The organism is Saccharopolyspora sp. NFXS83, from assembly GCF_026241095.1.
Classification (GTDB): Bacteria; Actinomycetota; Actinomycetes; order Mycobacteriales; family Pseudonocardiaceae; genus Saccharopolyspora_C.
Genome location: NZ_JAPFGB010000001.1, coordinates 112813 through 168240 on the forward strand (window position 1 = coordinate 112813; position 55428 = coordinate 168240).

58 protein-coding genes and 1 tRNA gene (2 of these 59 cut by a window edge) are annotated in these 55428 nt (G+C 68.7%); 24 read left to right on the forward strand and 35 right to left on the reverse strand.

Annotated features, from left to right (window positions below; all coding sequences use genetic code 11):
* From OOZ19_RS00560 to OOZ19_RS00575, 4 genes are all read right to left on the reverse strand, one after another.
* A protein-coding gene (locus OOZ19_RS00560) for an RsiG family protein (RefSeq protein ID WP_266086993.1) crosses the window boundary here: on the reverse strand, window positions 1–107 show its 5' end (the start). Its footprint begins 454 nt before the window's first position; only the first 107 of its 561 coding nucleotides appear in the window; it begins with the start codon at window positions 105–107; the stop codon falls past the left edge of the window.
* Between the two features lie 109 nt (window positions 108–216).
* Entirely contained in the window at window positions 217–1050 is an 834-nt protein-coding gene (locus OOZ19_RS00565; protein ID WP_266086995.1) for a 3-keto-5-aminohexanoate cleavage protein, read from the reverse strand.
* A gap of 166 nt (window positions 1051–1216) precedes the next feature.
* The gene (ygfZ, locus tag OOZ19_RS00570) at window positions 1217–2380 is read right to left on the reverse strand and encodes a CAF17-like 4Fe-4S cluster assembly/insertion protein YgfZ (protein ID WP_266086997.1); all 1164 of its coding nucleotides are present in this window, start codon (window positions 2378–2380) and stop codon (window positions 1217–1219) included.
* Window positions 2377–2838 (reverse strand): Fur family transcriptional regulator, encoded by a 462-nt coding sequence (locus tag OOZ19_RS00575; RefSeq protein ID WP_266086999.1) that lies wholly within the window; start codon window positions 2836–2838, stop codon window positions 2377–2379. The genes ygfZ and OOZ19_RS00575 overlap by 4 nt, the downstream gene beginning before the upstream one ends.
* A 199-nt stretch (window positions 2839–3037) precedes the next feature.
* On the opposite strand from OOZ19_RS00575, the gene OOZ19_RS00580 reads away from it, so the two are divergent.
* On the forward strand, window positions 3038–3886 hold the full coding sequence (locus tag OOZ19_RS00580; protein WP_266087001.1) for an aminodeoxychorismate lyase: 849 nt from the start codon (window positions 3038–3040) through the stop codon (window positions 3884–3886).
* 44 nt (window positions 3887–3930) lie between these two features.
* On the opposite strand, the gene OOZ19_RS00585 is transcribed toward OOZ19_RS00580, so the two are convergent.
* On the reverse strand, window positions 3931–4572 hold the full coding sequence (locus tag OOZ19_RS00585; RefSeq protein WP_266087003.1) for a heme-binding beta-barrel domain-containing protein: 642 nt from the start codon (window positions 4570–4572) through the stop codon (window positions 3931–3933).
* Window positions 4573–4821: 249 nt separating this feature from the next.
* On the opposite strand from OOZ19_RS00585, the gene OOZ19_RS00590 reads away from it, so the two are divergent.
* A complete protein-coding gene (locus OOZ19_RS00590) occupies window positions 4822–5568 on the forward strand; it encodes a methyltransferase domain-containing protein (RefSeq protein WP_266087005.1) in 747 nt (248 codons plus the stop codon).
* A 61-nt stretch (window positions 5569–5629) separates the two neighbouring features.
* Here OOZ19_RS00590 and OOZ19_RS00595 read toward each other — a convergent pair whose 3' ends face one another.
* The 6 genes from OOZ19_RS00595 to OOZ19_RS00620 all read right to left on the reverse strand — a co-directional run bounded on the left by OOZ19_RS00595 (window position 5630) and on the right by OOZ19_RS00620 (window position 9980).
* Window positions 5630–5935 (reverse strand): DUF1416 domain-containing protein, encoded by a 306-nt coding sequence (locus tag OOZ19_RS00595; protein ID WP_266087007.1) that lies wholly within the window; start codon window positions 5933–5935, stop codon window positions 5630–5632.
* Between the two features lie 2 nt (window positions 5936–5937).
* Window positions 5938–6783: a sulfurtransferase gene (locus tag OOZ19_RS00600; protein WP_266087009.1), complete on the reverse strand. Its 846-nt coding sequence runs from the start codon at window positions 6781–6783 to the stop codon at window positions 5938–5940.
* Window positions 6784–6829: 46 nt separating this feature from the next.
* Window positions 6830–7276: a DUF4395 domain-containing protein gene (locus tag OOZ19_RS00605; protein ID WP_266087011.1), complete on the reverse strand. Its 447-nt coding sequence runs from the start codon at window positions 7274–7276 to the stop codon at window positions 6830–6832.
* 422 nt (window positions 7277–7698) lie between these two features.
* Entirely contained in the window at window positions 7699–8196 is a 498-nt protein-coding gene (locus OOZ19_RS00610; RefSeq protein WP_266087013.1) for a TlpA family protein disulfide reductase, read from the reverse strand.
* Window positions 8193–8999 (reverse strand): LmeA family phospholipid-binding protein, encoded by an 807-nt coding sequence (locus OOZ19_RS00615; RefSeq protein ID WP_266087015.1) that lies wholly within the window; start codon window positions 8997–8999, stop codon window positions 8193–8195. Before OOZ19_RS00615 ends, OOZ19_RS00610 begins: the two co-directional genes overlap by 4 nt.
* A gap of 153 nt (window positions 9000–9152) precedes the next feature.
* Window positions 9153–9980 carry an alpha/beta hydrolase gene (locus tag OOZ19_RS00620; protein ID WP_266087017.1) on the reverse strand — a complete coding sequence of 276 codons (828 nt, stop codon included), beginning with the start codon at window positions 9978–9980 and terminating at the stop codon, window positions 9153–9155.
* Window positions 9981–10103: 123 nt separating this feature from the next.
* Here OOZ19_RS00620 and OOZ19_RS00625 point away from each other — a divergent pair, with 123 nt between their 5' ends.
* From OOZ19_RS00625 to pstB, 6 genes are all read left to right on the forward strand, one after another.
* Entirely contained in the window at window positions 10104–10856 is a 753-nt protein-coding gene (locus OOZ19_RS00625) for a winged helix-turn-helix transcriptional regulator (protein ID WP_266087019.1), read from the forward strand.
* A gap of 142 nt (window positions 10857–10998) precedes the next feature.
* Complete coding sequence (gene mshD, locus OOZ19_RS00630; RefSeq protein ID WP_416309373.1) at window positions 10999–11949, forward strand: mycothiol synthase; 951 nt, start codon at window positions 10999–11001, stop codon at window positions 11947–11949.
* A 215-nt stretch (window positions 11950–12164) separates the two neighbouring features.
* The gene (gene pstS / locus OOZ19_RS00635; protein WP_266087021.1) at window positions 12165–13280 is read left to right on the forward strand and encodes a phosphate ABC transporter substrate-binding protein PstS; all 1116 of its coding nucleotides are present in this window, start codon (window positions 12165–12167) and stop codon (window positions 13278–13280) included.
* 148 nt (window positions 13281–13428) lie between these two features.
* A complete protein-coding gene (gene pstC, locus OOZ19_RS00640; protein WP_266087733.1) occupies window positions 13429–14400 on the forward strand; it encodes a phosphate ABC transporter permease subunit PstC in 972 nt (323 codons plus the stop codon).
* Entirely contained in the window at window positions 14397–15311 is a 915-nt protein-coding gene (pstA, locus tag OOZ19_RS00645; protein ID WP_266087023.1) for a phosphate ABC transporter permease PstA, read from the forward strand. The genes pstC and pstA overlap by 4 nt, the downstream gene beginning before the upstream one ends.
* Window positions 15312–15321: 10 nt before the next feature.
* The gene (pstB, locus tag OOZ19_RS00650; protein ID WP_266087026.1) at window positions 15322–16098 is read left to right on the forward strand and encodes a phosphate ABC transporter ATP-binding protein PstB; all 777 of its coding nucleotides are present in this window, start codon (window positions 15322–15324) and stop codon (window positions 16096–16098) included.
* Window positions 16099–16235: 137 nt separating this feature from the next.
* Here the strand turns inward: pstB and OOZ19_RS00655 are convergent, their stop codons facing one another.
* Complete coding sequence (locus OOZ19_RS00655; protein ID WP_266087028.1) at window positions 16236–16898, reverse strand: TetR/AcrR family transcriptional regulator; 663 nt, start codon at window positions 16896–16898, stop codon at window positions 16236–16238.
* Window positions 16899–17180: 282 nt separating this feature from the next.
* Here OOZ19_RS00655 and OOZ19_RS00660 point away from each other — a divergent pair, with 282 nt between their 5' ends.
* The 4 genes from OOZ19_RS00660 (at window position 17181) to OOZ19_RS00675 (ending at window position 22767) form a co-directional block, all read left to right on the forward strand.
* The gene (locus OOZ19_RS00660; protein ID WP_266087030.1) at window positions 17181–18404 is read left to right on the forward strand and encodes an oxygenase MpaB family protein; all 1224 of its coding nucleotides are present in this window, start codon (window positions 17181–17183) and stop codon (window positions 18402–18404) included.
* Between the two features lie 127 nt (window positions 18405–18531).
* On the forward strand, window positions 18532–19752 hold the full coding sequence (locus tag OOZ19_RS00665) for an oxygenase MpaB family protein (RefSeq protein ID WP_266087032.1): 1221 nt from the start codon (window positions 18532–18534) through the stop codon (window positions 19750–19752).
* Window positions 19753–19962: 210 nt separating this feature from the next.
* The gene (locus OOZ19_RS00670; protein ID WP_266087034.1) at window positions 19963–22275 is read left to right on the forward strand and encodes a molybdopterin cofactor-binding domain-containing protein; all 2313 of its coding nucleotides are present in this window, start codon (window positions 19963–19965) and stop codon (window positions 22273–22275) included.
* A gap of 15 nt (window positions 22276–22290) precedes the next feature.
* Window positions 22291–22767, forward strand: coding sequence for a (2Fe-2S)-binding protein (locus OOZ19_RS00675; protein ID WP_266087036.1), 477 nt, complete (start codon window positions 22291–22293; stop codon window positions 22765–22767).
* 7 nt (window positions 22768–22774) lie between these two features.
* On the opposite strand, the gene OOZ19_RS00680 is transcribed toward OOZ19_RS00675, so the two are convergent.
* The 6 genes from OOZ19_RS00680 to dusB all read right to left on the reverse strand — a co-directional run bounded on the left by OOZ19_RS00680 (window position 22775) and on the right by dusB (window position 30706).
* A complete protein-coding gene (locus tag OOZ19_RS00680; RefSeq protein WP_266087038.1) occupies window positions 22775–23614 on the reverse strand; it encodes a helix-turn-helix domain-containing protein in 840 nt (279 codons plus the stop codon).
* Window positions 23615–23886: 272 nt separating this feature from the next.
* Window positions 23887–24534: a phosphate signaling complex protein PhoU gene (gene phoU / locus OOZ19_RS00685; protein WP_266087040.1), complete on the reverse strand. Its 648-nt coding sequence runs from the start codon at window positions 24532–24534 to the stop codon at window positions 23887–23889.
* A gap of 173 nt (window positions 24535–24707) precedes the next feature.
* Window positions 24708–27710 (reverse strand): LCP family protein, encoded by a 3003-nt coding sequence (locus tag OOZ19_RS00690; protein ID WP_266087042.1) that lies wholly within the window; start codon window positions 27708–27710, stop codon window positions 24708–24710.
* Window positions 27711–27968: 258 nt separating this feature from the next.
* Window positions 27969–28859 carry a GGDEF domain-containing protein gene (locus OOZ19_RS00695; RefSeq protein WP_266087044.1) on the reverse strand — a complete coding sequence of 297 codons (891 nt, stop codon included), beginning with the start codon at window positions 28857–28859 and terminating at the stop codon, window positions 27969–27971.
* 262 nt (window positions 28860–29121) lie between these two features.
* The gene (locus OOZ19_RS00700; protein WP_266087046.1) at window positions 29122–29496 is read right to left on the reverse strand and encodes a hypothetical protein; all 375 of its coding nucleotides are present in this window, start codon (window positions 29494–29496) and stop codon (window positions 29122–29124) included.
* Window positions 29497–29557: 61 nt separating this feature from the next.
* Complete coding sequence (gene dusB, locus OOZ19_RS00705; protein WP_266087735.1) at window positions 29558–30706, reverse strand: tRNA dihydrouridine synthase DusB; 1149 nt, start codon at window positions 30704–30706, stop codon at window positions 29558–29560.
* A 196-nt stretch (window positions 30707–30902) separates the two neighbouring features.
* Between dusB and OOZ19_RS00710 the strand changes: the two genes are divergently transcribed.
* A tRNA-Lys gene (locus OOZ19_RS00710) sits at window positions 30903–30978 on the forward strand.
* A 51-nt stretch (window positions 30979–31029) separates the two neighbouring features.
* Here the strand turns inward: OOZ19_RS00710 and OOZ19_RS00715 are convergent.
* The 9 genes from OOZ19_RS00715 to OOZ19_RS00755 all read right to left on the reverse strand — a co-directional run bounded on the left by OOZ19_RS00715 (window position 31030) and on the right by OOZ19_RS00755 (window position 37540).
* The gene (locus tag OOZ19_RS00715; protein ID WP_266087048.1) at window positions 31030–32196 is read right to left on the reverse strand and encodes a tyrosine-type recombinase/integrase; all 1167 of its coding nucleotides are present in this window, start codon (window positions 32194–32196) and stop codon (window positions 31030–31032) included.
* Window positions 32197–32228: 32 nt separating this feature from the next.
* Window positions 32229–32408, reverse strand: a complete 180-nt coding sequence (locus tag OOZ19_RS00720; protein ID WP_184484430.1) for a helix-turn-helix transcriptional regulator — start codon at window positions 32406–32408, stop codon at window positions 32229–32231.
* 5 nt (window positions 32409–32413) lie between these two features.
* On the reverse strand, window positions 32414–33694 hold the full coding sequence (locus OOZ19_RS00725; protein ID WP_266087050.1) for a replication initiator: 1281 nt from the start codon (window positions 33692–33694) through the stop codon (window positions 32414–32416).
* Window positions 33695–33807: 113 nt separating this feature from the next.
* Window positions 33808–34647 carry a hypothetical protein gene (locus tag OOZ19_RS00730; RefSeq protein ID WP_266087052.1) on the reverse strand — a complete coding sequence of 280 codons (840 nt, stop codon included), beginning with the start codon at window positions 34645–34647 and terminating at the stop codon, window positions 33808–33810.
* 17 nt (window positions 34648–34664) lie between these two features.
* On the reverse strand, window positions 34665–34850 hold the full coding sequence (locus OOZ19_RS00735) for a hypothetical protein (RefSeq protein WP_266087054.1): 186 nt from the start codon (window positions 34848–34850) through the stop codon (window positions 34665–34667).
* A gap of 42 nt (window positions 34851–34892) precedes the next feature.
* Window positions 34893–36263 carry an FtsK/SpoIIIE domain-containing protein gene (locus tag OOZ19_RS00740; RefSeq protein WP_266087056.1) on the reverse strand — a complete coding sequence of 457 codons (1371 nt, stop codon included), beginning with the start codon at window positions 36261–36263 and terminating at the stop codon, window positions 34893–34895.
* Between the two features lie 164 nt (window positions 36264–36427).
* Window positions 36428–36607: a hypothetical protein gene (locus tag OOZ19_RS00745; protein ID WP_184484440.1), complete on the reverse strand. Its 180-nt coding sequence runs from the start codon at window positions 36605–36607 to the stop codon at window positions 36428–36430.
* Window positions 36607–36861: a hypothetical protein gene (locus OOZ19_RS00750; RefSeq protein ID WP_266087059.1), complete on the reverse strand. Its 255-nt coding sequence runs from the start codon at window positions 36859–36861 to the stop codon at window positions 36607–36609. The genes OOZ19_RS00745 and OOZ19_RS00750 overlap by 1 nt, the downstream gene beginning before the upstream one ends.
* Window positions 36862–37189: 328 nt before the next feature.
* Window positions 37190–37540, reverse strand: a complete 351-nt coding sequence (locus OOZ19_RS00755; RefSeq protein ID WP_266087061.1) for a hypothetical protein — start codon at window positions 37538–37540, stop codon at window positions 37190–37192.
* A 178-nt stretch (window positions 37541–37718) separates the two neighbouring features.
* Between OOZ19_RS00755 and OOZ19_RS00760 the strand changes: the two genes are divergently transcribed.
* From OOZ19_RS00760 to OOZ19_RS00790, 7 genes are all read left to right on the forward strand, one after another.
* Window positions 37719–38471 (forward strand): GntR family transcriptional regulator, encoded by a 753-nt coding sequence (locus OOZ19_RS00760; RefSeq protein WP_184484446.1) that lies wholly within the window; start codon window positions 37719–37721, stop codon window positions 38469–38471.
* Window positions 38472–38548: 77 nt separating this feature from the next.
* Window positions 38549–39013 (forward strand): hypothetical protein, encoded by a 465-nt coding sequence (locus OOZ19_RS00765; RefSeq protein WP_266087064.1) that lies wholly within the window; start codon window positions 38549–38551, stop codon window positions 39011–39013.
* Window positions 38988–39218, forward strand: coding sequence for a hypothetical protein (locus tag OOZ19_RS00770; RefSeq protein ID WP_266087066.1), 231 nt, complete (start codon window positions 38988–38990; stop codon window positions 39216–39218). Before OOZ19_RS00765 ends, OOZ19_RS00770 begins: the two co-directional genes overlap by 26 nt.
* A 148-nt stretch (window positions 39219–39366) precedes the next feature.
* A complete protein-coding gene (locus OOZ19_RS00775; protein WP_266087068.1) occupies window positions 39367–40215 on the forward strand; it encodes a phosphoribosylaminoimidazolesuccinocarboxamide synthase in 849 nt (282 codons plus the stop codon).
* Window positions 40212–40442 carry a hypothetical protein gene (locus OOZ19_RS00780; protein ID WP_266087070.1) on the forward strand — a complete coding sequence of 77 codons (231 nt, stop codon included), beginning with the start codon at window positions 40212–40214 and terminating at the stop codon, window positions 40440–40442. The genes OOZ19_RS00775 and OOZ19_RS00780 overlap by 4 nt, the downstream gene beginning before the upstream one ends.
* 131 nt (window positions 40443–40573) lie before the next feature.
* Window positions 40574–40981, forward strand: coding sequence for a hypothetical protein (locus OOZ19_RS00785; RefSeq protein WP_266087072.1), 408 nt, complete (start codon window positions 40574–40576; stop codon window positions 40979–40981).
* Window positions 40982–41007: 26 nt separating this feature from the next.
* A complete protein-coding gene (locus OOZ19_RS00790) occupies window positions 41008–41496 on the forward strand; it encodes a hypothetical protein (protein WP_266087074.1) in 489 nt (162 codons plus the stop codon).
* A 517-nt stretch (window positions 41497–42013) separates the two neighbouring features.
* Here OOZ19_RS00790 and OOZ19_RS00795 read toward each other — a convergent pair.
* The 3 genes from OOZ19_RS00795 to OOZ19_RS00805 form a co-directional block, all read right to left on the reverse strand.
* Window positions 42014–43102 (reverse strand): helix-turn-helix domain-containing protein, encoded by a 1089-nt coding sequence (locus OOZ19_RS00795; protein WP_266087076.1) that lies wholly within the window; start codon window positions 43100–43102, stop codon window positions 42014–42016.
* A 29-nt stretch (window positions 43103–43131) separates the two neighbouring features.
* Entirely contained in the window at window positions 43132–43773 is a 642-nt protein-coding gene (locus tag OOZ19_RS00800; RefSeq protein WP_266087078.1) for a hypothetical protein, read from the reverse strand.
* 607 nt (window positions 43774–44380) lie between these two features.
* Entirely contained in the window at window positions 44381–44905 is a 525-nt protein-coding gene (locus tag OOZ19_RS00805; RefSeq protein ID WP_266087080.1) for a site-specific integrase, read from the reverse strand.
* Between the two features lie 706 nt (window positions 44906–45611).
* Here OOZ19_RS00805 and OOZ19_RS00810 point away from each other — a divergent pair.
* The 4 genes from OOZ19_RS00810 to OOZ19_RS00825 all read left to right on the forward strand — a co-directional run bounded on the left by OOZ19_RS00810 (window position 45612) and on the right by OOZ19_RS00825 (window position 51926).
* Window positions 45612–46034, forward strand: coding sequence for a YndA family protein (locus OOZ19_RS00810; RefSeq protein ID WP_266087082.1), 423 nt, complete (start codon window positions 45612–45614; stop codon window positions 46032–46034).
* 1331 nt (window positions 46035–47365) lie between these two features.
* Complete coding sequence (locus tag OOZ19_RS00815) at window positions 47366–47968, forward strand: TetR/AcrR family transcriptional regulator (RefSeq protein WP_266087084.1); 603 nt, start codon at window positions 47366–47368, stop codon at window positions 47966–47968.
* Window positions 47969–48041: 73 nt separating this feature from the next.
* Window positions 48042–51200 carry a bifunctional cytochrome P450/NADPH--P450 reductase gene (locus tag OOZ19_RS00820; protein ID WP_266087086.1) on the forward strand — a complete coding sequence of 1053 codons (3159 nt, stop codon included), beginning with the start codon at window positions 48042–48044 and terminating at the stop codon, window positions 51198–51200.
* Between the two features lie 87 nt (window positions 51201–51287).
* Window positions 51288–51926, forward strand: coding sequence for a GAP family protein (locus tag OOZ19_RS00825; RefSeq protein ID WP_266087088.1), 639 nt, complete (start codon window positions 51288–51290; stop codon window positions 51924–51926).
* A gap of 86 nt (window positions 51927–52012) precedes the next feature.
* Here the strand turns inward: OOZ19_RS00825 and OOZ19_RS00830 are convergent, their stop codons facing one another.
* The 5 genes from OOZ19_RS00830 to OOZ19_RS00850 all read right to left on the reverse strand — a co-directional run.
* On the reverse strand, window positions 52013–52987 hold the full coding sequence (locus OOZ19_RS00830; protein WP_266087090.1) for an esterase/lipase family protein: 975 nt from the start codon (window positions 52985–52987) through the stop codon (window positions 52013–52015).
* Window positions 52988–53188: 201 nt separating this feature from the next.
* Complete coding sequence (locus OOZ19_RS00835) at window positions 53189–53413, reverse strand: hypothetical protein (protein WP_266087092.1); 225 nt, start codon at window positions 53411–53413, stop codon at window positions 53189–53191.
* A gap of 88 nt (window positions 53414–53501) precedes the next feature.
* Window positions 53502–54161, reverse strand: a complete 660-nt coding sequence (locus OOZ19_RS00840; protein ID WP_266087094.1) for a Crp/Fnr family transcriptional regulator — start codon at window positions 54159–54161, stop codon at window positions 53502–53504.
* Window positions 54162–54570: 409 nt separating this feature from the next.
* The gene (locus tag OOZ19_RS00845; RefSeq protein WP_266087095.1) at window positions 54571–55380 is read right to left on the reverse strand and encodes a Rossmann-fold NAD(P)-binding domain-containing protein; all 810 of its coding nucleotides are present in this window, start codon (window positions 55378–55380) and stop codon (window positions 54571–54573) included.
* Window positions 55377–55428, reverse strand: partial view of a nuclear transport factor 2 family protein gene (locus OOZ19_RS00850; RefSeq protein ID WP_266087097.1) — the 3' end only. Its footprint extends 389 nt past the window's final position; only the last 52 of its 441 coding nucleotides appear in the window; its start codon lies beyond the right edge, outside the window — the gene reads right to left on this strand; its stop codon occupies window positions 55377–55379. The genes OOZ19_RS00845 and OOZ19_RS00850 overlap by 4 nt, the downstream gene beginning before the upstream one ends.

Sequence of the window (55428 nt, forward strand, 5' to 3'; positions counted from 1 at the left end):
CGCAGTCCGCGGACCTCGCCTAGTCCGAGCTCTTCGATCCCGTCGGCGTACTCCGGGTCCAGGACCCGGTCGATCCGGCGGCGCCCACCGGGGCGGACTTCGATCACGTGCCCATCCTCCGTCGATCGTGCCCACCGGCACTCGATGCCCTGGCGGCATCGTCACGGCCGGCGCGGCTGGTGCGTCCAGTGTGCATGTCCTGCAAGTGCTCCCGCATCACGTCTTGATCCCGAGTGCCGGGGCCGCCTGGTCCGGGGGCAGCGGGGGGCGCTGCGCGATCTTCGCGACGCCGGCGGCTCTGGCGACCAGTTGCGCGTCGTCCCGGGCCGGCGTCCCCGGCGCGTAGTCGGGGGTGTCGGCGCGTCCGATCCGGACGTGCGCCCCCGCCGCGAGCGCTGCGAGCAGCACCGGCAGTCCCGCGGATCCGACCCCGGCGGCGGTGCATCCCGTTCCCCGCGGCAGCAGCTCCATTGCGGATGCAAATTCGGTCACGGTGCTCGGCGTACCCCGTGCGCCCGCTCGGGGCGAGCGGCTAGCACGAGAAGTCTCGGGTGATCCGTGGTTCTCGCCCGAGCCGGTGGAGCCCGGGAACTCCGCTCCGGTCGAGAACCGGGCTTCGCCGGTGAACACGAGGATCACGTGCGCCGGATCCGGAATCTCCCGCAGCACGGCCAGATCGGCCGAGCCGCGGGCCAGGAAGTGCACGGCCGTCCCGCGCTCGTGCGCGCCCGCGCGCAGTTCCCGCACGAATTCCGGTGACGCGTCGAGCGGGCAGCTCAGCGCGTGCGCGCCGCAGTCCACCAGCTCCGGCAGCGGCGTGGCCTCGGAGCCGGTGACCCGCACGAGCAGGCCCGTCCGCTCCCGCACGGTCGCGACCAGATCACCGAGCGGGATTCCCGGAACGGGCGGCAGATCGACGACGGCCGCGCCGACCCGCGCGCACCCGGCGGCGGACCGCACGATCTCCGCGACCGATGTGGACGTGCCGTCGCCAGGCTGAGCCGCGGCGACGGCGAGCACCGTGCCGGTCGGTTCCGGCGACCCTGTCATGGGGGTGATCTTGGCACACCCACGGGGGCGCGTAGTTGTTCCGATCCGTCAAATGACCATCGGACGGGTGACCGGTGCGGCCGACTTCACCCACGGTGGCCACGATCGCCCGCTGTGCGCGGGATCCGGCCAACGCGCGCCACCGGCCACCGCGGCCGGGAGCGCCTCAGCGCCCGCGGAGTCCTTGCGCGGCGATCCGGCCCGGCGGCTCCCCGGTGTCCGGCGGCACCGAATCCGGGTCGACGGCCGCCGCGACCGCCCGGTCCTGCTCGGCGTCGCCCGCGACCAGCTCCACGTCCACCGGCGCGGTCCGCTTCAGCAGCGCCAGCACCACCGGGCCCAGCTCGTGGTGCAGCACCACCGAGCCGACCCGGCCGACCTTGCGCTCCCCGTGCCACACCGGATCACCGGTCTCCGGCCGGATCTCCACCGAACCGTCCAGGTGCAGCAGCACCATGCGCCGCGGCGGCTTGCCCACGTTGTGCACCTTGGCCACCGTCTCCTGGCCCCGGTAGCAGCCCTTCGCGACGTGCGCGGCGGTGTGGATCCAGCCCATCTCGTGCGGGATCGCCCGATCATCGGTGTCCACGCCGACCCGCGGGCGCAGCGCCTCCACGCGCAGCGCCTCGTAGGCCATCGTGCCCGCCGGGCGCACGCCTGCGTCGGTCAACCGCGTCCACCAGTCGACCAGCGAATCCCGCGGCACCACCAAGTCCACCGTGTACAGCCCGCGGAACGGCACGGCCCGCGCGAAACCACCGCCGGGCAGGCCCACCACCTCGTATGGGTTCGTCGGCACCGAGCTCACGCCCGCCTTGCCGAGCAGCTCCACCGCGTCCGGGCCGAGCACGCTCAGCAGCGCGAACTCGCCGGAGGCGTCGCGCGGTTCGACCTTCGACCAGAACCGCATGGCCTCCAGGTACTCCAGCAGCGACTGCTCGCCGTCCACTCCCATCGAGGGCAGCGCGCTGGAAGCCCGCGCCGCCGCCTCGGTGTCCAGGTACACCACGCCCTCGTGGTGCGCGACCATCGCGTGGCAGTCGATGTGGCCCTGGCTGTCGAGCACCAGCGCCTCGGTGCCCTGCCCCTCGGGCAACTCCGTGAGGTGCTGCGAGAGCACCAGGTGCAGCCAGCTCAGCCGCTCCTCGCCGGGAACCGCGATGATCGCGCGGTTCGACCGGTCGACGACCACCGCGGATCGCGTCGCCGAGCGCTGCTCGGCGAACGGGTCGCCGAAGTGCCACGCCACACCCACGTCCAGCGAGGTGTCCAGCGAGGCCTCCTCCGGGGCCGCGACGGCTCCGGGCAGCTCCAGCAGGGGTGAGTTCATCGTGTCTCCTCGACCGCGCGCTCCAAGTGGTCGACGTCATCGGCACCGCGGCAGCCGCGGCACGTTCCCGACAACGCCAGATGCGTGGCGTCCAGTTCGAACCCGCTTCGCCGCCGCAGCAGCTCCGCGAGGTCGTCCAGCAGATCGCACGGCACCTCGTCGATCTCCCCGCACCGGTGGCAGACCAGGTGCACGTGCTCGTGCTCATCCGCCGAGTACGTCGGAGCGCCGTGCCCGAGGTGGGTGTGGCGCACCAGCCCGATGTCCTCGAGCGCGTCCAGCGCACGGTAGATGGTGGTGATGTTCACGGTGTGCGCGGTGCTGCGCACCCGGCGGTGCACTTGCTCCGGGGTGGCGTGGCCGAGCTCGCGCACGGCGTCGAGCACGAGCCGCCGCTGCGGGGTGACCCGCATGCCGTGCCGGTGCAGCGTGGTGCGCAGCGATCCCGTCTCACCCACTGCCGGCTCCCGTGCTCGACGATCCTGACGTACCCCTCCGATCGTATGCCTTACCGCTCCGAGGGATCCGCCCGCTCGCTCCGCCTCGGCGGGTGGCGGCTGCTGGACGGGGCTGAGCGCTGCGCGCGTCCGGGCGCGGCTTCGCCACGCGGACCCACCGCGCGGAACGAGGTCGAGCTCGGGCGCTTAGTCTGCGGGTATGCGCGTATTGGCTCTGCTGGATGGGACGTTGGCGGATCCCGAAGCGCCGTTGATGCGGGCCGACGACCTGTCGGTCACCCGTGGCGACGGCATCTTCGAAACGATCTTGGTGGTGGCGCGGAACGCCCGCGAGATGGGGCCGCACCTGGACCGGCTGGAGCGCTCCGGCGCGCTGCTGGACATCCCGACCCCGCCGCGCGCCGCGTGGGAGCGCGCCGCGCAGGCCGTGATCGACGCGTGGCCGTGGGACACCGACCACGAGATGGCCCTCAAGCTCGTGTGCAGCCGGGGCGTCGACGGCGGCGACGGCACGCCCACCGGGTTCGCCATGGGATCCCCGGTCGGCCCCGACACGTTGCGCAAGCGCCGCGACGGCCTGGTCGCGGTCACGCTCGATCGCGGGTTCGCACCGGACCTCAAGGAACGCGCGCCGTGGCTGCTGCTGTCGGCGAAGACCCTGTCGTACGCGGTGAACATGGCCGCGCTGCGCGAAGCGGAACGCCGCGGCGCCGACGAGGTGATCTTCACGGCCACCGACGGGTCGGTGCTGGAAGGCCCCACGTCGGCAGTGGTGCTGGCCCGCGGCCGAACCCTGATCACGCCCCCGCCTAGCAGCGGCATCCTGCCCGGAACCACGCAGGGCGCCCTGTTCCGGGCCGCGGAGAAGGCCGGTTGGGAGACGAAGGTCGAGCCCTTCGACCAAGAGGAGCTGCGCACCGCCGACGGGGTGTGGATGACCTCCAGCGTCCGGCTGGTCACCCCGGTGCACACCCTCGACGGCACTCCGATCAAGGCGGACCCGGAGCTGTACCGGGACCTCACCGGCCTCTACGAGTCCCTCTACTGAAGCGATCGGCCCCGCGATCTCACGGGAGATCGCGGGGCCGATCGTCAGCCGACGATGCGTTCGAGCTTCGCGGACAGGCGGGGCTGCAGTTCGTGCTCCGAGGTGGCGCGTTCCTCCACGTAGGCCAGCGACCCGTCGACCACGCCGTAGAGCCGGCTCGCGGCCGTCGCGTCCTCGGCGGTGGGGGTGCGGATCACCGCGTCCGTGGCCAGCTGCCACGTCGTCTTGTTCCGCTGCTGCCCGAAGAACATCTCGGAGACGCCGGTGCTGTGCACCAGCAGCAGTTCGATCGTGTCGTCGGGCTGCGGTCGCCACCAGCCGACCTCGCGGAACGCGGGGGCCACCACCGAGCCGCCCTCGCCGTCGAGCCGCCACGCCCTGCTCTCGTAGTACAGGAACGGGCGCCCGTCGTGGGCGAAGGTGACCTGCTGCAGGAAGCGGTAGCTCTCGTCCTGCGACGGGTGCGCCGCCTCGCCCTCACCGCGCCACACGCCGACCAGCGGCAGCAGCATCAAGCAGGCGCTGTGCAGGTCAGGGCCTTCGCGGAGGTTCGCGGTGTCGCCGACACCGGGCAGGTCGTCGAAGGACGGCACGTTGCGTTCGCGGGTGACCTCGGCACGCTCGGCGGCGGCCTGCACGGCCGCATCGCCGCTACCGGGCTCCGGCTGGTTGGACGTCGCAGTCATCGTTCGCAGATTACCCGCGGCACCGGCGCGGCAAGCCTCGCGGGTCAGTCGTTGTACAGCCGGAACAACACGTACCCGGCGAACCACAGGACCATGATCGTGGCGACGACGAGCAGCGAGACGAGGCCGTAGTGCAGGAAAGGTATGAGTTCCACGCGCAAAGGATAACCACCGCGAGCGGCCCGTGGAGTGTGGCGTCGGGCATGATTCCGGAGCACAGATCGCCACAGCAGGGGGGAACCGGGCCGCATGACCGATTTCGACACGCTGCGCGAGCACGCGCTGGCCTTCCGGGAGGATCTGCTCGCGCGCAAGGAGAAGCTCGCGCCCGCCGAGTTCGACTGGTACCCGTACGACACGATGGCGAACATCTTCCACCTGGACCGGTTGCTCTCCGACCGGAACCGGTCGGTGTTCGACACCCTCGCCGGGAGCCGGATCGCCGACATCGGCGCCGCCGACGGGGACTTCGGCTTCTTCCTGGAGAGCGAACTGGGCTGCCAGGTCGACGTGATCGACAACCCGCCGACGAACTTCAACGGGCTGCGCGCCGCGCGCCGGCTGGTCGAGGAGCTGTCCTCCTCGGTGCGGGTGCACGAGATCGACCTGGACTCGCAGTTCGCGCTGCCCGCCGAGCGGTACGGGGCGGTGTTCTTCCTCGGGCTGCTCTACCACCTGAAGAACCCGTTCTACGTCCTGGAAGCGCTCGCCCAGCGGGCCGAGCTGTGCTTCCTGTCCACCCGCGTCGCGCGGCAGGCGCCGGACGGCACGCCGCTGCGCGACCAGCCGGTCGCCTACCTGCTGGACCCGGCGGAGGCGAACAACGACGCCACCAACTTCTGGATCTTCTCCGAGGCCGGGCTGAAGCGGCTGTTCGAGCGCACCGGCTGGGAGGTCGTCGAGTTCGTCACCGTCGGCTGCGAGGAGGGCTCCGAACCCGCCCGCGCCGACCGCGACGAACGGGCCTTCGCCATGCTGCGCTCCCGCCGCGCCTGAACGCCGGACGCAGCAGGGCCGGTACCCGAGCGGGTACCGGCCCTGTCGCGATCTTCGTGGATCAGGCCACGGCGATGTCCACGGCGTGGACGCCCGGTCCGGAGGCGGACACGTCCGACTGGCCCTTGCCGTCGCGGTGCAGCGCGCGCACCGTCCACGATCCGGGCGCGGCGTAGAACCGGAAGTCGCCCTCCGGGGAGGACACGACCTCGGCGGTGAACTCACCGGTGGCGTCCAGCAGTCGCACGAACGCCCCGCCGACCGGCGTGGAACCGGAGTGCACCTTGCCGGTCACGACGATCTGATCGGTGTCCTCGGCGACGGCGGTCGAAGTCTGCTGCGGCGCACCGCATCCGTCCAGGCTCATGCTCACGCTCCCTGTTGGCTCGGGTTCTCGACCGGCACGCCCACCAGCGAGCCGTACTCGGTCCAGGAACCGTCGTAGTTCTTGACGTTGGCGTGCCCGAGCAGCTCACGCAGCACGAACCAGCTGTGCGACGAGCGCTCCCCGATGCGGCAGTAGGCGATGGTGTCCTTCGAGTCGTCCAGACCGGCCTCGGCGTAGATCTTCTTGAGGTCGTCGTCGGACTTGAAGGTGCCGTCCTCGTTGGCGGTCTTGCTCCACGGCACGTTCACGGCCTGCGGGATGTGCCCGGCGCGCTGCGCCGACTCCTGCGGCAGGTGCGCCGGCGCGACGAGCTTGCCCGCGAACTCGTCGGGCGAGCGCACGTCCACCAGGTTCTGCGCGCCGATGGCGTCGACGACCTCGTCGCGGAACGCGCGGATCGAGGTGTCGGGCTCCTGCGCCTGGTAGCTGGTGCCCGCGCGGTTCGGCTCGTCCTTGACGAGCTGGCGGCCGTCGAGCTCCCACTTCTTGCGCCCGCCGTCGAGCAGCTTCACGTCCTGGTGGCCGTAGAGCTTGAAGTACCAGTAGGCGTACGCGGCGAACCAGTTGTTGTTGCCGCCGTAGAGGATCACCGTGTCGTCGTTGGAGATGCCCTTGGCCGAGAGCAGCTTCTCGAAGCCGGCCCGGCTGACGAAGTCGCGGCGCACGTGATCCTGCAGGTCGTTGCGCCAGTCCAGCTTGATGGCGCCGGGGATGTGGCCGCCGTCGTAGGCGGTCGTGTCCTCGTCCACCTCGGCGAACACGACCTTGTCGGTGTTCAGGTTCTGTTCGGCCCAATCGGTGGAGACCAGGACCTCTGCACGGCTCATCGAGCGACTCCTTCTTGTTCTCGTTCCTTGCACGTGTGTTGTGGACTCACCCGGTGTGGGCCTGCTTCGCCGGGACGACCCGGCGCAGCACCAGGTACAGCTGACAGCCGAGGCAGTAGCCGAACACCGCGTTCAGCAACGCCGCCACCAGCGCGAACGCGTTGGCGACCATGCCCAACGTGGACCATTCCAGGGCGTATCCGGCGGTGGCGACCACCGTGAACACGAAGCCGACGCCCTGCGAGAAGCGCACCGGCGCCGGGGCCTCCCGCTCGGCTTCCGGGATCGGGCGCAGCTTCGGCGCCACGGCGGAGCGGAACACCGCTCCCCACGGGTTGAGACCCATGCCGACGAAAGCGCACAACGCGAACAGCACCGTTTGCACCGCGAGCACGCGCCAGCTCCCGGTGACCAGGCCGACGGCCAGGATCACGCTGGTGATGGCGGCGGTGAAGCGGACTCCACGCGGGTCCAGGGTGGCGGGCATGAGCATCCTCCGTAGCGGTACCGACAGGGTGGACCGGATCTCGTGGACCGGCTGATCGACCGGTCCGTCCGGCGGCGCTGGATGCGGGCTTCTGCGCAGGAGAAATTCCTTGCGAGCGCCACGGGCATCCGTCCTACCGCCCGGTCAGTGCCTGGGACACAGGCTGCTGCCCACGCGGCAGAAGTCCACCGCGCGCCGTCGGGTCAGCAGTACATGCACGGCTCGGAGGCTACCCGTTTCGACCGATCGGCGGGAAGAATGTTCACTGGGTGAGACGCATCGCGTACTCCGGTTCGCCGCGTCGGCGCGGTGAAACAGCAGCTCACCGGTGCCGCGCGGGAGGTTCTCGGCAGCTGCGGTGACGGTGCTCGCGGTTCTGGCTTCCGGGTTTCCCAGCATCCGGATAACCGCGGCGGGAGCGGTGGCGCTCATGGCAGGTGCGGTCGCAGCGCGGCGGTGAGCTCGTCGCGGCGGGGCACCCCGCCGACGCGGAACAGCTCCTTGCCGGAGCCGTCCAGCGCGAGCGTCGTGGGCGTGCGGTGCACGCGCAGCGGCGTGGACCACTCCGGGTGATCGGTGAGGTCGACCTCGACGTGGCGCATGCCCTCGGTGCGCTGCGCCAGGTCGGCCAGCAGGATGCGGGTGTGCCTGCAGGGCGCGCAGAACGTGGTGGACAGCTGCAGCAGCGTCACCCCGGTTCCGTCGAGGTCGCCGAGCCGGGCGCGCAAGCCGTCGGGGAGTTGATCGGGCACGTCCGGTGCAACGTCCGCGGACGCCTCGGTCTTCCCGGATCCGTCCGCGGGTTCACCCGTCCCGAGCGGGGTGGTCGTCGCGGCCGGGCGCACCCGGCCCTCGCGGGCGCGCCAGATCACCCCGAACACGAGCGTCGCCGCGACGACGGCGAGCAGCACGACCCAGCCGGTCATCCGGTGGTCACCCCGCCGGAACCGATCGTGACGTCCTGCGCGGTGCCCTCCATGACCAGCGCGCCCCGTTCCACCCGGACCGCGGTGGGCGTGACGGAGAACGGCAGCACGCCGGGGTCGATGGTGGTGGTGAACTGCTGCAGGATCGACTTCTCGAACACGTCGCCCAGCGGGATGTCGGACAGCGCCTGGTCGGCGATGTCGAGCTTCTTCGGCTCGATGGTGATCTGGCCGTTGAGCAGCGACAGCACCCCGATGACCTTCACCCGCACGTTGTTGCCCGCGATGTCGAGGGAGCCGTCGAGCGCGACCGTGGCCCTGCTCGGGTCGCTCGCCCCGGTCCCGGTGGTGCCGCCCGATCCGTCGTTGCCGTCGGCCGGTTCGTCGAGCGCGTCCTTCGGAGCCGGGTTGATCGTCAGGTCCGTGATGCCGATGTAGCGGCCCACGTCGGAGGCCTTGAGCTTCACCCGCCCGACCAGCTCGTCGACCTGGATCTCGTCGGCCTTGCCCGCGATCACGTCGCCGAGCGCGACCCGGGCGTGGTGCAGGTTCGCCTCGACGCCGAGTTCGCTGAGCTGCCCGACCCGCACGGCCTTCGCGGCGAGCTCCACGTCCTGGTAGTCCCCGGCGACGGCCTGGGTGAGGAACGGGAATCCGTGCACCCGGACGGACGGGTCCTCGTCGAGCTTCAACTGCTCGCGGACCTTCTGCGACACCTGGTACTCGGCGACCGACGCCGCGCCGTAGTCGGCGACCACCAGCAGGCCGAGGACGATGACGAGGGTGACGACGAGCTTCTTCACCGCGAGCGGTCCGTTCTGTCGGGGTCTCGGATTCGGGGCGGAGTGGATCGTGCGGGGTTGATCCGGTTCACCTTCGCACTTGACCGCCCGCCACCGACAGGTGTGCTCGGCAACAGGTGGTTCGCGGAGGCCATCGCGCCGCTGCGCGGCTGCTCACGGTCGTGGGCCGACGGCGGTGCGCGCCCAGGCGGCCATCCGGTCGACGAGGTCGCCGCCGGTGGCGCTCTCCGCGTGCCGCATGCCCGGTTCCAGCCACAGCTCACCGCCCGCGGCGGCGTGCAGCGCCTGCGCGTCGGCGACCGGGAAGTAGTGGTCGTCGGTGCCGTGCACCAGCAGCGTCGGGGTCGGGGCCAGCCGCGACGCCAGTTCGATCGGCGAGGCGGGGACCTCGGGCCACTCGCCGCCGAGCCGCACTCCCAGCAGCCGCGCCGCCCACCGGCCGTGCGGCTGCTCCAGCAGCCAGTGCACCCGGCGCATCGCCGGGGTGTCGCGCACCCACCAGCGCGCCGGGCCGCTCACCGAGATCATCGCGTCGGGACGCTCGGCCGGTGCGGCCAGCGCCGCGTGGCGCAGCACCACCGAACCGCCGAGCGAGAACCCGAGAGTGACGACGCGCCGGTGCCCCAGTTCGCGCAGCCGGGTCAACGCCGCCGTGATGTCCTGGACCTCGGTCGGCCCGACGGACGTGACCCCGGCGGAGCGGCCGTGGCCGCGGAAGTCGACGGCGAGCACCGAGCCGTGCTCGGCGAGTCGCCGCAGCACTCGGCGCACCGCGGGTTTCCGGATGTGGTTGGTGAATCCGTGCCCGACGGCGAACGCCAGGTCGGAGCTGCGCGGGCAGCGGTGGTAGAGGCCGCGGAGCCGGACCCCGTCGGCCGCGGTCAGCGTGATCGGGCGCGGCCGAAACGTGGCCGTAACGTGGCTTCGCGGCCCATTCACAAATGTGACGCCGTCGGTTTCACCTGGGGTTTTCGCACTCATCAGGGTTATTGTGCTTGGTATCCACAGGCAACGAAGCCGGGTCGTCCGGCCCAGCACGCTGGCTGAACGGCCTTCGTGAGCCAGCCGCTTCGGTGTTGGCCCTGGGACGGGAGGCCCCCCCGCATGAGTTCCGAACTGCTGCTGTTGACCAGCGACCAGAACGGTGAAGCCGCACTGCCCGCACTGGCCCTGCTGCCGCACCGCGTGCGCGTCCTGCCTCCCGACCCCGGCGCGATCCTCTCCGCCGGCACCCACGACGTGGTGCTGGTCGACGCCCGCACCGACCTGGCGGGGGCGCGGGACCTGTGCCGCGTGCTCGCCTCCGGCGACGCTCCGGTGATCGCGATCGTGAACGAGGGCGGCCTCGTCACGATCAGCGCCGAGTGGGGCGTGGACGACATCCTGCTGCCGACCAGCGGCCCCGCCGAGGTCGACGCGCGGATGCGGCTGCTCACCACCCGCCGGAGCAGTGAGAACGCCACCGCGGACGGTTCGCTGTCGGTCGGCGACCTGGTCATCGAGGAGGCGACCTACACCGCGCGGCTCAAGGGCCGGGCGCTGGAGCTCACCTACAAGGAGTTTGAGCTGCTCAAGTACCTGGCGCAGCACGCGGGCCGGGTGTTCACCCGCGCGCAGCTGCTCCAGGAGGTGTGGGGCTACGACTTCTTCGGCGGCACCCGCACCGTCGACGTGCACGTGCGCCGGCTGCGCGCGAAGCTCGGCGCCGAGTACGACTCGATGATCGGGACGGTGCGCAACGTGGGCTACAAGTTCGTCCGCCCCGCCCGTCCCGGCCAGGCGCAGCCGAAGACCCCGGTGGACGCCGACGCGACCGCCGTCGCCGAAGCCGAAGCGATCATCGCCTCGCACGCCTGACCTGCTCGGACGACCGGCGGACGAGTCCGCCGGAGAGCATTGCGACGCCCCCTGGCGCCTAGCGGCCAGGGGGCGTTGCGCTGCGCACCGGCCGACTTCGTCACGTGTCGCGGCGAGGCGGTCGGTGGGTAACGTCGGGGCCGTGCAGCTGACGTGGCGGAACGGACTGGACAAGGCCGAGGTGGCCGAGGTGATGGCGCTGCTCGGCGCGGCGGAGCAGGCCGACGGGGTCGCTCCCGCCGGGGAGCACGTGATCTTGCGATTGCGCGCGCACCGCGACGTGGCGCAGCAGATCGAACCGGTGCAGGCGGACGTGCGGTCGGAGCACTTCGTGGTGCGCGACGCCGCGGACGCCCTGCTCGGCTACGCCCACCTCGACGTCGAAGGAGAACCGGGCGAGCCGCTGGTGGCGGAGCTCGCGGTGCACCCCGAGCACCGGCGCCGCGGTGTCGGCACCCGGCTCGTCGAGGCGCTGCTGGAACGCGCCGACCTGGCGCCGGGCCCCGAGGGCGACAGCGGCAGGTTGCGGGTGTGGTCGCACGGGGAGCACCCGGGTGCGCTGCGGCTGGCGGAGCGGTTCGGCTTCGCCCGGCCGCGCGAGCTGTGGCGGATGGGCGTGCGGCTCTCCGACGCGCACCTGCCGGAGGTGTCGCTGCCGGAGTCGGTGACGATCCGTGCGTTCCGGCCGGGCGCGGACGAGCCCGAGGTGGTGCGGGTCAATCACCGTGCGTTCCAGTGGCATCCGGAGCAGGGCGCGATGAGCGAGGCGGACCTGCGGGAGAAGGAGGGCGAGGACTGGTTCGACGCGGCCGGGTTCCTGCTCGCAGTGGACTCGCAGGACCGGTTGCTCGGCTTCCACTGGACGAAGGTGCACCCGGGCGGTGAGGGTGAGGTGTACGTCGTCGGCGTCGACCCGGACACGCAGGGTAACGGGTTGGGGAAGTCGCTGACCGTGGCCGGATTGCGGTATTTGCGGCACGTCGGTTGTTCCTGGGTGCTGCTCTACGTGGAGGGCGACAACGTGCCTGCCATCAAGGTCTACCAGCGGTTGGGCTTCGAGCGGACGGACATCGACGTGCAATTCGGGCGCTGAGCCGACGCCGGGCCGCTGGATCACTGGTTGCGAACGGCAAGGTCACGACAAGATTGCGCGTCACCCGTTGGAACGTGGCGCTGCTTACTAAGCGTGCCATGTTCACTTCTCGTTCACTTCCTGCATGGCGCCAGTCCACTCCCGCTGCTTAGCGTTCCAGGACGAGCGGCAGCGTGCCGCGTCCACGGTGTTTCCCTGATCATGGAGGAACCGAAGTGAAGATCAAGCGCCACAGTGCCGCGCTGGGCTTCCTCGCGGCGGGCACGCTCGTGCTGTCGGCCTGCGGTAGCGACCAGAACATCAAGGCCGAGGACGTCAACCCGGCGTTGTCGAACTTGAACGTGGAATGCGGCACCAAGCCCGTCTCCTCCGAGGGCTCCTCCGCGCAGAAGAACGCCATGGACGTGTTCGCCCGCGACTACAGCTCCAAGTGCGAGGGCCAGGAGCTGCGCTACACGAAGTCCGGTTCGGGCAAGGGCGTCTCCGCCTTCAACGCCGGTCAGATCGACTTCGGCGGGTCCGACTCGCCGCTGGACGAGGAGGACGGCGAGGTCGCCAAGGCCGCCGAGCGCTGCCAGGGCAACCCCGCCTGGAACCTCCCGATGGTCTTCGGGCCGATCGCGATCTCGTACAACATCCCCGGCGTGAGCGACCTGACGCTGAACCCCGAGCTGATCGGCAAGATCTACCAGGGTCAGGTCAAGAACTGGAACGACCCGGCGATCGCGGCGCTCAACCCCGGCAAGAAGCTGCCGGACCTCGACATCGTGCCGTTCTACCGCTCCGACGAGTCCGGCACCTCGGACAACTTCCAGAAGTACCTGAAGACCGCCACCAACGGCGCGTGGACCGGCGAGGGCAAGCAGTTCCGGGGCGGCCCCGGCGTCGGCCAGGGCAAGGAAGGCAGCGACCAGGTCTCCCAGGCGGTCCAGGCCACGCCCGGCGGCATCAGCTACATCGAATGGTCCTTCCCGAAGAACCTCGGCCTCGGCATCGCCAAGATCGACAGCGGCTCGGGCCCGGTGGAGCTCACCACCGCCAACGTCGGCAAGGCCATCAACGAGGCCAAGATCGAGGGCGAGGGCAACGACCTGCGCGTCGACCTCGACTCGATCTACGGCAACAAGGCCCCCGGCGTCTACCCGATCGTGCTCAACACCTACGAGATCGTGTGCTCGAAGGGCTACGAGCCGGAGACCGCCAAGGGCGTCAAGGCCGCGCTGACCATCGCCGCGAACGCCAACCCCACCGAACTCGAAGAAGCCGGGTACGTGCCGCTCCCGCAGGAGTTCAAGGACAAGGTGCTGACCGCGGTCAACGCCATCTCCTGATGCTGAACCTCGGCGCACGTCCCGAAGTGAGAGGCTGCGAACCGCAGTGACCGACTCGACCCGAGCCGATCAACGCCCCGCGGGCACCGGTGACGACACCGGCGCCCGTCGGGGCGTTCCGGCGTCCAGCTCCGGACCGGAGGCCCCCATTTCCGCTCCCGAAGCACCCGCCGCGGACGAACCGAAGAAGGTAGTCCGCGCGGGTGATCGCGTATTCCAGTCCCTGGCCACCGGCTCCGGGATCTTCATCGTCGCGCTGATCTCGGCCGTCGGCATCTTCCTCCTGCTGCGGGCCTTCCCCTCGCTGCAGGCCAACCAGGTGAGCTTCCTGTTCAGCCGGGTCTGGGACACCAGCGACCCGAACAACCTGAAGTTCGGCATCACCGACCTGGCCTGGGTCACGGTGGCGAGCTCGCTGGTGGCGCTGGTGATCGCGATGCCGGTCTCCTGCGGCATCGCGCTGTTCCTCACCCAGTACGCGCCGCGCTCGCTGGCGCGGCCGTTCGCCTACGTCGTCGACCTGCTGGCCGCGGTGCCGTCCGTGGTCTACGGCCTGTGGGGCGTCGTAGCGCTGGCGCCGGTGCTGAACCCGGTCGCGAGCTGGTTGAACACCAACCTGGGTTGGGTGCCGATCTTCGCCGACGGCAACGTGCCCGCCAACAGCGGTGCGAACATCTTCACCGCCGGGATCGTGCTGGCCGTGATGATCCTGCCGACCATCACCGGCGTCACCCGCGAGGTCTTCCAGCGCACCCCCACCGCGCACATCGAAGGCGCCCAGGCGCTCGGCGCGACCCGGTGGGAGGTCGTGCGCACCACGGTGTGGCCGTTCGGCCGCAACGGCTTCATCGGCGGTTCGATGCTCGGGCTCGGGCGAGCCCTGGGCGAGACCGTCGCGCTGACGATCATCCTCAGCGGCGTCAACATCGGCCCGAACTTCAGCATCTTCGACGCCGGCGCGACCTTCGCCTCGAAGATCGCCCTCGGCTCCGCGGAGTTCGTCAACGACATGCAGGTCGGCGCCTACATCTCGGCCGGTCTGGTGCTGTTCGTGCTCACCTTCGCGGTGAACGCGATCGCCCGGTGGATCGAGAGCGCCAGCGGTAAGGGGAAAGCATGAGAACGGACACCGCTGACGTGGAACGGCCCGCTGCGACACCGGCGTTCCAGCCGCTCGGGCTCGGGCGGAAGCTGAAGAACGGCGCGGCGACCACGATGTTCGGGGCGGCGTTCGTGATCGCCGTGATCCCGCTGCTGTGGGTGCTGTTCACGCTGCTGCAGAAGGGCCTCGCGCCGCTGCTGCGGCCGGACTGGTGGAGCCACTCGTTCAACGGGCTGACCGCCAACGACTTCAACGGCGGCATCTACCACGCGCTGATGGGGACGCTGCTCGAAGGCCTCGTGTGCGCGATCATCTCGGTGCCGCTGGGCGTGCTCGTCGGCGTCTACCTGATCGAGTACGGGCAGGACTCGCGCTTCGCGAAGGTCGCCACGTTCACCGTGGACATCCTCAGCGGCCTGCCTTCGATCGTGGCCGGTCTGTTCATCTACGCGCTGTGGATCACGACCTTCGGCTTCAACCGCAGCGGTTTCGCGGTGGCGCTGTCGCTGGTGCTGCTGATGGTCCCGGTGGTCGTGCGGGTCACCGAGACGATGCTGCTGATCGTCCCGGACGAACTGCGCGAAGCCTCCTACGCGCTGGGGGTGCCGAAGTGGAAGACGATCGTCAAGATCGTGCTCCCCACCGCGCTGTCCGGCATCCTGACCGGCGTCATGCTCGGCCTGGCCCGCGTGCTCGGTGAGACCGCGCCGCTGCTGATCCTGGTGGGCTACGCGAAGGCCATCAGCTTCAACCTCTTCGATGGCGGCCTGGCCTCGTTGCCGCTGGTCATCTACACCGAGCGCAGCACCGGCACCGAGGCGGGCGACTACCGCGTCTGGGGCGCCGCGCTCACCCTCGTTCTCGTCATCATGCTGATCAACCTCGCTGCGTCGCTGCTGTCGAGGCTGTTCGCCGTCAAGACCAAGTAGGGCGGTTTTCATGGCCAAGCGTCTCGATATCAAGGACCTGAACCTGTACTACGGCAAGTTCCACGCCGTGCAGGACGTGACTTTGCAGGTTCCGGCTCGCAGCGTCACCGCGTTCATCGGCCCTTCGGGCTGCGGCAAGTCGACGGTGCTGCGCTCGCTGAACCGGATGCACGAGGTCATCGCCGGTGCTCGCGTCGAGGGCAAGGTGCTCATCGACGGCGAGGACATCTACGGCGCCCACGTCGACCCGGTGCAGGTCCGCCGCACCATCGGCATGGTGTTCCAGCGGCCGAACCCGTTCCCCACGATGTCCATCCGGGACAACGTGGTGGCGGGGCTGAAGCTCGCCGGGGAGAAGAACAAGAAGCGCCTCGACGAGGTCGCAGAGCGGGCGTTGCGCGGCGCGAACCTGTGGGAAGAGGTCAAGGACAGGCTGGGCAAGCCCGGCGGCGGCCTCTCCGGCGGTCAGCAGCAGCGGCTCTGCATCGCGCGCGCCATCGCGGTGCAGCCGGACGTGCTGCTGATGGACGAGCCGTGCTCGGCGCTGGACCCGATCTCCACGCTGGCGATCGAGGACCTGATCTCGACGCTGAAGCAGGAGTACACGATCGTCATCGTCACCCACAACATGCAGCAGGCGGCGCGCGTCAGCGACCAGACCGCGTTCTTCAACCTGCGCGCTGTGGGTGAGCCCGGTCAGCTCGTCGAGATCGACGAGACCGGCCGCATCTTCTCCAACCCCGGTCAGAAGGCCACCGAGGACTACATCTCGGGCCGCTTCGGCTGATCCGCTCGGCACGCACCGCCGTCCGAGGCGCCCGCGACTTCACGCGAAGTCGCGGGCGCCTCGTCGTGCGGGGCCTCAGGTCCGCTCTGGCGACAGCGCGGGAATCGTCCGCGACGTGACGACGCGTGGAGTCCGGATCAAGCAGCGGTGGGTCCCAGCATCGGGACCAGGAATCGCTCGGCGACGGCGCGGACCTGCTCGTCGTCGTCGAGGTCGACGAGTTCGCTGGGGATGACCAGGAACGACGCGGAGACGCGGACCATCAGCTCGGCGACGAGTTCCACGTCCACGTCGCCGGAGACGTGCCCGGCGCTCTGCTCGCGGCGGAGCTGCCCGGCGAGGAACCGCCGCACGGTGGCCATGGTCCGCCCGCCGTCGTTGATCATCGAGGGCAGCACCACCTCCGGCTCGACCTCCATCAGCCCGCCGATCAGCGGGTTGCGGCGGATGGCGCGCAGCGCGCTCGCGAAGCCGAGCACCACCCGGTCCGCCACCGTTTCGGCGCCTCGGACGTCGGTGCGGAACCGGTCGAAGTACCGCCGGAACTCGCGGCGGACCACCTGCTCCACCAGCGCGTCCTTGGTGGTGAACCGGCGGTAGACGGTGATCCGGGAGACCCCCGCGCGGCGCGCCACGTCCTCCATCGTGGACCGCCGCAGGCCCAGCCGGCAGAACTGCTCGTAGGCCGCGTCCAGGACGCGCGCGGTGGCTTCGTCGGTGTCCTCGGCGCTGTCCATGGCCTCGGTGAACGCGCGCTCCAGCAGTGATTCGGAGTCCTGCGGCGTCATGGGATCGGACATTACAGGTTCCACGGTGGCCTCCCGCCACGTTCGGGACCGGTCCCCGTCGCCGGACGGCGTCGGCGAGCGGTCGATCGCCGCCGGTCGCGGATGTGGTGCACCTGGGCTGAGCGCTTGCTCCTTTCGCCGGATCTCCAGGTCTGGATGCCGTCCGCTGGTCGGGGTATTCGCGATTCAAGCCTGGCGTCGGCGATCGTCTTGTGCTTCTCTGTGAAACACGGTGTCGGTTCGTGTATCACCGTATCAACCGGCTCTTCGCGAACTCAAGGAGGAGTTCAGGGCATGGATGGGCTCAGCAGACGCAAGGTATTGGCCTCGGGTGCGGCGTTGGGAGCACTGGGCGCACTGAGCGGGGCGTCGCCGGCGATGGCCTGGACGTGGTCGCCGAGCGGTTCCATCGCGGGAACCGGAGCGGGGGCCGATCCGAGGTGGGTGTGGGACGACGAACCCGACTCGCTGGTCGCCTCGCTGCTCGACCGCGGCGACGTGCCCGACGTCAACCGGCTGTTGTGGAACTGGACGCGCAACGACCACGAGCTGCCGCAGGAGCTGCCCCAGGACCTGCGGGCGTTCATGGCGCGAGCGCGCCGCCTCCCGGACTGGGCGGACCAGCGGAAGCTGGAGCTCGCGGCCGAGTTCAACAAGTCCAGGGGTCTCTACCTCAACCTGCTCAACGGGGTCGGCGGCGGCATGTTGAGCACCGCCATCCCGAAGGAGGCTCGCGCCGTCTACTACTCCAAGGGCGGCGCCGACATGGAGGACCGCGTCGCCAAGACGAGCATCCTCGGCTTCGCCGTCGGCGAGCCCAACGCCTACCGGCCCGACGGGTCCGTCGTGGTGGAGTCGGTCAAGACCCGGCTGGTGCACTCGGCCGTGCGGCACCTGCTGCAGAGCTCGCCGGGCTGGTCGCAGACCAGCGGCGGGCAGCGGATCCCGATCAGCCAGGAGGACATGCTGGTCACCTGGCACACCCTGCCGACCTTCGCGATGCGCCGGATGCTCGACTGGGAGGTGCCGATCACGCGGGCGGAGTCCGACGCGTACCTGCACCTGTGGCAGGTGACCGCCTACCTGCTCGGCATCCGCGAGGAGTACATCCCCGCGACCTGGGCCGCCGCCGAACGCCAGTCCGACCTGATCCTCGGCCGGAACATGGGGCCCACGCCCGAAGGCGTGGAGCTCACCGACGTCCTGCTGGGGCAGCTCGCCGAGCAGACGAGCCCGCCCCTCGGCGTGACCAGGCCGCTGTGCAACGCGCTCGCCCGCTACCTGGGCGGTGACGAGGTCGCGGCCTGGGACGCCATCCCCCGGGAGCCGGTGTGGGATCCGCTGATCAAGGAGGCCTGGCCGCTGCTGGTGAAGTTCCGGGAGAACCTCGTTCCGCTGCCCGCGGTGCCGGAGGTCGCCTGGACCCTCGACGAGGCCGCTCGGCAGTACATCCTCTTCTACCTCACCAAGGGCGAGGAAACGAAGATCGAGATCCCGACCGCGAACCGGCCCGGCTGAACCCCGGTCCCTCCCCGGCTCGATCGCGAGACCGCCCGGACGGCGCGTTCCCGTGCCCCGGCAGAACCTCCCCGACGCAGATTTCGAAGTCGATCCTCGATCCGCGGAACTCAAGGAGGAGTTCAGGATGAGCGAACTCAGCAGGAGAAAGTTGTTGGCCACCGGAGGTGCGCTGGGCGCGCTGGGCGCGCTCGGCACCGCCTCCCCGGCGATGGCGTGGACCTGGTCGCCCGGCGGCTCGGTGCTGGGCACGGGCACCGGCGCCGACCCGAGGTGGGTGTGGGACGAGGTGGCCGACCAGCTCGTCGGCTCGCTGCTCGAACGGGGCGAAGTGCCCCGCGTGAACGAGCTGCTGCGCCAGTGGACGAAGAACGCCCAAGAGCTGCCGGAAGGACTGCCCCCGGAGCTGCGGGACTTCATCGAGGAGGCCCGGCGGCTGCCCGCCTGGGCGGACCAGGGCAAGCTCGACCTCGCCTACACGTTCAACGAGAAGCGCGGCCTCTACCTCGGCGTCCTGTACGGCATGGCCAGCGGGATGATGAGCACCGTCATCCCCAAGGAGGCGCGCGCGGTCTACCACTCCTACGGCGGCTCCGACATGAAGGACCGCATCACCAAGACCGCCAAGCTCGGCTACGACATCGGCACCCCGAAGGCGTTCCAGCCGGACGGCGAGATGATCGTGACCTGCGTGAAGACCAGGCTCACGCACGCCGGCGTGCGCAACCTGCTGCCGCAGTCGCCGCACTGGAGCGACGTCGCGCCCGAGGACATCCCGATCAGCCAGGCCGACATGATGGTCACCTGGCACAGCCTCGCCACGACCGTGAACCGGAAGATGGTCGAGTGGGGAGTGCCGATCCCGCCCGAGGAATCCGAGGCGTACCTGCACTCGTGGCAGATGAGCGCGCACATGCTCGGGATCGCCGACGAGTACATCCCGGCGAGCTGGGACGAGGCCAACGCGCAGGCCGACCAGGTCCTCACGCCGATCTTGGCGCCGACCGCCGAAGGGGTCAACCTCGCCGACATCCTGATGGACTTCGGCAAGGAGATCGACGGCAGCATCCTCAGCAGGCCGGTCATCGGCGCGCTGACCCGCTTCATGCTCGGCGACCAGGTCGCCGAGTGGCTGATGATCCCGGAGGAACCGATCTGGGATCCGCTGCTGGCCAACCTGTGGGATCCGTTCATCGCCGTGCGCGAAGGACTGCTCGACGTGTTCCCCGGTACGCAGCAGGCCTACTGGGCGTTCGACGAGGTCCTCCGCCAGGCGGTGCTGCTGTTCCTGTCCCGCGGGGACTACCCGATCAGCATCTCGATCCCCACCGGGAACCGGCCATCCTGAGCCTGCGCAGGACGTTGTTGAGGTGGGGCGTGGAACGCCCGCCGGTGCGACCGCGCGGGCGCACCGGGACACCGTGGAAGCGCGTGATCGCTCGGGCGGACCGCAATCCGGGAACGGGATCGATGTCGGCGGCGGACGTCGCGGCACCGATCCCACCCCGGTGCCCCTGCGGCGAGTGGTGCTCGAACCGGCCGGAAGTGGGAGAGATCGATGACCGGCAGTGAACCCCGCTCGGAACGCGATGCGCACGTCCTCGGGCGGCGGCGGTTCTTCGGGTACCTGGTGGCGGCCCCGACGCTGGTGGCCGCCGCGGAACTGGGCGTCCCGGAACCGGGCGCCGCGACCCCGGCGGCGGGGGTGCCGTCGCCGGGCCTGGCCGAGTTCTTCGACGCCAACGACCTGATGACCGCGGCGGCCCGCCCGACCTCGCACCTGATCGCGGTCGCCGTGAACGCGGACGGCACGGTCTCGTTCGCGCTGCCGAGGGCCGAAACGGGGCAGGGCATCACGACCTCCACCGCGATGCTCATCGCCGAGGAACTGCGGCTGCCGGTGGACCGGGTGCGGGTCACGCTCGCCGACGCCCGCCCGGAGCTGGTGTTCAACCAGCTCACCGGCGGTTCCAACACCACGATCGCGACCTACCTGCCGGTGCGGATCGCCGCCGCGCTGGCGCGGGACGGCTTGCTGGCCGCCGCCGCGGTCGAATTCGGGGCCACGGCGGGGGAACTGGACTTGCGCGGCGGCGTCATCACCTCGCCCTCCGGGGCCCGCCTCGGGATCGGCGAGCTCGCCGGGAAGGCCGCGAGCACCCGGACGCGGCGGGCCGAGGTGGAGCTCACCCCGCGCCACGAGCACACCGTCATCGGCACCCCGCACAACCGGATCGACGGGCTCGCCGCCGTCACGGGGCGCAAGGCGTTCGCGATGGACCTGGCCGTGCCCGGTGCCGCACCGGCGATGGTCTGCCGTCCGCCGACCATCAACGGCGAGGTCCGCGCCGCGACCAACCTCGCCGAGGTGCGCGCCATGCCCGGCGTCACCGACGTCGTCGTGATCTCCACCGGGGTGGCGGTGCGGGCCGAGACCTTCGGCCAGTGCATCGACGCGGTGCGGGCGCTGGAGGTGACGTGGGAACCCGGCTCGGCGGCGGGGAAATCGGACGAGACCGTGCTCGCGGACCTGCGCGCGGCCGAACTCCCCATCGGACCGCGACCACCGGTGGAGGTGGTGGAGGAGGAGTTCACCTTCCACTTCCGCAGCAACAGCGCGCTGGAACCGAACTGCGCCGTCGCCGACGTGCGGGCCGAGGGCGCCGAGATCTGGTCGAGCCTGAAATCCCCGATCCTCGCCCAGCAGACCATCGCCGCCGACCTGCGCCTGCCCGTGTCGGCGGTGCGGGTGCACGTCACCGAGGGCGGCGGCTCGTTCGGGCGCAAGCTGTTCTTCGACGGAGCGCGGGAGGCCGCGGAGATCTCCCGTGCGTTGGGCAAGCCCGTCAAGCTGATGTGGCACCGCGCCGACGACTCCCGGCAGGGCCGCACCCACCCGATGGCGATCTCCCGCGTGCGGCTCGCGCACGTCGGCAACCGGGTCCTCGGCTACGACCAGCGGCACACCAGCGTGGCCACCGACTGGAGCCACGGGCTCGGCGAGATCATCACCGCCCTGGTCGGCGGGGCACCCGGCGGCGACATCGCGTTCTCCGAGGTGATGTTCCAGCTCAGCCAGTCCATGCCCTACGACTTCGGCCCCACCACGCAGCTGCTCGCCGAGACGGACGGGAGCTTCAACACCGGCAGCATGCGCAACGTCTACTCCCCGGACGTCACCTGCGGCCGGGAGCTCGTCGTCGACGGTCTCGCCGCGAAGCTGCACGCGGACCCGTACCGGTTGCGGCACGAGTTCCTGCAGGACGACCGGTCCCGCGCGGTGCTCGCGAAGGCCGCCGAAGTCGGCGACTGGGGGAGGCCGATGCCGCCCGGCACCGCCCAGGGCATCGCGTTCCACGCCGAGTACCGCTGCGCCACCGCCGCGCTGGTGGAGATCGACTGCACCCCGGAGACGGTCGAGCGGCCCATCCGGGACGGCGTGGCGGGGCCGCGGGTCACCAAGGTCGTCTTCGTCGTCGACGCCGGGCTGGTCGTGAACCCCCGAGGGCTCGAAGCGCAGCTCATGGGCGGAGCCATGGACGGCATCGCGCTGGCCCTGACCGCCGGGCTGCACCTGCGCGACGGGTACTTCCTCGAAGCCAGCTGGGACGACTACTCCTACACGAGGCAGTGGAACGTCCCGCCGGAGCTGCAGGTCGTGATCATGCCCGACACCTCGGACGAGCCGGGCGGGGCGGGCGAACTCGCCGTCTCCGCGACGGTGGCGGCCGTCGCCTGCGCCTACGGGCGCGCCACCGGGAAGCGGCCCACCACCTTCCCGATCAACCACGGCACGCTCGCCTTCGACCCGAAGCCGACGGTGCCGCCGATCCCCGAATCACCGACCGACGGGCGCGACCACGCCCGCTGACCCCAGGAGAGATCCGTGCCCGAGCACACCTTCCGGCTCAACGGGGAGCAGGTCACCGTCGAGGTGGCCGCGGACGTGCGCCTGCTGTGGGTCCTGCGCGACCTGCTCGGCGTCACCGGCCCGAAGTACGGCTGCGGCATCAACGTCTGCAAGGCGTGCACCAGCCACCTCAACGGCGACGCCGTGAACCCCTGCGCCATCCCGATCGGCGACCTGGACGCCACCGACGAGGTCACCACCATCGAAGGGCTCCCGGCCACGGTGGACGCGGAACTGCACCCGATGCAGCGGGCGTGGCTCGACGGCGACGTCGTGCAGTGCGGCTACTGCCAACCCGGCCAGATCATGACCGCCGTGGCGCTGCTGCGGCGAGTCGCCGCCGAGGACCGCGAGGTCACCGAAGCCGATCTCGACGGCATCCGCAACATCTGCCGCTGCGGCACCTACCCGCGCATCCGCGCCGCGATCAGGGACGCGGCGCGCGACATGTGAGCCGCGATCAGGCCTTCCAGTCGTCGGCCACCGCCGAGATGAAGGCGCTGGAGTCCTTCGGCGGCAGGGCGACGCCGCAAACCCGCTCGAAGGCCGTCAGGTAGTCGCCGGTGTCGGCCGGTTTGTCCAGGAAGCGCGAGCCCGCGGCGTCGCCCACGTGCACCACCTGCGGGTCGGCGTCGTCCGGGAAGGAGAACACCGAGATCCGCTCGCCCATCAGCGGATGCCCGCCGTGCCCGAACGGCAGCACCTGGATCGTCACGTTGCGGCGGTAGCCCATCAGCACCAGGTGCTCCAGCTGCTGGCGCATCACCACCGGGCCGCCGACGGACCGGCGCAGCGCCGCCTCGTCGAGCACTGCCCACAGCTCCAGCGGCTCGTTGCCCAGCAGCCGCTGCTGGCGGGTCGTGGTGACGGTGAGCCGCTCCTGGCGGTCGGACTCACCGGGCACGTGCAGTTCGGTGTCGAACAGGGCCGCGCTGTACTCCGCGGTGTGCAGCAGCTCCGGGATGGGGTCGGCACCGAAGCAGCTCACCGCCTTCGCGGCGGTCTCCAGGCCGAGGTGCGTCTCGAAGCCGGGGCGCTGCGCGGTCGTCGGGTACCGCTGCCACCAGCCGCGCTCCTTGGAGCCCTGGGCGAGCTCGATCAGATCGGTGATCCGGTCGCCGCCGATGCCGTAGAACTCGGCCATCAACCGCACGTCGGAGGTGCGCACCGGCACCCGGCCCAGTTCGATCTGGCTGATCTTGCCCTGGGAGCAGTCCAGGTGGGCGGCCACCTCGCGGTGCGTGCGGCCCGCCTTCTCCCGGAGCTTGCGCAGTTCGCCGCCGAGGCGCCGGCGGTGCACGGTCGGACTGTTATGCACCCTCGACCTCCGAGCGGACGGTGTCGGGGCGCGCCTCATCGCTGCTGGTCACGTCCACGACGATCGCACACGGCATTCGAGTCATCGACTGGTGAGACCGAGTATTAATACGTCGGTTGCCGTATCGGGTCTGATCATTTCGGTTCCACGATCACTCGGCCACTCGCCGGAACCGGCCGCTGAGCTGCGCGAACACCCCCGGAACACGACGACGCCCGCCGGGATCTCCCAGCGGGCGTCGTCGCTCGATCAGGTCAACTCGTGGGCATGCTGCCCGTCACGGTGAACACGACCCGGCGGCCGACGGCGACCGCGTGGTCGGCGAACCGCTCGTAGAACCGGCCGAGCAGGGTGACGTCGACGGCGGCGGCCACCCCGTGCGACCAGTCGGGCCGCATCATCACGGTGAACAGGTGCCGGTGCAGGTCGTCCACGGCGTCGTCGGCGGCCTCGAGGTCGCGGGCGGCCTCGATGTCCCTGGAACGGATCACCGCGGCGGCGCGTCCGCACAGGTCCACGGCGACGCGCCCCATCTCGGCGAAGTACTCCTGCACCGGCTCGGGGAGCACGGGCTGCGGGTGCCTGCGGCGGGCCGTCTTCGCGACGTGCAGCGCCAGGTCGCCCATGCGCTCCAAGTCCTCGGCCGCGTGGATGGTGGAGATGACGGTGCGCAGGTCACCCGCGACGGGCGCCTGCAGGGCCAGCAGGCCGAAGGCCTGCTCCTCGGCACGTGCACGGGCCTCGTCGACGTGCACGTCCTCCTCGATGACCTGCTCGGCCAGAGTCAGATCGGCCTCCAGCAGCGCCTTCGTGGCACGCTCCATCGCCGTTCCGACCATGGTCGACATCGAGGCGAGCTCCTCGGCGAGATCGCCGAGCTGTTCCTGGTAGACCTCACGCATGCCGGTCACCTTACTTCCGGGAAGAATCGGACAAGACGCACGATGGTGAATCAGCGGTGAACGGACCATGATGGGCTCGTTCGAGTGGTATCGCAGGGCTCACCATCCGATCAGAGGTGCCCGCGCCTCGACAAGGCGGAAACGGAGCAAATCGGACACCGCCGGATGTCGGCTCAGCCGCACATGTCGGTTCCCGCGTTCACCGTCGAGAGGTCGCTCGGCATCTCCGGCTGCGCCCCGCCGGGCGCCTGCACCGCTCCGTCGAAGCCGGTGCCCAGCTCCAGCCGCAGCTCGTCGCCCGCCGCCGGGTCCTGCTCGGTCGTCGCGCCCGGGACCGAGGACGCCAGCAACCGGGCCGCCGCCGAGTTCGCCGCGCTGTGCCGCACGACCGTCCGCGAGCCCGGCCGCGCCAGCGTCTCCGAGCCGGACACCACGTAACCGGCCTTGCCGAGCTGATCCGCGGTGCGACCGGCCAAGCCGTCCTCACCTGAGGCGTTGACGACGCGCACCGGCACGTCGGAGGGCTTCGCCGTGGCCGCACCGGTGCCGAACGCGGCGGGAGCGGTCGACGCGGGCCCCGCGCCGCCCGCCGGCCCCGAGGCGGCGGGTTGCCGCTGCGCCACCGGGGCGTCCTCGATGATGGCGCGGAAGAGCCCGGCCGCGTCGGCCTGGTTGAGCTCCTCCATCCCCTCGTCGTTGGCGTAACCGGTGGTCGGCACCGTGATGAAGGTGATCTTGCCCGCGTCCATGCCCTGCATGGAGCGGCCCAGTTCGAGCAGCTGGTCGGTGCCGACGTTCTCGCCGAACGTGTTCGCCGCGACCGCGTCGACGAAGCCGCTGAGCTTCTGCGGATCCATCAGGACCTGGCCGGACATGGCCTTGCGCAGCAACGAGGACAGGAACAGCTGCTGGCGCTGCATCCGCCCGTAGTCCGAGGTCGGGTCGCCCTCCACGTAGCGGGCGCGCACATAGTTCAGCGCCTGCGTGCCGGTGAGGGTCTGCGGGCCCGCGTTCGGCAGCACCACGCCGAGCTTGCGGTCCACGATCGGGATGTTCGAGCAGATGTCCACGCCGTGCATCGCGTCGACCATGGACTTGAAGCCCTGGAAGTCGATGCCGAGGAAGTTCGTCACCGACAGGCCGGACAGCTGCTGCACGACCTTGGTGGTGCACTTCGGCCCACCGACCGCGTAGGCCTCGTTCAGCTTCGTCGCCGGACGCGCCGGGACCTGCTCGCCGGTGTACTCGCCGGTGTCGGGGTTCCAGCGCTCGCAGCTCGGGATGTCGACCTGCAGGTCGCGCGGGAAGGAGACGACGAGCACGCGGCTCCGGTCCGCCGGGATGTGCGCGATCATCGTCGAGTCGGCGCGCGCGCCGGGCTCGTCGGTGGTGTCGCCGACACCGTCCGCGGCGGTCGAGCCCGCGCGGGTGTCGGAGCCCAGCAGCAGGAAGTTGCGGTCGCCGGACTGCTTCGAGATGTCCTTGATGGACGACGAGTTCGGGTCGAGCGCCGCGATGTCCTTGAACTTCGCGTCCACCCACGCCTTCGCGCTCCAGCCGATCCCGGTCGCCACGAAGATCGTCAGCGCGGCGGCCACCGCGAGCGCCTTGAGGATGCGGATGGTGCGGCGCTTGCGCTGCTCCTTCTTCCAGTCCATCCGGGAGGCGCCCGCCTCGCGGCCCTCGACGAAGTCGAACGGCATGTCGCGGCCCAGTTCGGGTTCCTTGCGCATGCCGAACAGCCACGAGTACTTCTTGCGCCGCGCGTCCTCCTCCACGGCGATCTGGTCGTGCACCGCGGAGAACCGGGCCAGCGTCGCGTCGATCTGGCGGATCTCGTCGCTGTCGCCGCTCGCGTCGTCCTCGTCGGCGTCGTCACCGGTGACCGGTGCGACGACGGCGGTCTCGTCCGCGGCCTTGTCGGGCCGCGAGCTCTTGTCGGGCCGGGCCGCCTTGTCGGGACGTCCGGGCTTGGCCCCGGGAGCGCGGGTGACCTTGGTGCCTTCGCCCGCGGCGGGTTCCGGTTCGGCGGGCACGGCGGGGACCACCGCGGTCGCCTCGGGATCTTCGGACGGGGCCGACGCCGGACGCGCGGGACCGGGCCGTCCCGGACGGCCGGGCCGCCCCTGGGGCTGGCGTTCGCCCTCGTTGGCCGGTGCCTCCCGGCGCCTGGGCGGAGCCTCGGGCTCCGCGGCCGGTTCCCCGGCGAGCGCCTGCGTGATGTGGGTGGCCTCGGCGTCCTGAGCGGCTCCCAGCGCGCCTGCGGCGGCCTGCGGCGGGGACGACGGGCGGCGGCGCTGCTGCGGCTCCTGCGGCGGACGCGGCTGGCGTCCAGGAGCGGGCTGCCTGCCGGTCTGCGGGTGACCGGGCCGACCGGGCGGACGGGCCTCGCCCTGGTCCGCCGGTGGCTCGGCGGCCCGGCGTCCACCGGGCCGCGGTTCTTGCGGAGCGGCAGGTGCGTGCGGAGCGGGCGCCCGGTTCTGCGGCCCGGCGGGGCCTTGCTGGCCGGGTCCTTGCTGCGGTCGAGCCGGTGCCGACCACTCCTGCGCCTGCCGATCTTGCGGCGCGGGCGGTTGCACCGGACCCTGCGGAGCCGCGGGCGGCTGCTGGGGGCGCTGCGGAGCCTGCCGGTTCGGCGGCGCGGGCTGCTGGGTGCCGAGCGGCTCGGAGTGCCTGCCCTCGCCGGGAGGGCGGGTCGGTGCGGCGGGCCGGGTGCGCCCGGTCGGGGGCCGGGAGGCCGACTCCGGCGGGGTCCAGTCGGACCGGCGTTCGGCGGGCTGACCGCTGCGGGTGGAACGTCCGCGGGACGGTGCCTGCGCCGACGCCTGCGGGGCGTGGTGCGAACCGGGCGACTCGGTGCCGCCCTGCGGGCTCGCCGGCGGCTGCTGCGCCGGGGGTTGCTGCGCGGAGGACTGCGGGGGCTCGGGGCGAGCGCGACGCCCGCCGCCGTTCGGCGTTTCGGGCTCGGCGGCTCGGCGGTGCGAGCCGGTGCCCGCGCCGGGCGCCTTGCCGTGCTTGGAGAGCAGGTCGAACACCCGCGTACCGCCGGTGCCGTCGTCACCTAATGCGCGACGGCGGCGCCCGGACTGCTGGTCGGGGGCGTTGTCCTCGTCCGGGCCCCCGTCTTGGTGGGGACTGTGGTGCCCGTGCTGGCCATGCCGGGGGTCCTGCGGCACCCGTGTTCCCTCCCCACCGTCGAAGTCGATGGTGTCGTCGTTCGGTATGGGCGTCAGCGGTCGACTCCCCGAAGTCCTATCGCTCAACGCTCCCGAGATAGTACGGCTGATCGCCCGAACTGACGATAGTGGGCGACAATTTCTTCACAATCAGTGCACGATTCACTGAGATTGTGCGCCGTATCGGCCAACTGTGTTACGCCACCTGACCGGCGTGGACACCCAAAGTAGGTACGACCGGTTCCCGGGTGATCGCTCTCAGTAGCCGAGCAATCTGGCCCCGGTTCGGCGCTCGGCGGCGAGCCCGGCGATGTGGACTTCGCTGGCGGAGCGGTAGGCGACCGCGTTGCGCCCGGACTGCTTCGCCGCGTAAAGCAGGGCGTCCGCGCCGATGAGCTGCTGCTCGGCGGTGGCGGTGGGCGAGGTCTGCTGGCCCGTGTCGGGTTCGTGCGCCATCCCGATGCTCACGGTGACGCGCAGTCCCGGAGCGAGTTGTGACCAAGGGAACCGTTCGATGCGGATCCGGGCCGCTTCGCACACGGCGACGGCGCGGGCGGCGTCGATGGTGGGCAGCACGAGCACGAACTCCTCGCCGCCGTAGCGGGCGCAGAACGAGCCGGACGGCAGCGCCTCCTGCAGCAGCTCGACGACGCGTTGCAGCACGCGGTCGCCGAGCAGGTGCCCGTAGGTGTCGTTGACCTGCTTGAACCAGTCCAGGTCGACGAGCCCGACGGCGAGCCCGCCCGCGCTGTCCACGGCGAGCAGGTCGGCGAGGCGTTCGTCGAGGTACCGCCGGTTGTAGCTGGCGGTGAGGCTGTCGCGCAGGCTCTGCTCGCGGGCTTCCGCGTGCTCGCGCCGGAGCCGGTTCACCTCGTGCCGCAGCTGTTCCGGAACGCGCGGGGTGTCCTGCGTGGAGAGCAGGTCCAGCGCGGAGCGCAGGTGGTGGTAGGCCTGCCGCCACTGGCCCCGGGAGGCGAGCAGTGCCGCGATCGACTCGTGCAGTTCCACCATGCCGCCCTCGTTGGCGAGCTCGTGGCGCGTGCGTCGAGGCCCGAGATCCGGCGGTGGCGCCGGCGCGGGGCACAACGAACGCGCGACGTCCTCGCGCAGAGGTTCGGGTCCGGCGACACCGTCGCGCAATCCGGTCATCGCTGTCACCTCCCGTCCGTGGTGTCGTCGGCTCCGGCGGGTCGCTTGAGGCGCCGGGACGCGCGTACTGCGGAATTCGCTCATCCGGCTTACCTGTCCTTGCTCCGAATTGGTGAGTGCGTCTCACGTAGCCGGACTGCCTTGGTGTGTACCGGGCCGGGAGATCGGGTGGAAGCGAATCGACGTGTCCCCACCCGCACGGACGAATCGATCACGCCGTGTTCCACATCACTGCTGGGCAAAGCGCCGCTCTCCGCTCGTGTCATGAGCCGCTGCCGTTGGGGCAGGGCGCGAATCCGTGCACTCGGCCGTCGAGGAGCACGAGGTGCTGCGATCCGATCTGCCTGCCGGTGATCGTGCCCTCGTGACGGACCGTTACTTCCACGCCGATCACCCACACTTCACCGCGCGGCGGCCCGGTCTCGTCCGGCGAGTAGGCCGGGTCGGGCCGCAGCGTGCTCAGCGCCGGGTCGAGTTCCACGGTGAGCCCGTCGAGTTCGCAGGTCCGGTCCGCGTAGTCGGGGTGCTGGGTCCGGCCGAAGAAGTCCTGCTGGGCGAGCGGCCCTTGCCGCGCGGTGGCGTTGTTCGCGGCGAAGTACTCGCGGACCTGCTGTTCCCGCGGAGGTACGCCGGGCATGGCGGAGCATCCCGCGAGCGCGCACGCCGCGAGGCACAGGAGTGCGGTCCGCATCGCCCGGTCAGCCGCCGCTGTGATCGATCTCAGCCCCCGCCGGGACGCATCTGTCCTCGGGGTCGTCGAGCCAGCCTTCCGGCAGCACGACCTTCCCCGCGGAGCCCTGCCGCCCGCGCGGACCTTCGGCGTCGGCGGGGAACGGCACGTCCGGGTCGAGCCCCGCCAGCAGGTCGTCGAGTTCGGCGAGGCTGGACACGAGCCCGAACCGGTGCCGCAGATCGGAACCGACCGGGAAGCCGCGCAGGTACTGCGCCATGTGCTTGCGCAGGTCCCGCACGCCCTTCTGCTCGCCCATGTGCTCGCTGAGCAGCTCGCCGTGCCTGCGCAGCACCCGCCGGACCTCGCCGAGGTTCGGACCGGCCGGGATCTCCCGCCCCGCGAACGCCGCCTGCAGGTCGCGGAACAGCCACGGCCGCCCGAGGCAGCCCCGCCCGACGACGACGCCGTCGCACCCGGTCTCGGCCATCATCCGCAGCGCGTCGTCGGCGCTGAAGATGTCGCCGTTGCCCAGCACCGGGATGCCGCGAACGGTCTCCTTGAGCCGGGTGATCGTGGACCAGTCGGCCGTGCCGGAGTAGCGCTGCGCGGCGGTGCGCGCGTGCAGCGCCACGGCGGAGGCGCCGGCCTGCTCGGCGATCCGCCCCGCGTCGAGGTAGGTGAGGTGTTCGTCGTCGATGCCGATGCGGAACTTCACGGTCACCGGGATGCCCGCAGGTTCGGCGGCCCGCACGGCGGCGGTGACGATGTCCTCGAACAGCCGCCGCTTGTACGGCAGCGCCGAGCCCCCGCCCTTGCGGGTGACCTTCGGAACGGGACAGCCGAAGTTCATGTCGACGTGATCGGCGAGGTCCTCGTCCACGATCATCCGCACGGCCTGGCCCATGGTCACCGGATCGACGCCGTAGAGCTGCATCGAACGAGGCCGTTCATCGGCGTCGAACGTGATCATCTGCATGGTCTGCGGATGCCGCTCCACCAACGCCCGGCTCGTGATCATCTCGCAGACGTAGAGCCCCGCGCCGTACTCCCGGCACAACCTGCGGAACGCTACGTTCGTGATCCCGGCCATGGGAGCGAGCACCACGGGCGGATCCACGGCGTACGGCCCGATCCGCAGCCCATGCTGAGGCGGGCGTTCAGCGGTCGGCACCATCGAATCGAGCACGGTCACGCGGACCATTGTCCCTGACGCCGCAGTCGACCTTGCAGTCCCGGTTCGAGGCCCGCGATGTGATCACCGCGGCGGCATCGCCCCCGCGGCGCGGCGCCGCTGCCCTGCTAACACCGCGCCCCACCGACTTCGGCCCACCGTCACACGAGATGACCACGCCCTTGTAGGCTGCCCCTGCGGGGCGTTAGCTCAACTGGCAGAGCAACGGACTTTTAATCCGTGGGTTCTGGGTTCGATCCCCAGGCGCCCCACCATCCCGCCTGGTCAGGGACTTGGAGAATCTCGCTACCGAGCCCGGTTGCCAACTAATTGCCAACTTCGCCGGTTTGCCCGTCGGAGTCCACGAACGCCAGCGCGTCAGCGCTCGCGCGAGACTGCTGGCCCCTGCCGAAGTAGACATCCTGGGTCATCGACACTCGGGAGTGGCCGAGCAGGTCGGCCACCTGGCGGGCGGTGAGCCCTGCCTCATCGAGCAGTGTCGCCACGGTCTTGCGCATGGTGTGGAAGGTGACCCACTCGTAGCCCGCACGCTTGCGGAACGGGATCCAGGTCCGGTTGCCGACGTTCGACGAGTTGAGGTAGCCGCCCTGGGTGTTGACGAAGATGGGCTTCGCCGGGTCGACGTCGCCGAGCTGTTCGGCTCGTTCCGAGAGCATCCGCACGGCCCAGTCCGGCAACGCGATGTCGCGAGCCGAGCCGTCGCTCTTGCCGTCGTTGCGGCGCGTGCCCTGACCACGTGCCCGGATCAGGTTGCCGCTCATCCGCAGCTTCTTGGCCGCCGGGTCGAAGTCCTCCCAGTGGGCTCCGAGAGCTTCGCCGATGCGTTCGCCGGTGGCGATGAAGAACCGCACCAGGTCAGGCAGGTCGCGCCGCTTCGCTTCCTCATCGGCGTCGAGCTTGCCCAGCAGGTCGCGGAGTTCATCCTTGGTCAACGCGCGGGGCTTCTTGCGCTTGACCTTGGCGCGGCGCTCGCTCAAGGCAGCGATCCCCTTCGCCGGGTTCTGCTCCACGGCGCCGGCCTGGATAGCGAAGGCCATGATGTTGCTGATCACGGCCTTGACGAGCTTAGCCAAGGTCAGGCTGTTGGCCTTGAGCTTGCGCTGACACAGGTTGCTGACCGCTGGTGTCTTCACCTCGAACAGCCGGAAGTTCTGGAACTCGGGCTTGACGTGGTTTGCGTAGACGTTCTCGTAGGTGTCCAGCGTGGTCAGCGAGTAGATGCCGTTCTCAGCGTCGTCGCGGAACTGAGTCAGCCACTGCGCGGCGGCTTCACCGAACGGGGAAGACGCGGTCAGGTCGGCACCGGGAGCCGCCGGTGGAGCGAGGTTGTTGACCGCGTCCCGGACCGCTTGCTTCGCCTTTTCCTTGGTCTTTCCCCGGCGGCGAACGTCCACATAGCTGCCGTCCTCGCGCCGGTACCAGGCCCGAGCTGAATAGGACTTGCCGACCGGTTTGACCGTGATCTCTCCCATGCTGCCCAGCGGCAGCGGAAGCCGACCGGACATCAGATCACCCCCTCGGGTTGTGCGTCGAACCAGGCTTCGACGTCTTCGGGCCGGTAGCGGACGTGCTTGCCGACTCGCTTGCCGGTGGGTCCGGTTCCTCGGGTGCGCCATTGGTAGACGGTGCCGACCGGGACGCCGAAGTAGTCGGCCACGTCCTGCGGTCCCCAGAGTTTCTGCATCGGGATCAGTCCTTTCGTTCGGTGGAGTGCCGGTGTTTGCGGGTGTCGCGTCGTCGTTGGGCGATGCCTTCGGCGATGTCGCGTTCCTCTGGGGTGCGGTGTCCGACTGAGGTCATGTCCCAGTGGTTGACCACGGTTACCGACTCTTCGGTGACGCCGAGTTCGTCCAGGGCGGCTTCGAGGCGGAAGCGCTGCCGGTCGCCACGGATCTGCTTGAACGTCGTGGAGTAGGCCTTGCTCTTGGACAGGAAGTGGCCGCGGAAGGCGAGCATGTGGCACCAGCGCCGCAGGTTGAGGTGATCCAGCTCCGGGCGGTCGCCGAGTGCCCAGGCGGTGCGCATGAGCTGCTTGTAGTGCTCGTTGATCCGCAACTGTTCGATGTGGGCATCGGAGCGGATCGGCCGGTCGGCCGCTTCGGACTTGCCGGTGCCTTTGGTGGCGTACTTCGCGACGTAGGAGGACAGGCGGTCGTCGGTGATCTCGCCGTCGCCGTCCTCGAAGTCCGGGGCGTTCGCGGCCTTGATGGTGCGGACGTCGATCTGACGGCCCCACGCCAGTTCTCGCGCCTGGCCGTCGATCTCCGGTGTCGTGATCTGGACCTGCGCGTGCGCCGCACGGATGGCATCGCCCAGCAGGTCCGGAGTCGCCCACGCCGGTGCCTGGTCGGTGGCGCCGTTGGGTCCGTCGAGGCGGATCACGGCGTGGAAGTGGATCGCTCCGCGTCGCTGGTATTCGGCGACCTTGGCGTAGGAGAGCCGGGCGTGGTCGGCGAAGTCGCGGACGCGGATTCCGGCGGCTTTAGCGAGGTGGCGGCGTAGAGCGATGACGAATCGGTGCCAGAGCTGTCCGGCGTGTGCGTTGAACAGGACGTGCCCGGTGTAGTCGTACCGAGTCGGGAACCGAGGCTGCCCGTCGTCACGGACCGGGCCGAACGAGGGCGCGGTGAGGGTGAGGAACACCCTCGGGCGTTCGGTGACGTGCTCGGGGACGCCTTTGGTTCCGCCGGACAGGCCCGCGCGGAGGAGGTGGAAGGCGTCGGCGGCGTAGCGGTCGGAGCAGGCGGCACAGACCGATTCGCGGCGGTTTCCGCAGGGCACCATCACGTGCCCGCCTTTGTGCGCGAGGACCTGACTGGTGGCGGTGTCGGTGACGGTCCAGGCGCCGGTCATGCGGACGGGGTGGGTGCATCCGCCGGTGGCTTCGACCTGTTCACGCCAGCGGCCGTAATCGGTGCTGTGGAGTCGTCGTTGGTAGCGGTCCACGACCGCCGGATCAGTGCGCACCATCTGGTGTGTTCCCTTTCGAACATGACGAAGGCGGAGCACCACCGATGTCGTTCGGTGGTGGTGCTCCGCCTTCGTGTGGTTGTGCTTATTCAGTTGTGGCAACGGTTTTTCGGTCAGGTGGCGATGAGATCGGCGTGGATGGCGGTGGCCATCGCGTCCGGGACCTTCACCACCTGTTGCACGTCCGCCGGAGCGAACCCACGGCCCTCTTCAGCCGCCTGATCCCGAGCACGCTTGAGCGCGTCGACAACGTGCGAGGGCAGACGCGGGCCACGCTTCACCGGCTCAGCCGGGACTACCGGAGGCATCGGCGTGGGTGCTTCCGGCGCGGTGGGAGCCGGGGCCGGCTGCGGGACTACTTCCCTGGTTTCCGCAGGTGAGTCATGCCCTGCTGCGTCGGCGTAGCCCTGCATCACGACTTGCCGTGACCGGGCCTGAATCACCGGGATCACCTCGGCCAGGCCGTAGACGACCACCGGAATGATCAGGTGCACCGCCAGCGACCCGAGCTGAAACCGGGTTGGATCGAGCTGCGGGATCACATTCATGAACAACGTCGTGCCGAGTAGGACCCGCTTGATCCGCGTCCACCAATGGTGACCCGGCTCAACGCCGTGGGACAAGATGACGGCTTCGAAGTTGAGCAGCAGGATCAGCAGCCCGGCGAACATCGGTTCCACCGTCCAGGCCGCCCACCACACCGGGTCACCAGACGTGGCGTCACCGGCGAGGAACGCCTGAACCCCGGTAGTGGTGAACGAGAGGCCGAGAGCGAGGAAGAACCACAGCCCGGCCACGGTGCGCCGCCGGGTGCGTTCCATCGCGACAGCGATCAAATCGGGATCGAGGGACAGGGGACGCAGCCGTTTGGACTCGGCGATGCGTGCCCCTAGCCGCTCCACTCGCCGGGTTTTCCCGGCGTCCTGGTCGGTGTTCTTGCGGAACGGCCACATCGCCCGTCCCTCCCTTCCTATTCCTCGGTTGTGGTGGTGATCAGGGCTTTGACGCCTTGCACGATCAGCGCCAGGACGAGCAGCACCAGGAGCCCGGCGGCAGGACCGGCCAGCGCCCACACCAGCGCCACCAGGCCCACAGCCAGCAGCCCGGCCAGGGCCAGCGCGGCTAACGAACCCAGGGTCAAATGCACGTGGAACATGGCAAATCTCCTTAGACAGAAGGAAAAAACGGAACTTCGGATTCAGGCGGCGTCGTGGTCTTCGTCGTCGCCGTCGAAGGAGTCGATGTGTTCGATGTCGGCTTCGGTGATCTCCGCGATCGCGGTGCGCCGGGGCGCCGGGCGTCGCTCGGTACGGCGGATCGGGGTGACCGTGCAGTAGGTGACCAGGGCGGCGATGTCGTCGTCGCTGGTGAACGCGGCGCGCACGCGGAGGGGTTCGCGGCGGCCGTCGTGTTTGACGTAGCCGGCGCCGGGCATGATCTCCGGAATCTGATCCGCGAGTGCCCCGCGGTCGCGGACGCCTTCGCCCAAGGTCATGTCGACGTACGAGGCTTCGTCGAGGCGTAGGGCGATCTTGGTGGGGAACAGGCCCCGCATCGGCACGTTGTCCTTATGCGGCTCCTGCACCGCCCCCACCACCCGGCCCAGCACCGCCCGGTACTGCGTCAGAGCCTTGCCCAGCAGCGGTTCGAACTCACGGGCAATGTCACGCGTGCAGTACTGCGTCATCGCAGCCAGCTCATCCACGATCAACACATCCATCGGCGTCTCGACCGACGCCGTCGCGGTCCGGATTCCTCGGCGGCCGAGGTCTTCCTTCCGCGCGTCCAAGGTCTTGACGTACTCGCGCATGAGTTCCAGGCCGGTTTCGTCGCTGTCGGCGAACCGGTGGAACATCTCCCGCCCGGCCCCGAACTCCATGCCGCCCTTGGGGTCGATCACCCACAACCGCACCGACCCCGCCCGGATCAACGGCGCCAACTGCCTGATCAAGCCCCACAACCACGAGCCCTTCCCCGAACCGGTGGCTCCGGCCAACAGGATGTGCAGGCCGCCCAAGAGATCGAGGGCGAAGTCTCGGCCGTACTCCGTCCGCCCGATCACCAGGCGACCCAGATCCACCGACTCAACCGACTCCGGCAACGCAGGCAGCGGGACGGGCATCTCATCGAACGGTTCGCGGCGCTGGAAATCCAGACTGATCACACCCGGCTTCAGCGTGCGCACCGTCGCCCGACGAGCCCGGTAGGCGTTGGCGAGGCGTTCCAGGACGGCTTCGAAGTCGCCGGGTTCCTGGGTCTTGACCATGCGAATCCGCACGTGGTCCCAGCACCACGACGACGACACCCGCACCACCTTCGGCGCCCACGACCGCCCCCGATGATCAGTGACCACGAGACCCGCGCGATAGGCGAGGTCGAACCACTGACGCTGATAGACCGCCCACCGTCTCCACCACGCCCGCAACAACCGCCCCGCGAACCGATCGAACGTCGGACGATCCAACAAGCACCAGGAGGCACCGGCCACCACAGCGACACCGGCGGCACTGAGCACTACGAGGTAGCCCAGCCACACCACCGATGCCCCCAGCACGACCGTGCTCGTCATGGAACGCGGATGCCGAGCCACCCACTTCCCCGCTGCCCGTGCCGGAGTCGTTCCGACTGCTACCCGTGTGTCCGTCATAATCTGCTCCCCGGAAACGAAAACGGGGCGCCGGACTCCGATGTGGAATCCGGCACCCCGGTGCCGATGTGTTCTGTTCTGCTGGTCTAGCTGCGTCGTTCGGCCATCTCCAACTGGGCGATGACCTCACCGACAGCGGTTTTCACCGCCTTCAGTTCGGAAGCGACTTCTTTCGGTGTCCCGAATTTGCGCAGGACGCGGTTCATCGCGGCCATCGAGGAATCGATCCGCCGCACCGTCCCGTACACACTCTCGCCCCGTGTCATCACTTGTATCCCTTCGCCACCACGGCACCACCGTGCTCAGCCAGCGCGTCCCGCAACCGCGTCAACGCCACCTGCGCCTGCTGCGCCTGGTCCTCGATATCCGCGAACCGACGGGCGTCGACGATGTCGTCTTCCAGGAACGCCACCCGGCCCAAGTCCTGGTCCAGCTCATCCACGAACCGCGCCAACACCTCCAGACGCGTCACCGCCGCCGACGCCGGACCCACCCGCTTCAACGCCTGCTCCATCGCCATCAACAACCACCCCTTCCTTTCTCGTCACTCGCCGTTGTCGGCGAGATGCCACCGGCCACCCACGCAGCCGGAACCGTGAAACCAGAAATCCCGATCAGAACGAACCCGCATCATCTGGTCCTTTCGACATGGACAAGGCCATGAAGACCCCCGAACCGCCATTGAAAACCGGCGACTCGGGGACCAACAAAGCCCTACCGGCACGCGCATTCGTGCCGGAAAAAGGCATAGATCGGCCCACTATGGAATTCACTAAAGAACAAGCAGCCCACGAAAACGGCTTGAAAAATGCTTTAGATAAAGACCGTCACACCCAGCGGGGCGGAGATCAGACCAGCGGGGTCACGCCCGCCGCGCGGTACGCAAGCCCGGAGGCGTAGCGGCCGTTGCGCTCGGTCTGCCACGGCGACACCGTCGCGTCGATCAACTGCACGTACGTGCCCTCCTCGAACCCGTCACCGGGGTCAGTGGTCAGGGTCACCTTGATCTCTTCACCCTTCTCCGCGAACTGACCTTCCTGCGGGCGCTTCTTCGCGAACAGCGACACCACGAAGTGCTGAACCCCCGAGCGGTCCGTCACCGGCTCCTCGACGCCGTTGTCGTTCTCCCGCATCTTCAACGCCGGAGACTCCGTCACCATCAGCTTGTAGCCCTGCAAGTTCACCGGGATGTTCCGCACTTTGACCTCCAAGCCCCGTCTTCGGGGCTTTCGACTGCCTGACATCAATCAACATACAGGTGTTCTAGTACACCGTCAACTGGTGTTCTGATACAGCATCAATAGGGCTTGTACCAGGAAAGATGCCGCGAGTAGGGTTCTGTCCTAGAACACCGCGATCCTCTAGCTAGGAGCTGAAGTGCCGACGATCGACCGCGCCGAGCCGCCTTACCTCCAGGTGGTCCGGCACATCCGGGACCGCATCACCAGCGGTGAGCTCAAGGACGGCGACATGATCCCGTCGGCTCGCCAGATCGCGCGGGAGTGGGACGTCAGCCTGGCTACGGCGACGAAGGCTCTGAGCACGCTCCGGACGAGCGGGCTGGTGCGAGGCGTCAAGGGCGTCGGCACGGTCGTGCACACCGAGGGGCAGGCGCATCAGTCCGCGCGTGACCGCACCGTCTCGATCAACCGAACCGGCAAGATCTACCCGCCAGGCCACTACGCCAAGATCCGGTCGGCGCAACTGGTCTCGGCCACGAAGCGGGCCGCCGATGCATTGGGGATCGAGGAAGGCGCACCGGCCATCCGCCGCCAGCGGACCACCTACCGCGAGGACCACAGCCCGATCTCCACATCGGTGTCGTGGTTCGCGGGTGATCTCGCGGCCCTGGCCCCGTTGCTGCTGACGACCGGCCGCATCGTCCAGGGCACGACGCAGTACGTCGAGGAGCAGACCGGCCGGGGGATCGTCGCGACCTACGTTGAGCACGCCGCAGGCACCGCTTCAGCCGACGACGCGGGAGAACTTGGGGTTCCCGAGGGTTCCCCGGTCCTGCTGAGCCGGAACAGGTTCATCGACGGCAACGGCGCGGTGATCGAGTACGGCGAGTCGACGGCACAGCCGGATCACTGGATTTTCTACGAGTACAGCATCGAAGACGGCGAATAGTAGTCGAACCAATCCACTGAACAATCGAATCAGCTAACCAGCGACACCAGTAATGGTGCCGCCGGGGGGAGTTTGTCTTGGATACGACCTATTTTCAGTATCGTGCGGGAGTCGTGTCGCAGTCTCGCCGGATTGTGCACAGCGCTTTCGTTGAGGAATCGGAGGAGTCCGCCGCTTGGACTTCATGGTGCCGACGTGAATTCCCCGGCCACCTGGTCGAGATCACTGCAAAGCCGGGGGAGCGCCCCGAAGCCGGTCAAGCGACACCGTGCGCGCCCTGCGTTCAGTGCCTCCTGGTGTTCACGGCTGCCATCGAAGTCCCGGCAGACGATCCGATGCCGGTCCGTGCTCCTGATGAGAAGCCCGTAGCCGTCATCTTGCGCAGGGCTCAGTGGTTGCTCGATGACGCTGCCGACCACATCAACCAGGGGCGATGCGGGAAGGCCGAATACGCCGAGTTGGCGACAACGTTGGACGACTTGGCGAAGATGATGCGAGAGCGGGCCGAGGTTCCTCGTGTCGTCGAAGAACCGCACGATTGACCGGCGGCGGCACGTCATGGGCAGGCACAGCCAGAGCAAACGCATCATCGGCTACATGACGGTTTGGACCGGCGACCTCAGCAGTGACCTTGCCGAGCCGGTTCCGCCCCGAGAACCGCAGCGTCCGGCCGCACTGGGCGGAGAGTGGGCGGAGCCGACTCCGGAGCTGCTACGCGCGGTGCTCGAAGGTTTGCAAGAACTCTGATTTCTATAATTCTTCTTTCTGCTTCTGAAGTATCCCGCTCTTAATTCCGGGTAGCCCATCAGCGCGCACGATGGCGACAAGCCCGTGTAGTAGGATGCGCAGGTCAGAGCCGCCGAGGTGCCCGCGATGAGAGCAGTCGAGGAATTCAATGAAGCACATTCACGCCGGTAAGGTCCGGGACCTTTACGAACTGGACGGCGACATCATCTTGGTCGCGTCCGACCGGGTCTCTGTCTATGACGTGACGCTGCCCACGGCGATCCCCGACAAGGGCGCTCTGCTGACCCAGCTCTCCGCCTGGTGGTTCCGTGAACTCGGCGACGTCGTCCCGAACCACGTCATCTCGACCACCGATGTCCCCGCGGAGTTCGGCCGGAACGCGCTGCGCTGCAAGCCGCTGGAGATGATCCAGGTCGAGTGCATCGCTCGCGGCTACTTGGCCGGCCTCGGCCTCCGCGAGTACCAGAAGTACGGCACCGTCTCCGGCGTCCCGCTGCCCGCCGGCCTGGTCGAGGGCAGCAAGCTGCCCGAGCCGATCTTCACGCCGACCACCAAGATCTCCGATACCGGTCACGACGAGTTCATCACCTTCGACGACGTGGTGAACCAGGTCGGCCGCGAGACCGCCGAACGCCTCCGGGATCTCACGATCGAGATCTACCAGCGGGGCGCGGCGCGTGCGGAGCAGAAGGGCATCATCATCGCCGACACGAAGTTCGAGTTCGGCCGCGACGCGGACGGAACTCTGACGCTCGGGGACGAGGTGCTGACGTCGGACTCCTCCCGGTTCTGGCCCGCCGACCAGTGGAAGCCCGGCGGCCCCCAGTTCGCCTTCGACAAGCAGTTCGTCCGCGACTGGTCGAGCACGCTGGAGTGGGACCGCACCCCGCCCGGCCCGGAGGTTCCGGCGGACATCGTCAAGGCCACCCGCCAGCGGTACACCGAAGTCTTCGAACGCATCACCGGCGAAACATGGACCCCCGGGAGCCAGTCATGACCGAACCTTGGGACACCTACCCAGCCGCCAAACTCGTCAACGACGTCGCCCAACTCCTCCAGGAGCGCGGCGTGACGCCCCACCCGGACGACGACCGCGAGCCCGAACGCATCCAGGCAGCCCGCAAACTCCTGTCCAGCCTCGGAGTTACCCCCACGCTCTCCCCTGAGCAGAGCTTGGACTTGAACGGCCACGCTGGCTACAACGCTCGCGTTCACGGGGACTGAGCCAACAACGCATACCGCAGACGTCGAACGCCTCGCGCCGATCAGGTGCGAGGCGTTCTGCTTGCTCGGTCCCGAGAAATCGTTTCGAACTCGGGAGCACACGAGCCCGCTCGCGCGTTGATCACGTGGACGTGTCAGTCATCAACCCGATGAAGGGGTGGATTTTGTCTGATCGAAACCGGCTCATGACACTGATGAGCCTGGTCCCGTGGGATGACGCTGAGGCGGCGGACGAGCTGTTTTCGGTGGTCGATTCCGATCGGTGGTCACTGCTCATCAACGGCCTGATCGACTACCGAACCGCTCGCGACACTGAAAAATACGGTGATCCTGTCGATCGTTTGAGTGTGTACGTGCTCGATGTGTTTGAGGGCGCACCAAGGGTGCTGATCACTGCGGTGGGGGCGCTCGTAGCCGACGGACTCGGGCTCGACAGGCAGGTAGACGGGCTTGCCGCAGCAGTCGGCCAACGGTGGGTCAACGAACTCTGCTCCATCGCTTGGCAGTTGCGCATCGATCTCGTAGCCGATCGGCCCTGACAACCGCGAGACGAGAGGACAGCGACATGCAAGCACCTGACACCCCCGAGGACCGCGCCGACTTGTGGCGGCTGGTCGACCTGGTCGGGCTGCTCGTCTGGTCCGATGACGCGAACGGCGCCGGAATCCGTTTCCAATCAGACAAGCAAAAGCAAGACCTTGAGTCTACTGGCGAATTGGTCTCGGTCTTCCAACTAGCCCAATACATCCGAGGAGCGGGCGAGTGGGTTGAGGGCACCAACCGGACCAGAGAAGCGGGGAAGGACGCCATGGACCTCCCTGCCGTCGCCTTCAACGTTGCTACAGGGATGGGCGACGTCACCCGGCGGATCCTTGGCGAAATTATCGGAACTGAAGCACTGCTCGATGCATGGATTCAAACCTCTGGTGGCAATGCAATCAGCACCTTTGACGCCTGGTCCGCAGAGGTTCGCCCACTGGCGTTCCGGCTGTCGATGATGTGCAGAGGCCACGGTCAAGGCAAGTCACCAAAGCCATGGGACAAGCACGCCTGACGTGAAAACCAGAGCACGCGGGGTCCGCATCTCGACAGGTGTGGACCCCGCGTCGTTGCCTATGAGCATCGCGGCACCTGTGCGCTGAGTGCTTGCCGGAACTCGTCTCATCCAGGCTGCGCCACGGCGCTCGTGTTCAGAGTTTCTTTTCTTCATCAAGGGCGGCCCCTGCGGGGCCGCCTGCCAGCTGTATGCGAGCCCGGCCAAGCCGGCCGCGGGGCGTGCGGCTGGCGCCGGTCCCAGCGGCCGGCGGCCGGGCGCAAAGCGGAAGGCAGGCGGCCAGGAACCACGCAGGGCCGCATGATGAATGTCGGGCCCGAATAGGGCCACAGGAATGCATTGCGCGGACTCACGGACCTGACAACGCCTCAGTCCCCGGATGCCTGCATCTGTAGATACACCAGGACAGTGCTGGGCACGTTGCCAGGCTGGTCGCCCTACTACTTCTGTTTTTACACGTATCGCCAGTTCCGACGTGGTCAACTGCTTGTGGTTTTTTGCCGTAGTTCAAAAATTTCTAACTATTGATTACGCGCAAATCGGGACGGACCGGATTAGAACGCTGGCCGCCGCCAGATATTTGAACAGGAACTAGTCCAAATACGTGCTCGCTCAATTCTGATGAGTAAATATTTAGCTCTTGAGCCACCTCTGCCGGCTTTACGCCCCTTCGGCGAAGCTCCTTAAATACCTTGGCCAGCAACTCACTTGTTTCTCTGCCTAGCGAAGATCCAGGCTCCGATTTTCTATAGCCACGCCGGGCTAGCTCCTTTACGATCTGATTGTACTTCCACTCGGAAATTATACTTAGATCTCGAAGTCGATAGGTTAGCGCCATTGCGGACACGCCCCATACGCGCTTTGCGCTCAAGATCCGTTCGATGGAAGCATTTTCTAGGCCTTGAGAGAAAAGGGCTGAGCGCGGCATTAGAAAAGCGGAGGCAAACTTGTTCGCTTCGGATTCAGCGGCAGGACCATGTGGAATTCGGTATTCGCAGTGGAGTACCAAGTGTCCAAGCTCGTGGGCTGCATCGAATCGCCCACGCTCGCCCGTCTTTTTGATGCTCAAAAAGACGAAAGGAACACCGGATCTGATTGCCGAAAATGCATCCGCATCTTCACAGTCGGACGAAAGTGAAAAAACGCGAACGCCGTTAGATTCTAGAATTCTTACCATATTGGGGACTGGGGATTCGCCCAGTCCCCAGGAAGCGCGGACCCTCTCGGCAGCTTCTTCTGGAGAACAATCAGGGTAGGTCGGAACATTTGGTTTCGGAAGCCTAAAACGTTCCTCAATCCATGAATTGAGCATGAGCGCGACAGCACCCGATGCTAGGGTGCTGTCGCGCTCAATTGCACTCATCTTGGATAGCGCCCTGAAGCTTGCCGCGTCGGCCTGGATCTCTTCATGGGCGCCACCGTAGAAGAAATCAACTGGGTACGAGAGAGCCTTAGCGAGAGAAAGTAGCGTTTCATCCGAAGGAACTTTTCGGCTATTCTCGAAAGCGGTTATGCTCTGAGCCGAAACATCGGAAGCTCGGGAAAGCGCGGCCAACGTTAGTCGCCGACGCTTTCGGGCCAAGATTAGCCGCTCGGGTGTAAACACCTTCCTCAATCTCTACTCTCCTGTGATCATTATTGGCTCTCGCGGAACTCCACCACCACCTCGGTGTCATCGCCGCGAGTGTCCAATGGGGTATCGACCATCGGCGCCCTATTTCCAGGCTCGCCAAGGTCAGGAAGATTCAACGGAATGCGTTCGTGCCACTCGTTGATGTACTTCCCGTTCATCTTTTTCGGGAGCGAAAGCTCGGCCTTGATTTCCTTGCTTCGACGGTAGAGGAGGATCCACGTCGGGATGTCGTCCAACTCCTTGCCGAAGCGAACAACGTCCTCGCTGAGAAGGACGAGCTGGCCGGTCTTCTCCACGAGCTTGCTGACTTCAGAGCCCTTGGGGTTTTTGGAGCGCACGCGCTTCGTCAGGTCGCCAACACCGCCAGCAGCACTCATGACGGTGATCGCATGGCTTCGCGTTGGGTGGATCACGCGAAGGATGCTGTCCTTCGGTGTGTGGAGCCACTGCTGAGGGCGCAGTCCCTCGGCCAGGTAGCGGTTAGCGCGGCTCCAGAAGGTGGTGCCCTTCATGCTGGGGGCGTCGAACTTGGTACAAGCACGTGCGTCAGCCGCTGCCTTGTCCAGAACCTCGTGGAACAGGTCGTGAGACACGCCCAGCTCCTCCAAGCGGTCCCAGGGCCCTTCGTCGTCGAAGCGCTGCAAGAGCAAACCTCCAGTTGGTCAGTTTCAAGAACTCTACCTCATCCGAGGTGGGATCTATGAAACCTCCCAGGGCGCGCTTCGATGAAGTCGAAATATCTAGGCTGACTATAGGTCAACCGAGAAGTGGGGTTGTGTCGATGTAAGGAGTATCACACTATCGTGCGTTCGTTGCTGCCCTGGATGAGCCTGACGTGAAGCTAGCGGTGTTCCCGCTGGGAGTGCGCCTGGCGCAAGCCAACTTTTCATGATCATCTTGGCATACTGACTTAGGTCCACTGGTCCGACGGCTCGACCTGACTGGCTTGAGGAAGTGGTGCGTGCGGGCGCCGGTCGCAGGTACGGACGTTCGCCGACGCGTGGAAGTTGCCAATGAAGTGCCAAAAATCAGGTGGCAACGGCGTCATGTGATGGCAGATGACTGCGTTCATGGTGGCGAGGTCTTCGCAGGTGACAGGCCCATGCTGTCAGGTGACGGCAGATGTCGACGAGCACGGACGCCAGAACCGTGGGTTCTGGGTTCGATCCCCAGGCGCCCCACCACCACCGCAGGTCAGAGCGTTGTTCGGTTCTCGGATCAAGATCGCGTCCACACAGAACCCACACGAAACTAGTGTGACTCTTTAGCGAAGGCGGCTTCGAGCGCGGTCGCAGCGTCCCGGCTGACCGTCTTCCGAGCCATGTAGACATCCTGCGTGAGCGACGGCCGAGAGTGGCCGAGCTGGTCGGCGACGAGCCGCGGAGTCAACCTCGCTTCGTCCAGGATGGTCGCCGCTGTCTTCCGGAACACGTGCGAAGTCACCCAGGCGAATCCCTCGCTTCCGCGAGCGTTGCGGAGATCGCGAAGGGTGTTCGACGGATCGCGGAGTCCGCCGATGCTGTCCGGGAAGATCGGCCCCTCTTCGCCCTCTGCCAGGTAGTAGCGCCGCCGGAGCATGTCGACGGCCCACGAGGGCAGCGGCAGCGTCCGTTCGCCCGCGATGGTTTTGGTGGACTTGCGGATGAGTCCCTTCCTCTTTCGCCGGGCCACGGTGAAGTTCACCGCGATCGTTCCGGCCGTCAGGTCGAGATCGGGCCAGCACACGGCCAGCGCCTCACCGATCCGGACTCCGGTGGCGAGCATGAAGCGGGACAAGTCCGGCAGATCTTTCCGAGAAGCGACCTCATCGGCTTCAAGGGCGGCCCCTGCGGGGCCGCCTGCCTGCTGTATGCGAGCCCGGCCGCCGACCGCCGGGCGTGCGGCTGGCGCCGGTCGCAGCGGCCGGCGGCCGGGCGCAGAGCGGAAGGCAGGCGGCCAGGAACCACGCAAGGGGCCTCAGTTAGGAACCGAACCTAAACGAGCACCAGTACGACGACCAGGAACACGGCGAGGTCGCCGAGGCGCGAATAGGCGATCCGCGGAATCCGTGCCTAAGACGCCGGCACGTCGAGTGCCCTCCCGGGCAGATTCAACGGACCAGTGCTGGGCACGCTGTGACGGTAGGCACCTTGCCGCTCCCGTTACTTACGCCGCCCCGTTTGCTCAGGTGGTTAACTGGCTGTGGTCCCGAGCCTTCATTTATCCGCGTATCCCGCTCCCGTGACCAGTTTCCTGCGCCAAGCGCCCACGAGCCGTGGGTAGACCGCCAAGACGGCGCGTCCACCCGTTTGCTCCCCACCGCCAACTTTCGGAGGCGTCAGGAATCGGAGCACTACGAAAGTTGCAGATGTTCGCAACTCTCGTAGCTTCGAGCCTCGACTTTCCGCCGTCGCAGCCCCAGCCGTAGTTCATGTTGAATTGGGGAGATCGAAAGTTTCGAGCAAAGAAACAAGCAAGCTAAAACCTGCCGAGGAGTAGAACTATGTTGAGGCGACTGCTTGCACTTCCCGTTGTCGTAGCGGCTGCTGTCGCACTGTCGGCCGCACCCGCAGGAGCTACTCAGGCCAAAGGGGCAGGGTGGGATTACAAAGGAAGCTATGACTTTATAAATAAGGGAAACGAGTACTATCCCTATGAGACTAACGCCGTCAATTCCGGAGGTGGCAGCTTTAAGGTCTGCATCGGTACCTCTAACACCGAGGATAATTGGTACGTGCTTAAGGAGTGGGACCCTGGGGCGAACGCCGACGAGGAAGTTGTCTCGTGGTGGAGCGGAAGCGGCGACAGTAGCGGATGTAAGGTCATTAGCAATCTCAACAAGTATGTTGACGGAAGTAACGGACGAGCGGAATTCTATGTCGGCACGCAAGACCCAGCCGCCATCCATGCCCAGTATTGGGACTGACGCGCTGTGATGTGCTGTGGAGCGGTCACTACCTGGCGGGCGCCCGGTGGCGGGTCATCGTCGGCTGCGCCCACGCTTTACCTCCACAAAACAACCTCGAGTGACCGGAAACAACCACAGGCCACGTCATTTGTGATTGCAATTCTTACAGGTCATGCGCAGTAATGAGAAGTGGCCGGTGACAATCGAGGGCGTGGCCTCAGAATCCGTCGGTCTAGGTTCGTCGACGACGCAGCGGGGGCCACTCGTGGGGTACGTGCGGAGCACAGACGACCGAGAGCGACGGCAACTAACCAATGCGGCACGGCAGGCCATCGCGGTGGTGGCCTGCCGCGCCGCAGGTAGACGACGCGGCTGGAACGCCCTCCGGAGGCAGGGTTCAGCCGTGAGGGACAAGGTCCTGGTTCGCTAGGTGATCTTGAGTCCCGCACCCATGGTCGCGTCGCGGTCTTCCTGGACGTCGCCGGGAACCGGTGGGACCTCCTCGGTCCGCTCGGCCCGAACTGAGAGCACCGGTGCGCGGCGTCGTCGCCGCTCGCGGATGCGGCCGGTGCAGGGCCCGCAGCAACGGGAAAGCGGCTGATCCGCTGGCGACCACTGGGCAGGATGAGGTCATGTTGGTTGACCACTTCCCGTTGCTCGGGTCGCGGCTGACGACTCCGAGGCTCGAACGAGCTGTGGGGAAAGATCGCGTGCACCGAAGTGGTGGTGCACGGCTGGGACCTCGCCCAGGCCACCGGGCAGCTCTTCGACCTGCCGGAGCGGACGTTGCGCACCTGCCTGGAGCACGGTCGCCTACTTCGTGCCGAACGCCCCGCTGCCGGACCTGTGGGGTGCCGCCGTCACCGTCCCCGCCGGGGCTCCGCTGATCGATCGGATCGTGGCCGTCACCGGCCGTCGTCCGGGCTGAGGGGCGCGGGTCCACACGACAGCCGATCCGTCAGGACCGTGCCGGACGGCAGCGGTCGTCCCGAAGGCTGACCGGCTCCTACCGCCTCATGGCGAGTGCTTCCGCAGCAAGGAAGGCGATGGCCGGAACAGCCGGCGGCCTGCCATTGCGTGCGCGACCTGGTCGACGGCGGACAGTCGCCCGAGTGCAGCGGTCGTTCCCCAGGGGGCGGCCGTACGTAGCGGAGGCGCTGACGTGGTCGTATCCGGCGATTTCGCCTGATCGGCCGCCGCGGTCGCACCATTGCCCGCCGGTCGCGCGAAGGCGGCGCGGCTGCGCGAAAGCGCGGGCGGGTGGGTGGTGTGAGGAGATCCCCGCGCCCTGCTCCGTACATGTACATTAGTTCGTACATGTACGGAGCCCAGCTGGGAAGGGGTGCGGTGTGCCACCGAGGACGGCGAGGGAACGGGTTCGCGGCGAGGTCCGTCAGGAGATCCTCGACGAGGCCGAGCGGCTCATCCGGGAGGAAGGTCTTGCGGGCCTGACGATGCGCAAGCTCGCCTCCCGGCTCGGGTACGCGCCGATGTCGCTGTACTCGTACTTCGCCGACAAGCAGGCGCTGCTGCACGAACTCGGGCGGCAGGGGTTCGAGGTGATCGCGCGCCGCCTCGCGGGGGCGGTCGAGCGGGGCGGCGTCGACGGCGTTCGCGAGCTGCTGGTGGAGTTCGTGCGCTACGCGCACGAGGACCCGGTGCACTACCGGTCGCTGTTCCTGGGCGAGAAGCCCATCACCGATCGGCCGGAGTGCCCGGACGCGGTGAACCCGGCGTTCGCGCTGCTGTCCGAGCACGTGGCGGAATGCGTCGCGCGCGGAGCTCTCAGCGGCGACGTGCTCGCGACGAGCACGGTGCTGTGGACGGCGGTGCACGGTGTCGCCACCGTGGTCGTCACCTTCGAGCATTGTCCATTCGGGTCCTGGGAAACCTATGCGGAAACGATGGTGGACACGGCGTTGGCCGGAGTTCGCGCCCGCGCGGGCGGCTGAACCGTCGCCGCGAGAGCGAGACGGAGTCGAAGCAGCGGGTTCCGGCGAACCCGATCCCCACTGGAGGGTTGAGATGACCACGCCCCAGGAACTTGTGGCGATCCCGCGCCCGAAGCCGAAACCGATCGTCGGCAACCTCCCGGAGCTCGACGCGGACAAGGGCGTCTTCCGCTTCGTGGAGCTGGCCGAGCAGTACGGTCCGATCTTCCGGTTGCAGCTGCTGAACCGGAAGCTGGTCGTCGTGCAGTCGCAGGAACTGGTCGACGAGCTCTGCGATGAGGACCGGTTCGACAAGGCGCTCAACACGCCGCTGCTCAACGTCCGGGACTTCGCGGGCGACGGGCTGTTCACCTCGTGGACCGACGAGCCGAACTGGCAGGCGGCGCACCGGATCCTGATGCCCGCGTTCGGCCCGGCGTCGTTGCGCGACATGTTCGACGGCATGGCCGACATCGCCGAGCAGCTGCTGCTGATGTGGGAGCGGCGCGGGCCGGAGCACCGCATCGACGTCGCCGACGACACCACGCGGCTCACGCTGGACACGATCGCGCTGTGCTCGTTCAGCCACCGCTTCAACAGCTTCTACACGGAGCGGATGAACCCGTTCGTCGAGTCGATGGTGCGGGCGCTGGTCGAATCCGGTGCGCGCGGCAGGCGGCTGCCGGGGCAGGAACTCCTGATGCGCGGCACCCGCAAGCAGTACGCGGCGGACAAGGAGCTGATGCACCGGGTCGCCGACCAGCTCATCGCCGACCGCCGGGAGCACCCGCTTCCCGAAGGACAGCACGACATCCTGGACACGATGCTCACCGCCACCGACCCGAAGACAGGGGCGCGGCTGCCCGACGAGAACGTGCGCTACCAGCTGGTCACCTTCCTCATCGCCGGGCACGAAACCACCAGCGGGCTGCTCACGTTCACCTTGCATGAACTGCTGCGGAACCCGGACGTGCTGGCGAAGGCGCAGGCCGAAGTGGACCGGGTGCTGGGCACCGAGGCGCCGCGGTTCGAGCACCTGAGCGGGCTCGGCTACCTCGACCAGATCTTCAAGGAGTCGCTGCGGCTGTGGCCGACGGCGCCCGCGTTCGCCGTCACCCCGCGCGCGGACGGCACCGTGCTCGGCGGGCGCTACGAGCTGGACCGGGACGACACGCTGCTGGTCGTGGCACCCGGCCTGCACCGGGATCCGGCGGTGTGGGGAGCGGACGCGGACACCTTCGACCCGGACCGGTTCTCCTTCGAGCGCGCGGAAGTGCTGCCGCCGAACGCGTGGAAGCCGTTCGGCAACGGGCAGCGCTCCTGCATCGGACGCGGATTCGCGTTGCAGGAAGCCACGTTGTTCCTCGCGATGCTGTTGCAGCGCTTCGACATCTCCGCGGCCGACCCGGACTACCGGCTCAAGATCAAGCAGACGTTGACGATCAAACCGGAGGGCCTGCACCTGCACGCCCGCAGGCGCGACCGGCGGATCAGCTCCGCGGAACCCGCCGAGCGGACCGCTCCCGCCACCGTGCGGGCCGAGCCGAACGGCGTGCCGGTGCGGGTGCTCTACGGCTCGAACGCGGGCACCGCGCAGGCGTTCGCGCAGCGCATCGCCAACGACGCCGCCTCTCGCGGCTACACCGGAAGCCTCGATCCGCTCGACAGCGCCGTCGACGACCTCGCGGGCGACGGCGTGGTCGTCATCGTCACCGCGTCCTACGAGGGGCAGCCGCCGGACAACGCGCGGGAGTTCGTGCGCTGGCTGCGGGAGCAGCCGGACGGGGCGCTGGCCGGGCTGCGGTACGTGGTGTTCGGCTGCGGCAACACCGATTGGGCGCGCACCTACCAGGCCGTTCCGTCCGAAGTGGACGAACAGCTCGCGCGGGCCGGGGCGACCCGGCTCGTCGAACGCGGCCGGGCCGACGCGCGCGACGACTTCTTCGGGCAGTTCGACGACTGGTACTCCGGGTTCTGGGGGCCGGTCGCGGCCGAGTTCGGGTTGGCGGACACCGCTCCGGAGACCGCCGGGCAGCTGTCGGTGGAGTTCGCCGGGACCACCCGCGACCCGATCGTGCGGGCCAACGACCTGCAGTGGGGCACCGTCGTCGAGAACCGCGAGCTCACCGACCTCTCCGCCGGGTCCAAGCGGCACTTGGAGATCGCGCTGCCGGAAGGCGTGCGCTACCGCGCCGGGGACTACCTCGCGGTGCTGCCGGTCAACCCGCCCGCCGTGGTGGCGCGGGCGCTGAGCCGGTTCGAACTCGCCCACGACGACCAGGTGGTGCTGCGCGGCGAGCGGACCTTCCTGCCGACCGGCGCCCACGTCGCCGCCGGTGAACTGCTGAGCAGCTACGTCGAACTCGCCCAGCCCGCGACGCGCAGGCAGATCGAGCTGCTCGCCGACGCCGCCGCATGCCCGCCCGACGTGCGCGCGCTGCACGCGCTGAGCCGGGACGCCGACGCGCACGCCGAGCAGGTCCTGCAGCCGCGGGTGACCCTGCTCGACCTGTTGGAGCGCTTCCCGTCCTGCGGGCTCACCTTCGGCGGGTTCCTGCGGTTGCTGAGCCCGCTGACGCCGCGGCAGTACTCCATCTCCAGCTCACCCCGGTGGGATCCGGCGCACGCCACGCTGACCGTGGCCGTGCTCAACGAGCCCGCGCGCTCCGGCAGCGGGATCTACGAGGGCGCCGCGTCGAACCACCTCGCGCAGGCCCGGCCGGGCACGAAGGTCGCGGTGACGGTGCGGCCGTCGAACGTGGCGTTCCACCCGCCGGAGTCGTTGGAGGCGCCGCTGGTGCTGGCCTGCGCGGGCAGCGGAATCGCGCCGTTCCGCGGCTTCCTGCAGGACCGCGCGCTCGCCGCGCGGGAGCAGGGCGTGACTCCGGCGCCCGCGCTGCTGTTCTTCGGTTGCCACGGCCCGGAATCCGACCACCTGTACCGCGAGGAGCTCGCGGCGTGGGTGGCGGACGGCGTGGTCGACGTGCGGCCCGCGTACTCCGCGGAACCGGTCGACGGCGTCCGCTACGTGCAGGACCGGCTCTGGGCGGACCGCGCCGACGTGATCGACCTGGTGGAGCGGGGGGCGACGGTGTTCGTGTGTGGCGACGGGCAGCGGATGGCTCCGGCCGTGCACCGGACCTGCGCCCGCATCTACGAGGAAGCCACCGGCGCCACCGCGGAGCAGGCGGAGCAGTGGATGGTCGCGATGGAGCGCGACCACGCCCGCTACGTCGCCGACGTCTTCGCCTGAGCCGGTGCCGGGGCCTTTGGCCCCTGGGACGGCGCTTCCCGATGGGCGCACCGTGGTTGCCGGGCGTGTCCGTGCGGGAGGTGAGTCGTGGGCCTGCAGATCCTGCCGTTGGCCATCACCATGCTGGCCGGGCCGCAGATCATGTCGGCGATCGTGTTCGTGACGACCGCGCGACCGGTGCGGGTCTCGGTGGCGTTCGTGCTCGGCGTGCTCGTGGCGACGACGTTCGGCGTGCTCGTGGCCAGCGGGCTGGCCGCGCTGCTGGGCGGCGCTTTCCCGGTCGACGGCGAATCGCACGCGGCGGGAACGCTGGGCAAGGTCGTCCAGATCGCGTTGATGGCCCTGCTGGCCCTGCTGGCGCTGCGCAACTGGCTCCGGCGCAAGACGGCCGAGCCGCCGAAGTGGCTGGGCGCCCTGCTCGCGGCCGGTCCGGGCACCGCGCTCAAGACGGGGCTGCTGGTGGTGCTCGCGATGCCGTCCGACATCGTGATCATGCTGACGGTCGGGGTGAACCTCCAGCACCACGACGCCGGGCCGGTCGCCGCGGTCCCGTTCATCGCGGCCACCACGTTGATCGCGGCTCTGCCGCTGCTGCTGTACCTGCTGTTCCACCGGCGTGCGGTGACGGCGATGCCGAAGCTGCGGGACTGGATGAACACCCGCAGCTGGCTGGTCAACATCATCGTGTGCCTGTTCTTCATCGTCCTGATCGCCACCGGCGGCTGATCCGGACGACCTCCCCCCCGGCGAGGAAACCGCTGAGGTTCCGCTACCCGACCTGCTGCGCGGACCGAGTTCAAGGACTGGGGCGGTCAGGAGTGTTCGGCTCCGTTGAAGGGCGGGCTGGGGACGCACGGGGGTTCGACGGCGTTGTCCGGGTCCAGGGCGTTGACCACGTACTGCTCGGCGCGGCGGTCGAACGCGATGCCGATGTGGTCGGTGAGGTTGATCTCGCAGCCGTCCTGCAGCAGGACGTTGGTCACCTGCGGGCCTTCCATGAAGGCCGAGGTGTGCGGGGTGACGACCTCGTCGTACTTGGTCTGGATGACGGTGTAGTCGACGCCGGGCACCGCGTCGTCGCCGGCGTTGAGCTCGGCCATGAACTCGGAGTCCGCCAGCTGGTCGCGCACCGAGTCGCCCAGGCCGGCCTGCAGCAGTTCGGGGACGCCGGGCAGCTTCGAGAGCCCGAGCACGTCGGTGCCGTGGTTGGACGGGGACAGGCCCACCAGGTGCTCGACCTCGTCCGCGCCGCCGAGTTCGCCGAGGTAGTAGCGGGGCAGCATGCCGCCCTGCGAGTGCCCCACGATGTCGACCTTCTCGCTGCCGGTGGTGTCGCGGACCTCGTCGACGAACTCGGCGAGCTCGACGGCGGAGTCGGGTATCGCGGCGGTGCCGCCGGTGGGGAAGGCGCCGGGAGCACCGACGCCGAGCCCGCTGTCCTGGCCGTAGTTGAACGCGAACACGCAATAGCCCTCGTTGGCCAGGCGCGGCGACAGCGAATACCAGTTGAAGGTCATGTTCTCGACGGTCCCGTGCACCAGGACCACCGGTCGCGGGTGTTCCGGTGAGGGCGTGCAGGAGTCGTCGTTGGAGCCCGCGGGGGACGTTTCGGGGTGGGCCGCGGCGTGGGCGAAGGCCGCCGCCCCCGAGTTGATCACCGGGAGTTCGTCGTCGGCCGCCGCGTTCGCCGGGAAGGTCGCGCTCGCCGCCACGGCGGCCAGCACGACACCGAGCCGTCGTCTTCTCCGAGCGGTTCGCGCGGAGCCGTCACGAGTCCGGTTCGCCATTGAACCCACCACCTCTTCTGAGCGTCGTCGCACAGATCAGGGGGTTCAACTTTTGCGCGCTCAACAAAGGAGCGTTCGTGTGACCCTATTCACATGTTCGTATCCGGGAGGGCGCGTTGCCCGAGTCGACCCCGATGCGACTCGGGCAACGCGCGGGTCACCGCGGCCCCGTCGCGCGGTGACGTCTTCGGCCGGATCCCGTCAGGTGTGGTGGTGGGCCGCCGGGTGGCCGGTGCCGGAATTCTCCGCCGTTTCCGCGGTGGGCGATATCGCCGGATATCCGTGGAACTCGTCGAACATCCGGATGCGTCCGCGGCGCCGAGTTCGCTGCCGCGGAATCGGCGCGGTGCGCAGTCCTGGGGCATCCACCGCGTCGGCCACCTCGTCGCGTCGCGCAGTCGTCGGTGCGCGATAGCCGGAAGGCATTGCCCGGTCCCTCCGGCTCTGGATGCGAGTGCTCGCTGGGGAGAATAATGCCGCGGTATCGGCGAGAGGAAAACGCACGGATGCGGGTTTAGCCGGAATAATCTGAGATTTCTCTTAGCCGCGGTAGATCCGTCACGACGATGCTGCGGTAGCCGCGCTGCAGCACGTCTTGTTCGTGCAGGTCGCGCAGCGCCTTCTCCACCGTGCGCAGCCGGACCCCGGCCAGCGTCGCCAGCTCCTCGTGGTTGAGCGGCGGGCCGATCCGCCAGTTGCCGTCGGAGTCCTGCTCGCCGTAGGTGTCCACGACCTCCAGCAGCACGCGCGGCACCCGCTTGGTCGCCGAGAGGTTCGCGTTGTCGATCCGGCGGCGGTTCGCCCAGCGCAACCGGGCGTTGACCATGAGGATCATCGCGACCGCCGCATCCGCGTGCTCGCTCAGGAAGCGGCGGAAATCGGTCGACTTGATCAGCCGGGCCCTGGTGTGCGCCCCCGCGATGACCGTGGCCGACCGGGCGCGGCGTTCCAGTGCGGCCATCTCGCCCACCAGGTCACCGCCGAAGCGGATGCCGAGCAGCGTCGGGCCGCCCGACTCCGACAGCGCCTGCACCTTCGCCGAGCCGCTCAGCAGCAGCACCACGTGCGAACTGTCGTCGCCTTGGCGAAGAATCGTGTGCCCCGCTTCGAAGATGACTTCGGGGCCGAGGTCGAGCAACGTCCGCTGGGTTTCGCGGCGCAGCCGGGCGAGCAAGCTGAACTCCGGCCACTGCGCCTGAGGTGGATCAGTGATGACCGCTCCTCTCCTCCCGAAGCGCGAGGTGGCGTTCGGCCGAACGCGAATTCAGCCGAATGCGGTGCGTCCGCGGTCGCCGGTCGCCGTTCATTCTCGACCCGGCCGGGCTAAACCAGTCACCGCTGACCGGGTGGTCGCGCTCGGCGAGCGGCGGTGGAAACATCGGTCCCCCTCGCGGGGCGTTCGATTCAGCGGAGATCTTCACGAATCCCACCGCCGGATCGGGCCATTCCGGCACCAACTCACTCGTTCGGGCTAACGATTGTGTGGCTGGTGAAGCATTCGAGGCAGATCCGCCCGCCTGAAACTCCCTAGAAAGGAACCCAAAGCGGCGGCCACCACCCGTGACCGCCGCCGGTTGATCGGGTTACGACAACTCCGCCAGATGGGCGCGGGCGAATTCGCGGAAGGACCGCGGCGGCCGTCCCAGGATCTCCGCGGCGGTCGCGGTCGAACAGTCCTCCGCGCCGTCGCGAATACCGGCGTCGACCGCCCCCAAGGCCGCCGCGAACGATTCCGGCATCCCCGTGGCGCGGAACATTTCGGCGCGCTCGGCGACGCTCACCGCACGATGCCGGATCCGGCGACCGGTGACCTCGCTGAGCACCTCGGCGACCTCCGGGTACGACAGCGCCTCCGGCCCGGTGAGCAGGTGCTCGCCTTCCGGGGCGGGGCCGGTGAGCAACCGGGCGGCGACCGCGGCGATGTCCTCGGCGTCGATCCAGCCGAGCCTGCCGTCGCCTGCCGCGCTGACGAGCTCGTCGTGCTCGCGCAGGCCGACGGCCAGCGGGTGGTCCCCGAGCACGTTCTGCATGAAGCCCGATGGCCGCAGCACCGCGGACTCCGGCATCCGCCGCACCGCCCGCACCAGCTCGTCCACCCCCGGCGCTCCGGGCAGCACGATGAGCGAACCCAGCAGCACCACCCGGCGCACCCCGGCGGCGGTCGCCTCCGCCAGGAACGGCGCGACGAGCCGCATCGGTTCGAGCTCGGCCAGCGGCGGCACCAGGTACGCGGCCCGGACGCCCGCGAGCGCGGGCCGGAAGGTCGCGGGGTCGTTCCAGTCGAACCGGACCTGGCCGGGGCCGGGGTTGCGGGAGGCGACCCTGGCCTCCGGCAGCAGCCGGGACAGCGGGCGGCCGGTCTTGCCGGTTCCGCCGGTCAGCAGCACCGTCATGCCCGCGCCTCCAGCGATTCGACCAGCGCGGGCAGCTCCCCGGCTGCC

What these genes read in the sequence shown, in the direction of transcription:
- OOZ19_RS00830 (WP_266087090.1), bottom strand. Translation starts at nt 52,987, where the DNA reads ATGGCGAACCGGACTCGTGACGGCTCCGCGCGAACCGCTCGGAGAAGA.
- OOZ19_RS00810 (WP_266087082.1), top strand. Translation starts at nt 45,612, where the DNA reads ATGTTGAGGCGACTGCTTGCACTTCCCGTTGTCGTAGCGGCTGCTGTC.
- OOZ19_RS00750 (WP_266087059.1), bottom strand. Translation starts at nt 36,861, where the DNA reads ATGGCGATGGAGCAGGCGTTGAAGCGGGTGGGTCCGGCGTCGGCGGCG.
- OOZ19_RS00700 (WP_266087046.1), bottom strand. Translation starts at nt 29,496, where the DNA reads ATGCCCGGCGTACCTCCGCGGGAACAGCAGGTCCGCGAGTACTTCGCC.
- OOZ19_RS00655 (WP_266087028.1), bottom strand. Translation starts at nt 16,898, where the DNA reads ATGTCCGATCCCATGACGCCGCAGGACTCCGAATCACTGCTGGAGCGC.
- OOZ19_RS00740 (WP_266087056.1), bottom strand. Translation starts at nt 36,263, where the DNA reads ATGACGAGCACGGTCGTGCTGGGGGCATCGGTGGTGTGGCTGGGCTAC.
- OOZ19_RS00790 (WP_266087074.1), top strand. Translation starts at nt 41,008, where the DNA reads ATGCAAGCACCTGACACCCCCGAGGACCGCGCCGACTTGTGGCGGCTG.
- OOZ19_RS00720 (WP_184484430.1), bottom strand. Translation starts at nt 32,408, where the DNA reads ATGCAGAAACTCTGGGGACCGCAGGACGTGGCCGACTACTTCGGCGTC.
- OOZ19_RS00695 (WP_266087044.1), bottom strand. Translation starts at nt 28,859, where the DNA reads ATGACCGGATTGCGCGACGGTGTCGCCGGACCCGAACCTCTGCGCGAG.
- OOZ19_RS00725 (WP_266087050.1), bottom strand. Translation starts at nt 33,694, where the DNA reads ATGGTGCGCACTGATCCGGCGGTCGTGGACCGCTACCAACGACGACTC.
- OOZ19_RS00620 (WP_266087017.1), bottom strand. Translation starts at nt 9,980, where the DNA reads ATGAGTGCGAAAACCCCAGGTGAAACCGACGGCGTCACATTTGTGAAT.
- OOZ19_RS00595 (WP_266087007.1), bottom strand. Translation starts at nt 5,935, where the DNA reads ATGAGCCTGGACGGATGCGGTGCGCCGCAGCAGACTTCGACCGCCGTC.
- dusB (WP_266087735.1), bottom strand. Translation starts at nt 30,706, where the DNA reads ATGGTGCCGACCGCTGAACGCCCGCCTCAGCATGGGCTGCGGATCGGG.
- OOZ19_RS00845 (WP_266087095.1), bottom strand. Translation starts at nt 55,380, where the DNA reads ATGACGGTGCTGCTGACCGGCGGAACCGGCAAGACCGGCCGCCCGCTG.
- OOZ19_RS00565 (WP_266086995.1), bottom strand. Translation starts at nt 1,050, where the DNA reads ATGACAGGGTCGCCGGAACCGACCGGCACGGTGCTCGCCGTCGCCGCG.
- OOZ19_RS00670 (WP_266087034.1), top strand. Translation starts at nt 19,963, where the DNA reads ATGACCGGCAGTGAACCCCGCTCGGAACGCGATGCGCACGTCCTCGGG.
- pstB (WP_266087026.1), top strand. Translation starts at nt 15,322, where the DNA reads ATGGCCAAGCGTCTCGATATCAAGGACCTGAACCTGTACTACGGCAAG.
- OOZ19_RS00610 (WP_266087013.1), bottom strand. Translation starts at nt 8,196, where the DNA reads ATGACCGGCTGGGTCGTGCTGCTCGCCGTCGTCGCGGCGACGCTCGTG.
- OOZ19_RS00745 (WP_184484440.1), bottom strand. Translation starts at nt 36,607, where the DNA reads ATGACACGGGGCGAGAGTGTGTACGGGACGGTGCGGCGGATCGATTCC.
- OOZ19_RS00735 (WP_266087054.1), bottom strand. Translation starts at nt 34,850, where the DNA reads ATGTTCCACGTGCATTTGACCCTGGGTTCGTTAGCCGCGCTGGCCCTG.
- OOZ19_RS00600 (WP_266087009.1), bottom strand. Translation starts at nt 6,783, where the DNA reads ATGAGCCGTGCAGAGGTCCTGGTCTCCACCGATTGGGCCGAACAGAAC.
- OOZ19_RS00835 (WP_266087092.1), bottom strand. Translation starts at nt 53,413, where the DNA reads ATGCCTTCCGGCTATCGCGCACCGACGACTGCGCGACGCGACGAGGTG.
- OOZ19_RS00730 (WP_266087052.1), bottom strand. Translation starts at nt 34,647, where the DNA reads ATGTGGCCGTTCCGCAAGAACACCGACCAGGACGCCGGGAAAACCCGG.
- OOZ19_RS00820 (WP_266087086.1), top strand. Translation starts at nt 48,042, where the DNA reads ATGACCACGCCCCAGGAACTTGTGGCGATCCCGCGCCCGAAGCCGAAA.
- OOZ19_RS00665 (WP_266087032.1), top strand. Translation starts at nt 18,532, where the DNA reads ATGAGCGAACTCAGCAGGAGAAAGTTGTTGGCCACCGGAGGTGCGCTG.
- OOZ19_RS00590 (WP_266087005.1), top strand. Translation starts at nt 4,822, where the DNA reads ATGACCGATTTCGACACGCTGCGCGAGCACGCGCTGGCCTTCCGGGAG.
- OOZ19_RS00780 (WP_266087070.1), top strand. Translation starts at nt 40,212, where the DNA reads ATGACCGAACCTTGGGACACCTACCCAGCCGCCAAACTCGTCAACGAC.
- OOZ19_RS00625 (WP_266087019.1), top strand. Translation starts at nt 10,104, where the DNA reads ATGAGTTCCGAACTGCTGCTGTTGACCAGCGACCAGAACGGTGAAGCC.
- OOZ19_RS00715 (WP_266087048.1), bottom strand. Translation starts at nt 32,196, where the DNA reads ATGGGAGAGATCACGGTCAAACCGGTCGGCAAGTCCTATTCAGCTCGG.
- pstA (WP_266087023.1), top strand. Translation starts at nt 14,397, where the DNA reads ATGAGAACGGACACCGCTGACGTGGAACGGCCCGCTGCGACACCGGCG.
- OOZ19_RS00585 (WP_266087003.1), bottom strand. Translation starts at nt 4,572, where the DNA reads ATGACTGCGACGTCCAACCAGCCGGAGCCCGGTAGCGGCGATGCGGCC.
- phoU (WP_266087040.1), bottom strand. Translation starts at nt 24,534, where the DNA reads ATGCGTGAGGTCTACCAGGAACAGCTCGGCGATCTCGCCGAGGAGCTC.
- ygfZ (WP_266086997.1), bottom strand. Translation starts at nt 2,380, where the DNA reads ATGAACTCACCCCTGCTGGAGCTGCCCGGAGCCGTCGCGGCCCCGGAG.
- OOZ19_RS00775 (WP_266087068.1), top strand. Translation starts at nt 39,367, where the DNA reads ATGAAGCACATTCACGCCGGTAAGGTCCGGGACCTTTACGAACTGGAC.
- OOZ19_RS00660 (WP_266087030.1), top strand. Translation starts at nt 17,181, where the DNA reads ATGGATGGGCTCAGCAGACGCAAGGTATTGGCCTCGGGTGCGGCGTTG.
- OOZ19_RS00580 (WP_266087001.1), top strand. Translation starts at nt 3,038, where the DNA reads ATGCGCGTATTGGCTCTGCTGGATGGGACGTTGGCGGATCCCGAAGCG.
- OOZ19_RS00605 (WP_266087011.1), bottom strand. Translation starts at nt 7,276, where the DNA reads ATGCTCATGCCCGCCACCCTGGACCCGCGTGGAGTCCGCTTCACCGCC.